General features: G+C 66.7%; 55 protein-coding genes (1 of these 55 cut by a window edge). 35 read left to right on the top strand and 20 right to left on the bottom strand.

Translation table 11 applies throughout. The features are described 5' to 3' along the window. Positions 1–25, bottom strand: the 5' portion of a protein-coding gene (locus AC1C2U_RS06695) for a hypothetical protein (RefSeq protein ID WP_495360961.1). It extends 731 nt beyond the left edge of the window; the window shows 25 of its 756 coding nt (coding positions 1–25); the start codon lies at positions 23–25; its stop codon lies beyond the left edge, outside the window. Between the two features lie 279 nt (positions 26–304). Here AC1C2U_RS06695 and AC1C2U_RS06690 point away from each other — a divergent pair, with 279 nt between their 5' ends. The 5 genes from AC1C2U_RS06690 (at position 305) to AC1C2U_RS06670 (ending at position 6,438) form a co-directional block, all read left to right on the top strand. Next, positions 305–1,291, top strand: a complete 987-nt coding sequence (locus AC1C2U_RS06690) for an ABC transporter substrate-binding protein (protein WP_495360960.1) — start codon at positions 305–307, stop codon at positions 1,289–1,291. 262 nt (positions 1,292–1,553) lie between these two features. Then, positions 1,554–3,266 (top strand): sugar ABC transporter ATP-binding protein, encoded by a 1,713-nt coding sequence (locus tag AC1C2U_RS06685; protein ID WP_495360959.1) that lies wholly within the window; start codon positions 1,554–1,556, stop codon positions 3,264–3,266. Beyond that, on the top strand, positions 3,263–4,309 hold the full coding sequence (locus AC1C2U_RS06680) for an ABC transporter permease (protein WP_495360957.1): 1,047 nt from the start codon (positions 3,263–3,265) through the stop codon (positions 4,307–4,309). The genes AC1C2U_RS06685 and AC1C2U_RS06680 overlap by 4 nt, the downstream gene beginning before the upstream one ends. Beyond that, complete coding sequence (yjfF, locus tag AC1C2U_RS06675; RefSeq protein WP_495360956.1) at positions 4,306–5,337, top strand: galactofuranose ABC transporter, permease protein YjfF; 1,032 nt, start codon at positions 4,306–4,308, stop codon at positions 5,335–5,337. The genes AC1C2U_RS06680 and yjfF overlap by 4 nt, the downstream gene beginning before the upstream one ends. A 24-nt stretch (positions 5,338–5,361) precedes the next feature. Then, on the top strand, positions 5,362–6,438 hold the full coding sequence (locus AC1C2U_RS06670; RefSeq protein WP_495360955.1) for a LacI family DNA-binding transcriptional regulator: 1,077 nt from the start codon (positions 5,362–5,364) through the stop codon (positions 6,436–6,438). 151 nt (positions 6,439–6,589) lie between these two features. Here the strand turns inward: AC1C2U_RS06670 and AC1C2U_RS06665 are convergent, their stop codons facing one another. Beyond that, a complete protein-coding gene (locus tag AC1C2U_RS06665; protein ID WP_495360954.1) occupies positions 6,590–6,973 on the bottom strand; it encodes a VOC family protein in 384 nt (127 codons plus the stop codon). A 229-nt stretch (positions 6,974–7,202) separates the two neighbouring features. Here AC1C2U_RS06665 and AC1C2U_RS06660 point away from each other — a divergent pair, with 229 nt between their 5' ends. Further along, positions 7,203–7,787 (top strand): HhH-GPD-type base excision DNA repair protein, encoded by a 585-nt coding sequence (locus AC1C2U_RS06660; RefSeq protein ID WP_495360953.1) that lies wholly within the window; start codon positions 7,203–7,205, stop codon positions 7,785–7,787. Positions 7,788–8,029: 242 nt separating this feature from the next. On the opposite strand, the gene AC1C2U_RS06655 is transcribed toward AC1C2U_RS06660, so the two are convergent. Next, positions 8,030–8,827 carry an alpha/beta fold hydrolase gene (locus AC1C2U_RS06655; protein WP_495360952.1) on the bottom strand — a complete coding sequence of 266 codons (798 nt, stop codon included), beginning with the start codon at positions 8,825–8,827 and terminating at the stop codon, positions 8,030–8,032. Between the two features lie 516 nt (positions 8,828–9,343). Here AC1C2U_RS06655 and nrdH point away from each other — a divergent pair. The 5 genes from nrdH to AC1C2U_RS06630 all read left to right on the top strand — a co-directional run bounded on the left by nrdH (position 9,344) and on the right by AC1C2U_RS06630 (position 15,050). Further along, a complete protein-coding gene (gene nrdH / locus AC1C2U_RS06650) occupies positions 9,344–9,577 on the top strand; it encodes a glutaredoxin-like protein NrdH (protein WP_495360951.1) in 234 nt (77 codons plus the stop codon). A gap of 68 nt (positions 9,578–9,645) precedes the next feature. Beyond that, positions 9,646–10,062, top strand: coding sequence for a class Ib ribonucleoside-diphosphate reductase assembly flavoprotein NrdI (nrdI, locus tag AC1C2U_RS06645; protein WP_495360950.1), 417 nt, complete (start codon positions 9,646–9,648; stop codon positions 10,060–10,062). A gap of 32 nt (positions 10,063–10,094) precedes the next feature. Further along, positions 10,095–12,200: a class 1b ribonucleoside-diphosphate reductase subunit alpha gene (nrdE, locus tag AC1C2U_RS06640; protein WP_495360949.1), complete on the top strand. Its 2,106-nt coding sequence runs from the start codon at positions 10,095–10,097 to the stop codon at positions 12,198–12,200. 90 nt (positions 12,201–12,290) lie between these two features. Beyond that, positions 12,291–13,313 carry a class 1b ribonucleoside-diphosphate reductase subunit beta gene (nrdF, locus tag AC1C2U_RS06635; RefSeq protein WP_495360948.1) on the top strand — a complete coding sequence of 341 codons (1,023 nt, stop codon included), beginning with the start codon at positions 12,291–12,293 and terminating at the stop codon, positions 13,311–13,313. A gap of 207 nt (positions 13,314–13,520) precedes the next feature. Continuing rightward, the gene (locus AC1C2U_RS06630) at positions 13,521–15,050 is read left to right on the top strand and encodes an IS30 family transposase (RefSeq protein ID WP_495360947.1); all 1,530 of its coding nucleotides are present in this window, start codon (positions 13,521–13,523) and stop codon (positions 15,048–15,050) included. A 443-nt stretch (positions 15,051–15,493) separates the two neighbouring features. Here AC1C2U_RS06630 and AC1C2U_RS06625 read toward each other — a convergent pair whose 3' ends face one another. Both AC1C2U_RS06625 and AC1C2U_RS06620 read right to left on the bottom strand, forming a co-directional pair. After that, a complete protein-coding gene (locus tag AC1C2U_RS06625; protein WP_495360946.1) occupies positions 15,494–16,747 on the bottom strand; it encodes an FAD-dependent oxidoreductase in 1,254 nt (417 codons plus the stop codon). Between the two features lie 258 nt (positions 16,748–17,005). Next, a complete protein-coding gene (locus tag AC1C2U_RS06620) occupies positions 17,006–18,253 on the bottom strand; it encodes an AlbA family DNA-binding domain-containing protein (protein WP_495360945.1) in 1,248 nt (415 codons plus the stop codon). Positions 18,254–18,488: 235 nt separating this feature from the next. On the opposite strand from AC1C2U_RS06620, the gene AC1C2U_RS06615 reads away from it, so the two are divergent. From AC1C2U_RS06615 to AC1C2U_RS06595, 5 genes are read left to right on the top strand one after another with little or no spacing between them, the layout of a single operon-like run. Next, a complete protein-coding gene (locus AC1C2U_RS06615; protein ID WP_495360944.1) occupies positions 18,489–18,962 on the top strand; it encodes a DNA alkylation repair protein in 474 nt (157 codons plus the stop codon). A 26-nt stretch (positions 18,963–18,988) separates the two neighbouring features. Next, entirely contained in the window at positions 18,989–19,624 is a 636-nt protein-coding gene (locus AC1C2U_RS06610; protein WP_495360943.1) for a formylglycine-generating enzyme family protein, read from the top strand. A gap of 33 nt (positions 19,625–19,657) precedes the next feature. Next, positions 19,658–20,260 (top strand): helix-turn-helix domain-containing protein, encoded by a 603-nt coding sequence (locus AC1C2U_RS06605; protein WP_495360942.1) that lies wholly within the window; start codon positions 19,658–19,660, stop codon positions 20,258–20,260. Further along, a complete protein-coding gene (locus tag AC1C2U_RS06600) occupies positions 20,241–20,831 on the top strand; it encodes a DUF6036 family nucleotidyltransferase (RefSeq protein ID WP_495360941.1) in 591 nt (196 codons plus the stop codon). Before AC1C2U_RS06605 ends, AC1C2U_RS06600 begins: the two co-directional genes overlap by 20 nt. Then, positions 20,828–21,571: a formylglycine-generating enzyme family protein gene (locus AC1C2U_RS06595; protein ID WP_495360940.1), complete on the top strand. Its 744-nt coding sequence runs from the start codon at positions 20,828–20,830 to the stop codon at positions 21,569–21,571. The genes AC1C2U_RS06600 and AC1C2U_RS06595 overlap by 4 nt, the downstream gene beginning before the upstream one ends. A gap of 30 nt (positions 21,572–21,601) precedes the next feature. Here AC1C2U_RS06595 and AC1C2U_RS06590 read toward each other — a convergent pair whose 3' ends face one another. Continuing rightward, on the bottom strand, positions 21,602–22,219 hold the full coding sequence (locus AC1C2U_RS06590) for a TetR/AcrR family transcriptional regulator (protein ID WP_495360939.1): 618 nt from the start codon (positions 22,217–22,219) through the stop codon (positions 21,602–21,604). A gap of 139 nt (positions 22,220–22,358) precedes the next feature. On the opposite strand from AC1C2U_RS06590, the gene AC1C2U_RS06585 reads away from it, so the two are divergent. Then, the gene (locus AC1C2U_RS06585; RefSeq protein WP_495360938.1) at positions 22,359–22,766 is read left to right on the top strand and encodes a DUF1048 domain-containing protein; all 408 of its coding nucleotides are present in this window, start codon (positions 22,359–22,361) and stop codon (positions 22,764–22,766) included. Positions 22,767–23,015: 249 nt separating this feature from the next. Here AC1C2U_RS06585 and AC1C2U_RS06580 read toward each other — a convergent pair whose 3' ends face one another. From AC1C2U_RS06580 to AC1C2U_RS06565, 4 genes are all read right to left on the bottom strand, one after another. Further along, on the bottom strand, positions 23,016–23,243 hold the full coding sequence (locus AC1C2U_RS06580) for a hypothetical protein (RefSeq protein ID WP_495360937.1): 228 nt from the start codon (positions 23,241–23,243) through the stop codon (positions 23,016–23,018). 234 nt (positions 23,244–23,477) lie between these two features. Further along, a complete protein-coding gene (locus AC1C2U_RS06575; protein ID WP_495360936.1) occupies positions 23,478–24,491 on the bottom strand; it encodes a PspA/IM30 family protein in 1,014 nt (337 codons plus the stop codon). Between the two features lie 139 nt (positions 24,492–24,630). Next, positions 24,631–26,787: an FUSC family protein gene (locus AC1C2U_RS06570; RefSeq protein ID WP_495360935.1), complete on the bottom strand. Its 2,157-nt coding sequence runs from the start codon at positions 26,785–26,787 to the stop codon at positions 24,631–24,633. 102 nt (positions 26,788–26,889) lie between these two features. Continuing rightward, positions 26,890–27,939 (bottom strand): linear amide C-N hydrolase, encoded by a 1,050-nt coding sequence (locus tag AC1C2U_RS06565; protein WP_495360934.1) that lies wholly within the window; start codon positions 27,937–27,939, stop codon positions 26,890–26,892. Between the two features lie 322 nt (positions 27,940–28,261). Here AC1C2U_RS06565 and AC1C2U_RS06560 point away from each other — a divergent pair, with 322 nt between their 5' ends. Continuing rightward, complete coding sequence (locus AC1C2U_RS06560; RefSeq protein WP_495360933.1) at positions 28,262–29,413, top strand: enoyl-CoA hydratase/isomerase family protein; 1,152 nt, start codon at positions 28,262–28,264, stop codon at positions 29,411–29,413. 76 nt (positions 29,414–29,489) lie between these two features. Here AC1C2U_RS06560 and AC1C2U_RS06555 read toward each other — a convergent pair whose 3' ends face one another. The 4 genes from AC1C2U_RS06555 to AC1C2U_RS06540 form a co-directional block, all read right to left on the bottom strand. Next, entirely contained in the window at positions 29,490–30,479 is a 990-nt protein-coding gene (locus tag AC1C2U_RS06555; protein ID WP_495360932.1) for an MBL fold metallo-hydrolase, read from the bottom strand. 8 nt (positions 30,480–30,487) lie between these two features. Further along, a complete protein-coding gene (locus tag AC1C2U_RS06550; protein WP_495360931.1) occupies positions 30,488–31,204 on the bottom strand; it encodes a TetR/AcrR family transcriptional regulator in 717 nt (238 codons plus the stop codon). A 213-nt stretch (positions 31,205–31,417) separates the two neighbouring features. After that, positions 31,418–31,825 carry a VOC family protein gene (locus AC1C2U_RS06545; protein ID WP_495360930.1) on the bottom strand — a complete coding sequence of 136 codons (408 nt, stop codon included), beginning with the start codon at positions 31,823–31,825 and terminating at the stop codon, positions 31,418–31,420. A gap of 74 nt (positions 31,826–31,899) precedes the next feature. Further along, the gene (locus AC1C2U_RS06540) at positions 31,900–33,657 is read right to left on the bottom strand and encodes an L-aspartate oxidase (protein WP_495360929.1); all 1,758 of its coding nucleotides are present in this window, start codon (positions 33,655–33,657) and stop codon (positions 31,900–31,902) included. A gap of 77 nt (positions 33,658–33,734) precedes the next feature. Here AC1C2U_RS06540 and AC1C2U_RS06535 point away from each other — a divergent pair, with 77 nt between their 5' ends. The 6 genes from AC1C2U_RS06535 (at position 33,735) to AC1C2U_RS06510 (ending at position 37,948) form a co-directional block, all read left to right on the top strand. Then, positions 33,735–34,682 (top strand): LysR family transcriptional regulator, encoded by a 948-nt coding sequence (locus tag AC1C2U_RS06535; RefSeq protein ID WP_495360928.1) that lies wholly within the window; start codon positions 33,735–33,737, stop codon positions 34,680–34,682. A 178-nt stretch (positions 34,683–34,860) separates the two neighbouring features. After that, positions 34,861–35,118 carry a BatC protein gene (locus AC1C2U_RS06530; protein ID WP_495351342.1) on the top strand — a complete coding sequence of 86 codons (258 nt, stop codon included), beginning with the start codon at positions 34,861–34,863 and terminating at the stop codon, positions 35,116–35,118. Next, complete coding sequence (locus tag AC1C2U_RS06525; protein ID WP_495360927.1) at positions 35,118–36,353, top strand: cupin domain-containing protein; 1,236 nt, start codon at positions 35,118–35,120, stop codon at positions 36,351–36,353. The genes AC1C2U_RS06530 and AC1C2U_RS06525 overlap by 1 nt, the downstream gene beginning before the upstream one ends. After that, positions 36,350–37,267 carry a ferredoxin family protein gene (locus AC1C2U_RS06520; protein ID WP_495360926.1) on the top strand — a complete coding sequence of 306 codons (918 nt, stop codon included), beginning with the start codon at positions 36,350–36,352 and terminating at the stop codon, positions 37,265–37,267. The genes AC1C2U_RS06525 and AC1C2U_RS06520 overlap by 4 nt, the downstream gene beginning before the upstream one ends. Positions 37,268–37,444: 177 nt before the next feature. Beyond that, positions 37,445–37,690: a hypothetical protein gene (locus AC1C2U_RS06515; protein ID WP_495360925.1), complete on the top strand. Its 246-nt coding sequence runs from the start codon at positions 37,445–37,447 to the stop codon at positions 37,688–37,690. Between the two features lie 126 nt (positions 37,691–37,816). Then, on the top strand, positions 37,817–37,948 hold the full coding sequence (locus tag AC1C2U_RS06510; protein WP_495360924.1) for an LPXTG cell wall anchor domain-containing protein: 132 nt from the start codon (positions 37,817–37,819) through the stop codon (positions 37,946–37,948). A gap of 210 nt (positions 37,949–38,158) precedes the next feature. On the opposite strand, the gene AC1C2U_RS06505 is transcribed toward AC1C2U_RS06510, so the two are convergent. Continuing rightward, a complete protein-coding gene (locus tag AC1C2U_RS06505) occupies positions 38,159–38,839 on the bottom strand; it encodes a YdeI/OmpD-associated family protein (protein WP_495360923.1) in 681 nt (226 codons plus the stop codon). Between the two features lie 176 nt (positions 38,840–39,015). Here AC1C2U_RS06505 and AC1C2U_RS06500 point away from each other — a divergent pair, with 176 nt between their 5' ends. From AC1C2U_RS06500 to AC1C2U_RS06490, 3 genes are all read left to right on the top strand, one after another. Continuing rightward, positions 39,016–39,891 carry a lytic transglycosylase domain-containing protein gene (locus tag AC1C2U_RS06500; protein WP_495360922.1) on the top strand — a complete coding sequence of 292 codons (876 nt, stop codon included), beginning with the start codon at positions 39,016–39,018 and terminating at the stop codon, positions 39,889–39,891. Positions 39,892–39,949: 58 nt separating this feature from the next. Then, positions 39,950–40,477, top strand: coding sequence for a bifunctional nuclease family protein (locus tag AC1C2U_RS06495; protein WP_495360921.1), 528 nt, complete (start codon positions 39,950–39,952; stop codon positions 40,475–40,477). Positions 40,478–40,552: 75 nt separating this feature from the next. Then, positions 40,553–41,356: a GNAT family N-acetyltransferase gene (locus AC1C2U_RS06490; protein WP_495360920.1), complete on the top strand. Its 804-nt coding sequence runs from the start codon at positions 40,553–40,555 to the stop codon at positions 41,354–41,356. Positions 41,357–41,383: 27 nt separating this feature from the next. Here the strand turns inward: AC1C2U_RS06490 and AC1C2U_RS06485 are convergent, their stop codons facing one another. Continuing rightward, complete coding sequence (locus AC1C2U_RS06485; protein ID WP_495360919.1) at positions 41,384–42,724, bottom strand: FAD-binding oxidoreductase; 1,341 nt, start codon at positions 42,722–42,724, stop codon at positions 41,384–41,386. A gap of 201 nt (positions 42,725–42,925) precedes the next feature. Between AC1C2U_RS06485 and AC1C2U_RS06480 the strand changes: the two genes are divergently transcribed. After that, positions 42,926–43,864 carry an RNA polymerase sigma-70 factor gene (locus AC1C2U_RS06480; RefSeq protein ID WP_495360918.1) on the top strand — a complete coding sequence of 313 codons (939 nt, stop codon included), beginning with the start codon at positions 42,926–42,928 and terminating at the stop codon, positions 43,862–43,864. A 63-nt stretch (positions 43,865–43,927) separates the two neighbouring features. Here AC1C2U_RS06480 and AC1C2U_RS06475 read toward each other — a convergent pair whose 3' ends face one another. Beyond that, complete coding sequence (locus AC1C2U_RS06475) at positions 43,928–44,938, bottom strand: DUF2804 domain-containing protein (protein ID WP_495360917.1); 1,011 nt, start codon at positions 44,936–44,938, stop codon at positions 43,928–43,930. After that, the gene (locus AC1C2U_RS06470) at positions 44,935–46,317 is read right to left on the bottom strand and encodes an MFS transporter (protein ID WP_495360916.1); all 1,383 of its coding nucleotides are present in this window, start codon (positions 46,315–46,317) and stop codon (positions 44,935–44,937) included. The genes AC1C2U_RS06475 and AC1C2U_RS06470 overlap by 4 nt, the downstream gene beginning before the upstream one ends. Positions 46,318–46,422: 105 nt before the next feature. Here AC1C2U_RS06470 and AC1C2U_RS06465 point away from each other — a divergent pair, with 105 nt between their 5' ends. Further along, entirely contained in the window at positions 46,423–48,279 is a 1,857-nt protein-coding gene (locus AC1C2U_RS06465; RefSeq protein WP_495360915.1) for a glycoside hydrolase family 2 protein, read from the top strand. A 17-nt stretch (positions 48,280–48,296) separates the two neighbouring features. On the opposite strand, the gene AC1C2U_RS06460 is transcribed toward AC1C2U_RS06465, so the two are convergent. Beyond that, positions 48,297–49,400: a LacI family DNA-binding transcriptional regulator gene (locus AC1C2U_RS06460; protein WP_495360914.1), complete on the bottom strand. Its 1,104-nt coding sequence runs from the start codon at positions 49,398–49,400 to the stop codon at positions 48,297–48,299. A 250-nt stretch (positions 49,401–49,650) separates the two neighbouring features. Here AC1C2U_RS06460 and AC1C2U_RS06455 point away from each other — a divergent pair, with 250 nt between their 5' ends. The 5 genes from AC1C2U_RS06455 to AC1C2U_RS06435 all read left to right on the top strand — a co-directional run bounded on the left by AC1C2U_RS06455 (position 49,651) and on the right by AC1C2U_RS06435 (position 54,268). Continuing rightward, positions 49,651–50,958, top strand: coding sequence for an ABC transporter substrate-binding protein (locus AC1C2U_RS06455; protein ID WP_495360913.1), 1,308 nt, complete (start codon positions 49,651–49,653; stop codon positions 50,956–50,958). Between the two features lie 4 nt (positions 50,959–50,962). Further along, positions 50,963–51,883 carry a carbohydrate ABC transporter permease gene (locus tag AC1C2U_RS06450; RefSeq protein WP_495360912.1) on the top strand — a complete coding sequence of 307 codons (921 nt, stop codon included), beginning with the start codon at positions 50,963–50,965 and terminating at the stop codon, positions 51,881–51,883. 104 nt (positions 51,884–51,987) lie between these two features. Next, positions 51,988–52,773 (top strand): carbohydrate ABC transporter permease, encoded by a 786-nt coding sequence (locus AC1C2U_RS06445; RefSeq protein ID WP_495360911.1) that lies wholly within the window; start codon positions 51,988–51,990, stop codon positions 52,771–52,773. 66 nt (positions 52,774–52,839) lie between these two features. Next, entirely contained in the window at positions 52,840–53,874 is a 1,035-nt protein-coding gene (locus AC1C2U_RS06440) for a DUF2804 domain-containing protein (RefSeq protein ID WP_495360910.1), read from the top strand. Positions 53,875–53,902: 28 nt separating this feature from the next. Further along, a complete protein-coding gene (locus AC1C2U_RS06435) occupies positions 53,903–54,268 on the top strand; it encodes a nuclear transport factor 2 family protein (RefSeq protein ID WP_495360909.1) in 366 nt (121 codons plus the stop codon). A 22-nt stretch (positions 54,269–54,290) separates the two neighbouring features. Here the strand turns inward: AC1C2U_RS06435 and AC1C2U_RS06430 are convergent, their stop codons facing one another. Continuing rightward, a complete protein-coding gene (locus AC1C2U_RS06430; protein WP_495360908.1) occupies positions 54,291–55,073 on the bottom strand; it encodes an SDR family oxidoreductase in 783 nt (260 codons plus the stop codon). A gap of 78 nt (positions 55,074–55,151) precedes the next feature. Between AC1C2U_RS06430 and AC1C2U_RS06425 the strand changes: the two genes are divergently transcribed. Then, positions 55,152–56,033, top strand: coding sequence for a sigma-70 family RNA polymerase sigma factor (locus AC1C2U_RS06425; RefSeq protein ID WP_495360907.1), 882 nt, complete (start codon positions 55,152–55,154; stop codon positions 56,031–56,033). The last annotated feature ends 270 nt before the right edge of the window (positions 56,034–56,303 follow it).

Below are 56,303 nucleotides of genomic sequence, written 5' to 3'. Positions count from 1 at the left end.
GCAGGTGGCGCGAGAGGTCGGACATGCCGCCAGCCTACGCGCCGGCACTCCGTTCGGGGATGGATCGGCTCGCGTGCGGGCCGCGGATATGAGCGCTCACATCGGCGCACGCGCTCGTTGACCTCTCGAGCGCCTATCCCAGCCAGAGCAATGGCAACGTCGTGACCAAGACGTTATGAAACTCGTACTTGTGAGCGCTCACAAGTGAGCGCTAACATCCCTAGCACGGCCAGAACGATCTGGTCGGCCGGCGCCAGGAGCTCGCAGCACATCCGAGCCGGATCCCTGAACAAGGAGGTTCATGATGAAGAAGCTGATCGGCATCGCCGCAGCGGCATCACTCGCTCTCGCCCTCGCCGGTTGCGCGAGCGGCGACGGCGGCACGGGCTCCGCCGAAGGCCCCAAGGCGCTCGACGAACTCGTCGTCGGATTCGCCCAGGTCGGCGCCGAGTCGGGCTGGCGCACGGCGAACACGAAAGACATTCAGGCCGCCTTCGAAGAGGCCGGCATCGAGCTCAAGTTCTCCGACGCGCAGCAGAAGCAGGAGAACCAGATCAAGGCGATCCGCTCCTACATCCAGCAGCAGGTCGATGTCATCGCGTTCTCCCCGGTCGTCGAGACCGGATGGGACGCAGTGCTCAACGAGGCGAAGGCTGCCGGCATCCCCGTGGTGCTGACCGACCGCGCGGTCGACTCGCAAGACGACTCGCTCTACGTCTCCTTCCTCGGCTCCGACTTCATCGAAGAGGGCGAGAAGGCCGGCGCCTGGGTGCTCGAGGAGTACGCCGACGCGACCGAGCCCGTCGAGATCATCCAGCTCGAGGGCACGACGGGCGCCGCTCCGGCGATCGACCGCGCCGAGGGCTTCGCCGACGTCATCGCCGAGAACCCGAACCTCGAGGTCGTCGCGAGCCAGACCGGTGACTTCACGCGTGCCGGCGGCAAGCAGGTCACCGAGGCGCTGCTGAAGTCCAACCCGGGCGTCGACCTCATCTACGCGCACAACGACGACATGGGTCTCGGTGCGATCGAGGCGATCGAGGCGGCCGGGCTCGTTCCGGGGCAAGACATCAAGATCGTCACGGTCGACGCGGTGAAAGACGGCATGCAGGCCCTCGCCGACGGCAAGATCAACTTCATCGTCGAGTGCTCGCCGCTCCTCGGGGCGCAGCTCGTCGACATCGTGAAGCAGATCAACGACGGTGAGGCGCCCGAGAAGCGCATCATCACCGAAGAGACGACCTTCACGCAGGAGCAGGCGATCGAGGCGCTGCCCGACCGCCAGTACTGAGAGATTCGAGCGAGCGGATGCCGCGGCATCCGCTCGCTCGTTCTGGGTCGGTTCGACGAAACCGGGCAGTAGGGTTTCGGCAGGCTCAACCCGCACAGACTGCAACCCGTTGGACTGGTTTCGGCTGGCTCAACCCGCAGGGTTCGATCTGGTTTCGGCAGGCTCAACCCGCACAGACTGAAACCTGTTGGACGGGTTTCGGCTGGCTCAACCCGCAGGGTTCGATCTGGTTTCGGCAGGCTCAACCCGTATAACCCCCTCGATGGAGAGACTCGTGACCAATGCACCCGCTGCCGCGCCGGTCGTCGAGATGCAGGGCATCTCGATCACGTTCCCGGGCGTCAAAGCCCTCGACGGCGTCGACTTCCGCATGTTCCCGGGCGAGGTGCACTCGCTCATGGGCGAGAACGGCGCCGGCAAGTCGACCCTGATCAAGGCCCTCACGGGCGTCTACGGCATCGACGCCGGCACGATCATGCTCGCGGGCGAACGGGTCTCGTTCAACGGCCCGGCCCAGGCGCAGGCGGCCGGCATCTCGACGGTCTACCAAGAGGTGAACCTGCTGCCGAACCTCACGGTCGCCGAGAACATCATGCTCGGGCGCGAACCTCGTCGCTTCGGCCTCGTCGACTGGCGTGCCACGAAGCGCCGCGCCGCCGAGCTGCTCGACGGCCTGAACCTCGAGATCGATCCTGGATCACTGCTCGGCGACCACTCGCTCGCGGTGCAGCAGCTCGTCGCGATCGCCCGCGCGATCGACGTGCAGGCGAAGGTGCTGATTCTCGACGAGCCGACCTCGAGCCTCGACGCCGACGAGGTGGCCGAGCTCTTCCGAGTCATCCGCTCGCTCAAGGAGCAGGGTGTCGCAATCCTCTTCGTCTCCCACTTCCTCGACCAGGTCTACGAGATCTGCGACCGCCTCACCGTGCTCCGCAACGGCAAGCTCGTGGGGGAGTACCTCACCGACGAGCTGCTGCGCATCGACCTCGTGCAGAAGATGATCGGCAAAGAGCTCGAGACTCTCGACGCCCTCGAGCGGCGGGCGCACGCGGCCGCCGCGGGCGGCGAAGGCGAGGCGGTGACGGATGTCGCTGAGCCGCCGTTCGTCGCCGCGGCCGGCCTCGCCCGTCGTGGCGCGATCGCCCCGTTCGATCTCGACATCGCGCCGGGCGAGGTCGTCGGCCTCGCCGGCCTCCTCGGGTCGGGACGCACCGAGCTCGCCCGCCTCCTCGGCGGCATCGACCGCGCTGACGCGGGCACCCTCTCGATCGAGGGCACGCCGACGAAGCTGCGCACCCCGCGGCAGGCGATCTCGCGGCGCATCGCCTACTCCTCCGAGAACCGTCGCGCTGAGGGTGTCGTCGACGAGCTCACGGTGCGCGACAACATCGTGCTCGCGCTGCAGGCCGACCGCGGCTGGTTCCGCCCGATCCCGAAGAAACGGCAGGAGGAGCTCGCGCAGAGCTACATCCAGGCCCTTAATATTCGGCCGGCGAACCCCGACGCGCTCGTGCGCAACCTCTCAGGCGGCAACCAGCAGAAGGTGCTGCTCGCCCGGTGGCTCGCGATCGCCCCGCACCTGCTGATTCTCGACGAGCCGACGCGCGGCATCGACATCGGCGCGAAGGCCGAGATCCAGAAGCTCGTCTACTCGCTCGCCGAGAACGGCATGAGCGTGCTCTTCATCTCCGCAGAGCTCGAAGAGGTGCTGCGGCTCAGTCACCGGGTCGCGGTGCTGCGCGACCGGCGCATCGTCGCCGACCTCATCAACGACGACCTCGGCGTCGAGGCACTGCTCGCCCTCATCGCCGAGGGCTCTGATTCGCCGGCTGAGCCTGTCGAAGCGGATGCCGCTGGGGATGGCGAACCCCCTTCGACGGGCTCAGGGAACAAACCCCCTTCGACGCGCTCAGGGAACTCGGGGAGCGAACCCCCATCTCACTCACCCACCGACCCGACCGGAGACCGCCCATGAGCGCCATCATCGCTCGCATCGTCGCGAGCCGCCTCTTCTGGCCGGTCGTGATGCTCGTCGCACTGCTCGTGATCAACGTGGTCGCCTTCCCCGGCTTCTTCTCGATCACGATCAAAGACGGGCACCTCTTCGGCAGCCTCGTCGACATCCTCCGCAACGGCGCGCCGACGCTCATCATCGCGGTCGGCATGACGCTCGTCATCGCCACGCGCGGCATCGACCTCTCGGTGGGCGCCGTCGCGGCGATCGCCGGCGCGGTGGCGTGCTCGATCATTCTCGGCTCGCCCGACCCGGGCAGCCCCGCGACGGTAGCCGTTGCCGTGACGGTGGCCCTCCTCATCTCGCTCGTCATGGGCGTGTGGAACGGATTTCTCGTGGCCGTGCTCGGCATTCAGCCGATCATCGCGACCCTCATTCTGATGACGGCGGGCCGCGGCATGGCGATGCTCATCACCGAGGGGCAGATCCTCACGGTGAACAGCCCGCCGTTCAAGGCGATCGGCTCGGGCTTCTGGTTCGGCGTGCCGATCGCGGTGATCATCGCGGCCGTCGTCTTCGGCGTCGCGGCGCTGCTCACCCGGCGCACGGCACTCGGCATGCTCATCGAGTCGGTCGGCATCAACCCCGAGGCGAGCCGCCAGGCGGGCGTGCGGGCGAGGGGGCTGCTGTTCGCGGTCTACACGTGCTGCGCGTTCTCCGCCGCGATCGCGGGGCTCATCCTCACGGCCAACCAGACCGCGGCCGACGCGAACAACACGGGCCTGTTCATCGAGCTCGACGCGATTCTCGCGGTCGTCATCGGCGGCACCTCGCTCGCCGGCGGGCGCTACTCGCTCACCGGCACCCTCGTCGGCGCCCTCGTCATCCAGACCCTCGTCACGACCGTCTACACGGTCGGCATCCCGCCGATCGCGACGATGGTCTTCAAGGCCGCCGTCGTCACCGCGGTGTGCCTGCTCCAATCGCCCACGACGAACGCCGCGCTCGCCGGATTCCGCCGAAGACTGGCACTCAGAGCCGGAAAGGGGATCGCCGCATCATGAGCAGCATCCAGGCCACCGGCGCCACGGGCGCGGGCGTCTCCCTCGGTTCACGCATCGTCAGCGGCATCCGCTCGACCCTGACGAGCCCGAAGTACGGGCCCGTGCTCGTGACGCTCGTGCTCTTCATCGCCGTGTTCGTGATCGGCGGCATCCGCTACCGCGGGTTCTTCTCTGGGCAGGTGTTCCTGAACCTCTTCGTCGACAACGCCTACCTGATCGTGCTCGCCGTGGGCATGACGTTCGTGATTCTCACCGGCGGCATCGACCTCTCGGTCGGTGCGGTCGTCGCCCTCTCGACGATGATCACCGCGAGCCTGCTGCAGGCCGGGTGGACGGCAGGCGCCGTCATCCCGCTCATCCTCGTGCTCACCTCGGTGCTCGGACTCGCGGTCGGACTCATGATCCACGTCTTCCAAGTGCAACCGTTCATCGCGACACTCGCGGCGATGTTCCTCGCACGAGGGCTCTGCTACGTCATCTCCAAAGACTCGATCTCGATCACGGATGCCTCGTTCGTCTCGCTCGCCGTGACGCGCATCCCGCTCGGGGGCAACCTGTCGATCACGCCGAGCGTCATCATCGCGATCGTCGCGGTGCTCATCGCCGTGGTCGTGCTGCACGCCACGCGGCTCGGGCGTACCGTCTACGCGCTCGGCGGCAGCGAGCAGTCGGGGCGCCTCATGGGCCTGCCGGTCGCCCGCACGAAGGTGCTCGTCTACGTGATCTCGGGCTTCTGCTCGGGCCTCGCGGGCGTGCTGTTCTCCTTCTATACGCTCTCGGGCTACTCGCTGACGGCGGTCGGCACCGAGCTCGATGCGATCGCGGCGGTCGTCATCGGCGGCACGCTGCTCACGGGCGGCTACGGCTTCGTGCTCGGCTCGGTGCTCGGGGTGCTCGTGCTCGGGGTCATCCAGACTCTCATCACCTTCGAGGGCACACTGAGCTCGTGGTGGACGAAGATCTTCATCGGTGCGCTGCTGCTCGTGTTCATCATCCTGCAGAAGGTGCTCACGTCGCGGCGGCGGTAGCGGCCCGCCGTCTCGGATAATGAGGTGCAGCAGAGTGCGCGCGGAAGCGCCGGGCAGGAGCCGACGGAACCGGTGAGTGAAGACGACAAGGCGCGCGCGGCCACCATCTTCGATGTGGCGCGGCTCGCCGGCGTATCGCACCAGACGGTGTCACGCGTGCTCAACGACCTGCCGAACGTGCGGCCGGCCACGCGCGACCGCGTCGAGAAGGCGATCAAGCAGCTGCGCTACGTGCCGTCGCAAGCAGCGCGCGCACTCGTCACCCGACGCTCACGCACCCTCGGACTGATCACGACGGGCGCTCCCGACTTCGGCCCATCGGCCACGGCGCTGCACTTCAACCAGGCCGCGCGCGACGCCCGCTATGCGGTCATCATGGCGAGCCTGCTCGAGACGGATGCCGCGTCGCTGCGTGCCGCGGCCGAGATGCTCGTGCGGCAGAACGTCGAGGCCATCGTGCTCATCGCGGCGCACCGCACGGCCGTCGACGCGGTGCAGGGCATCGAGCTCGGGGTGCCGCTCATCGCCGTCGCCTCGCAAGACGGGGGGCTCGCGCACCGGGTCACGCTCGACCAGTTCGAGGGGGCGCGCCGGGCGGCGTCGCACCTCGTGGAGCTCGGGCACCGCGACATCCGTCACCTGGCGGGGCCTGCCGACTCGATGGATGCCGCCGAGCGCGCCCGCGGCTGGCGCGATGTGCTCGCGGCGCACTCGCTCGTCGCGCGTGAGCCGCTCGTGGGCGACTGGTCGCCGGCGAGCGGGTACCGGCTCGGGCTCGAGCTCGCGGCATCCGACCCAGACTTCACCGCCGTGTTCGTCGGCAACGACCAGATGGCGCTCGGGCTCATCCACGCACTGACCGAGTCGGGTCGCTCGGTGCCCGGAGACGTGAGCGTCGTCGGCTTCGATGACATCCCCGAGGCCGAGCACATCGCACCGCCGCTGACGACCGTGCGGCAGGACTTCGCGCTGCTCGGCCGCGACGCGGTCTCGGCGGTGCTGACGGTGCTCGGCGACGAGCAGGCCGAAGACCTGCTCGTGCGGGCGCCGACCCTCGTGGTGCGGGCGTCGACGCGGGCCATCGACCCCGTACCCCGCTGATCGAGGGGCGAGCGCCGCGAGATCCTGTCCCGCTTGCCGTGCACAACTCCGGAGTTCGCCGCTGACACGCCGCTCACCTGGACGCGGCGCGCCGTGGTTGCGTCCGGATCTCCGGAGTTGTGCGCGGCCGCGACCGCCGCGACTGCGGGTCTTACCCCTGCTGGCTCCAGTCCGGCAGTTGCTGCAGCGTCCACGTGTTGCCGTCGGGATCCTTCACCGTGACGAAGCGGCCCCACGCCTGCTCGTCGACGCCCTCGGCCTCGACGCCTTTCGCGCGGAGGTCGGCGAGCACGGCGTCGGCGTCGGCGATCACAACCTGGATCACGTCGAGTGTGCCGGGCTCGAGCGTGCCGCCGAGGCCTTCGCCGAAGGCGATGGAGCACGCAGATCCGGGCGGGGTCAGCTGCACGAAGCGCAGTCCCTCGCTGACCACCTGGTCGTGATCGGCGTTGAAGCCGAGTTTGTTCACGTAGAAGTCCTTCGCGCGGTCGATGTCGGTGACGGGCACGTGGATGAGTTCGATCTTCCAGTCCATGGTGACTCCTCGGGGATTCGATGCGATGAGGTGCGATTCGTTCCATCGAATCGCTTGCCTTCACGGTAGACAACGATGCGGTCAGTTTCCGTCCGCATTCGAGCGCTACGGATGCCGCGGCTCACGCCGCGACATTCGGCCGTCGAGCTCGGTCGAGAGTGCAGTTGTTGCCGTGTGGTGGGCGCGGAGTGCACTCTCGTCTGGGCGGCCCGTGCCGCTTGGTGGAAGGATGGGACGCATGGCATTGCACATCACGGGAGATCCGGCCGCCGACGCACTGCTCAGCGACGACGCGTTCGCACTGCTCACGGGAATGCTCCTCGACCAGCAGGTGAGCATGGAGTCGGCGTTCGCCGGGCCCGAGAAGATCCGTTCGCGCATCGGCTCGATCGACCCGGCGACGATCGCGGGGTACGACCCCGAGGCTTTCGTCGAGGCGTTCAAGCAGACGCCGGCCGTGCATCGCTTCCCCGGATCGATGGCCGGTCGTGTGCAGGCGCTCGCCGAGGCGGTCGTCGCCGACTGGGGCGGCGATGCATCCGCGATCTGGACGCAGGGCGACCCCGACGGTGCCGAAGTGCTCGCTCGACTCAAGAAGCTGCCGGGCTACGGCGACCAGAAGGCGCGCATCTTCCTCGCGCTCCTCGGCAAGCAGCGCGGCCTCACCGCGCCGGGCTGGCGTGAGGCCGCGGGCGCGTACGGCGACGAGGGCGCGTTCCGCTCGGTCGCCGACATCGTCGACCCCGAGTCGCTCGCCAAGGTGCGCGCGACGAAGCAGGCGGCGAAGGCGGCGGCGAAGGCCGCGAAGGGCTGACAGCCCTCCGGCTGACACGCCTCCGGCTGGCGCCCCTCCGACACGCCTCCGACACGCCTCCGACACGCCTCCGACTGGCGCCGATCCGGCTGGCGCCCCTCCAGTTGGCGCCGATCCGGCTGGCGCCGCTGCAGCCGCCGACGCTGGCGCCGAGGCAGCCGCCGCTGCAGCCGCCGCTGCAGCCGCCGAATCAGGCGAGAGCCCTCAGCCGCCGCTGCAGCCGCCGAATCAGGCGAGAGCCCTCAGCCGACGAGGAATCCCGCAATCGTCAGCGCCATCGACTTCGGCTCCCAGGCGTGTTGGGCGGCGGGCACCGTGCCGGCCACCGCGTTCGGCAGGTTCGCGACGAGCGAGTCGGCGGCGGGGCGCATGGTTTCGAGGGTCTGCTCGCCGATGAGCACGAGCGTCGGTTGCGTGATGCCGGCCCAGAGCGACGCCCGAGGCGCGCTCTGCGTCCAGGCGAGCGCCTCGGAGTCGGGCTCGAGGCTCGGCCCCATCGCGGTCATGATCGGCCAGCCGGGGCTCGCCTTCGACCCCGCGAGCCACTCGGGCGGCATGTCCTTCATGAAATACTCGATGATCGCGTCGCCGTCGCCCGCCGCGATGCGTTCGCGAAGACCGGCAAGAAACTGCTCGCCTTCGGGGCCGAGTTCGGCGTTGAGCGGCACCTCCCACAGCACGAGCTTCGAGATCGACAGACCCGCGGATGCCGCGGCGAGGGCGATCGCCCCACCTGACGAGCTGCCGAACAGCGCGACGGCGTCGTCGGCGCCCTCGGTGGCTTCGGCGATGAGCGCGCGGAGGTCGTCGAGGGTCTGCTCGAGGGTGATCGGCGGCTCGGCGGGGCTCTCGCCGCGGCCGCGCCGGTCGTAGTGCACGACGGAGAAGCCGTGACCGGCGAGCTCCTTGGCCATCTCGGTCGTGGCGGGATCGAAGGCGCGGAACTGCATCGCCCCGTCGACGAGAATCACGGGCGGCCCCGAGCCCTGCTGGTCGTAGGCGATGCGTGTGCCGTCGGCGGATGTCACGTACTCGGTCATCAGGCGGGCCCCTTCGCTCGGGGTCAGGTTACGCCTGCTGGGCGCATTCTGCCGGGGGTTGAGGGTGTCGTCCGTGCGGGTTGAGCTTGTCGAAACCCAGCGCCACAGGGGCTTCGACAGGCTCAACCCGCAGAGAGAGGGTTTCGACGGGCTCAACCTGCAGAGCGGGAATGTCGGTGGGTGGTGGCATCGTGGGGGTTACAACACCATATGTAGGGGTCGGCGAGGCGAATCGCCCCCAAGGGTTCCGATTCGCGACACGCCCGGCATCCGTCCACAGGCCAAGAGATTTCGAACTCGGCGGGTGTGGATAACCCGGGTCGAAGCCCCCGAGAATCCGCCGGTCGCCGCGGCATCCATTGTTCACAACCGGTGGATAACCCGGTGGATAACTACACGAATGTAACTACTGCATGTTGTGGCATTCGAGTTCCACGAACACTAGATGTAGTATTGAAGAACGAAAGAAACACCGGGGGACGGGCTCCTCCAGAGCCTGAGAACGAGGGGAAAACAATGACGGTCACGGTCTACACCAAGCCTTCTTGCGTGCAGTGCAACGCGACGTACCGCGCCCTCGACAGCAAAGGCATCGAGTACGAAGTGCTCGACCTCTCTGTCGACGAGAGCGCGCTCGCGCAGGTCAAGGAACTGGGGTACCTGCAAGCTCCGGTCGTCATCACCGATGAAGGCCACTGGTCGGGTTTCCGGCCCGACAAGATCGCCGAACTCGCGTCTCGACTCGCCTGAGGCTCCCTGAGCCTGTCGAAGGAGCGGGGGTTCGCTTCGACAGGCTCAGCGAACGAGGGAGGGTAACCATGACGAACCTGGTCTACTTCTCGAGCGTTTCGGGAAACACGAAGCGCTTCGTCGAGAAGCTCGGTCGCACTGCGGCCCGCATCCCGCTGCATGCGCGTGAAGAAGCACTGCACGTCGACGAGCCGTACGTGCTCGTCGTGCCGACCTATGGCGGCGGCGACGGCAAGGGTGCCGTTCCGAAGCAGGTCATCCGCTTCTTGAACGATCCCGACAACCGCTCGAACATCCGCGGCGTCATCAGCGCGGGCAACACCAACTTCGGTACGGCTTTCGGCCTGGCCGGCGACATCATCGCCGCCAAGACCGGGGTGCCGCACCTCTACCGCTTCGAAGTATTCGGAACACCAGACGACGTTCGCGCCGTCAACGATGGATTGGACGTATTTTGGCAAACACAGCGACAACTGACGGCGTAGCGCTCATCGACGCACCGCGATCGGCGAGCGGCATGGACTACCACTCCCTGAACGCGATGCTGAACCTCTACGGTCCGAACGGTGAGATCCAGTTCGAGAAAGATCGCGAGGCCGCGCGGGAGTATTTCCTGCAGCACGTCAACCAGAACACCGTCTTCTTCCACTCGCTGAAAGAGCGGCTCGACTACCTCGTCGAGAAGGAGTACTACGAGCAGGCCGTGCTCGACCAGTACTCGTTCGAGTTCATCACGAAGCTCAACGATCTCGCGTACTCGAAGAAGTTCCGCTTCGAGACGTTCCTCGGCGCGTTCAAGTACTACACGAGCTACACACTCAAGACCTTCGACGGCAAGCGCTACCTCGAGCGCTTCGAAGACCGCGTGGTCATGACCGCGCTCGGTCTCGCCCAGGGCGACGAGAAGCTCGCCGTCAACCTCGTCGAGGAGATCATCGGCGGCCGCTTCCAGCCGGCCACCCCGACGTTCCTCAACACGGGCAAGGCGCAGCGCGGCGAGCTCGTCTCCTGCTTCCTGCTGCGCATCGAAGACAACATGGAGTCGATCTCGCGCGGCATCAACTCCGCCCTGCAGCTCTCGAAGCGCGGCGGCGGCGTGGCGCTCTCCCTGAGCAACATTCGCGAGGCCGGCGCCCCGATCAAGCAGATCGAGAACCAGTCGAGCGGCATCATCCCCGTGATGAAGCTCCTCGAAGACAGCTTCAGCTACGCCAACCAGCTCGGTGCTCGCCAGGGTGCCGGTGCGGTGTACCTCAGCGCCCACCACCCCGACATCATGCGGTTCCTCGACACGAAGCGTGAGAACGCCGACGAGAAGATCCGCATCAAGACGCTCTCGCTCGGTGTCGTCGTGCCCGACATCACGTTCGAGCTCGCCAAGAACGGCGAAGACATGTACCTCTTCTCGCCGTACGACGTCGAGCGCGTCTACGGTAAGCCGTTCGGCGACATCTCGGTCACCGAGAAGTACCGCGAGATGGTCGACGACCCCCGCATCAAGAAGACGAAGATCAACGCCCGCGAGTTCTTCCAGACCCTCGCCGAGATTCAGTTCGAGAGCGGCTACCCCTACATCGTGTTCGAAGACACGGTGAACAAGGCGAACCCCATCAAGGGCCGCATCAACATGTCGAACCTCTGCAGCGAGATTCTGCAGGTCAACACGCCGACGACGTACAACGAAGACCTCTCGTACAACGAGATCGGCAAAGACATCTCGTGCAACCTCGGTTCGCTGAACATCGCGCTCACGATGGACTCGCCCGACTTCGGCAAGACCGTCGACACCGCCATCCGCGGCCTCACCGCCGTGTCGAACATGAGCCACATCACCTCGGTGCGTTCGATCGAAGACGGCAACGACAAGTCGCACGCCATCGGCCTCGGCCAGATGAACCTGCACGGCTACCTCGCCCGCGAGCGCATCTTCTACGGCAGCGAAGAGGGCATCGACTTCACGAACATCTACTTCTACACGGTGCTGTTCCACGCCCTGCAGGCTTCGAACAACATCGCGAAGGAACGCGGCGAGACCTTCGATGGGTTCGCCGACTCGAAGTACGCGTCGGGTGAGTTCTTCGACAAGTACACGGATGCCGCGTGGGTGCCCGAGACCGCGAAGGTCACGCAGCTCTTCGCCGACTCGAACGTGCACATTCCGACGCAGGAGGACTGGAAGGCGCTGAAGGCGTCGGTCGCCGAGTTCGGCATCTACAACCAGAACCTGCAGGCCGTGCCGCCGACCGGTTCGATCTCGTACATCAACAACTCGACGGCCTCGATCCACCCGATCGCGTCGAAGATCGAGATTCGCAAAGAGGGCAAGCTCGGCCGCGTCTACTACCCGGCGGCGTTCATGACGAACGACAACCTCGAGTACTACCAGGACGCCTACGAGATCGGCTACGAGAAGGTCATCGACACGTACGCCGCGGCGACGCAGCACGTCGACCAGGGCCTCTCGCTCACGCTCTTCTTCAAGGACACGGCGACGACCCGCGACATCAACAAGGCGCAGATCTACGCATGGAAGAAGGGGATCAAGACGATCTACTACATCCGCCTGCGCCAGATGGCCCTCGAGGGCACCGACATGACGGAATGTGTTTCGTGCATGCTTTAGTGAGAATTACTCACTAACTGTGGGTTGAGCCTGTCGAAACCCACCGCCAGAGACATCCGCCACGAGACATCCGCTCAGAAGGAATATGACATGACTCTCACAGACCCGGTGAATTCGGCCAGCAACGATCCCGCCCACACGGGCGGCAAGTTGAAGCTGGTCAGCCACGTCAATGCGATCAACTGGAACCGCATTCAAGACGACAAAGACCTCGAGGTCTGGAACCGTCTGGTCAACAACTTCTGGCTGCCCGAGAAGATTCCGCTGTCCAACGACATCCAGTCGTGGAACACGTTGACCCGCGACGAGCAGATTCTGACGATGCGCGTGTTCACGGGCCTCACGCTGCTCGACACCATTCAGGGCACGGTCGGTGCGGTCTCGCTCATCCCCGACGCGATCACCCCGCACGAAGAGGCCGTCTACACGAACATCGCGTTCATGGAGTCGGTGCACGCGAAGAGCTACTCGTCGATCTTCTCGACGCTGTGCTCGACGAAGGACATCGACGATGCCTTCCGCTGGTCGGTCGAGAACGAGAACCTTCAGAAGAAGGCCGCGATCGTCATGGAGTACTACCAGGGCGACTCCCCGCTGAAGCGCAAGGTCGCCTCGACGCTGCTCGAGAGCTTCTTGTTCTACTCGGGCTTCTACCTGCCGATGTATTGGTCGTCGCGGGCGAAGCTCACCAACACGGCCGACATGATTCGCCTCATCATTCGCGACGAGGCCGTGCACGGCTACTACATCGGCTACAAGTTCCAGAAGGGGCTCGAGCAGCTGTCGCAGGCCGAGCGCGACGACCTGAAGGACTACACGTTCTCGCTGCTCTACGAGCTCTACGACAACGAGGTGCAGTACACCCAAGACCTCTACGACGGCGTCGGCCTGACCGAAGACGTCAAGAAGTTCCTGCACTACAACGCCAACAAGGCCCTCATGAACCTCGGCTACGAGCCGATGTTCCCGAAGACCGTCACCGACGTGAACCCGGCGATCCTCTCGGCGCTCTCCCCGAACGCGGATGAGAACCACGACTTCTTCTCGGGTAGCGGGTCGTCGTATGTGATCGGCAAGGCCGTGGTCACCGAGGATGAGGACTGGGACTTCTAGAGCTTGTGAGAGCTTTCGACCGACAGGCCAAGGAGACGGCGGAGAGCGTGTCGAGGCTGAAGCGATTGAGGTAGCCCGGATTCTGTTGATCGATGCAACGCCCCTTCCTGGAGGTCGTTGCTCGTGGTGTTGTCGTTCTCTTCTCCTGCGGCTGTGCGGTTTCTGGCCGCGGTAGGCCAGGGGCATGGCCTCAAAGGATCCGCCCGGATGGCGGGGATCGATATGGAGGTCGGTTACCGGTTCCTGCGTGATCGGTATCTTGAGCTGCGTCGTGGCGGGCTGAGTTCTGGTGACGCGGTCGATGCGCTCGGGTTCCGTTCGAGTCGGTTGCCGGACTGGGAAGCGCTGGTCGGGCGTGATGATCGCCATCATCTGCGGGTGGATTCGTCACGGGAGCAGGTGTTCTGGGCGGCATTTGAGTCTGGGGCGGACTGCGATGCCGCGTGCAGGGCAGCGGAGGTTTCGCGTTCCACGGGCTACCGGTGGATGCAACGCCGGTTTCGTGAGCTCCGTTCCGGCGGGGCCGGGGTGGCGCAGTGTGCACGACGATTGCGGCTGACTCCGGGTCGGGCCGAGGAACTCGAACGAGACCGGCAGGCAACGGAACGGAACAAGCAGAGCGCGGCGACTGCCGCGCACCGTGACGCGTTGCATGCGTCGGCAGGACTGGTCGACGCGATGCTCGGAGAAACGGACGCGTCGAAACGTCGTCGGGAACGGGTCGATCGGTACTGGCAGTTGATGCGGGAGGGCGTCAGCAACGTGGACGCTTGCAGACTCATGGGTATGTCTCGTCGCGCAGGAACCCTGATCCGTCAGCAGAACAACTTCCTCATTCCTTCGCTCACCCCGGCACGGTCGACGGGGCGGTACCTGACGGGGCGGGAGCGGGTGCAGATCGCGGACCTGCTGCGGTTGGGGTGCTCGATGCGCCAGATCGGCCGGCAGCTCGGCCGGCACCCGTCGACGATCAGCCGGGAACTGCGTCGACACCGCGGCCCGCACGGAAACTACCTGCCCCGCACCGCCGACCATGACGCGCACCGGCAACGCGCCCGCCCGAAGACCCCAAGACTGGTCGCCAACGGGCCGTTGCGGCTGCTCGTGCAACGCAAACTGAACCGGTGCTGGTCACCCGAGGAGATCGCCGGCTGGCTCCGTAAGACCTACCCGGGCGACGCCACCATGCAGCTTTGTCACGAGACCATCTACCGCGCCCTGCTGCTGCGAGAAAGCGCTGGGCTGCACCAGCGGTACGCGTTGAAGCTGCGCACCGGCCGCCGGATCCGGAAGACCCGGTGGCGCACCCGCACCGGGCAGGGATCGAGAATCCGGAACATGACGATGATCGATCAACGCCCCGCGGAGATCGAGACGAAGCAGACCGCCGGCCACTGGGAAGGCGACCTCATCGTTGGTGTCGGATCCGTTTCCGCGATGGTCACCTTGCGTGAGCGGACGACTCACTACGGGATGGTCATCAACCTGCCGAAGGATCACACCGCCGCGTCCGTGAACCATGCCGTCATCGGGGCGTTCGCCACACTGCCGGCGCATCTGAAGCGTTCCCTGACCTGGGACCAGGGCGTCGAGATGTCCAGCCACGAAGCCCTCACGACCGCGACCGGGATCCCGATCTACTTCGCCGAACGCGCCAGCCCCTGGCAGCGCGGCGCGAACGAGAACTTCAACGGCCTCCTCCGCCAGTACTTCCCGAAAGGCACGAACCTCGCCTAACACTCGACCGCACACGTCGCACGCATCGTCAACGAGATCAACCAGCGCCCACGGAAAACCCTCGACTACGACACCCCAGCGAGACGCCTGAAGGACGAACACCGCACCCCGCAACCAGCACTCCGATAGCCTGCGAACACCTACTCTGTTGCGTCGATCGTCAGAATCCGCCGCACCTTCACCGGGCCGTTTCTCGGGCGGGTGATACGAGAATGGGCAACCAGCGGGTCATCGGCGGTGACCCATTCCGCGGGGCACCCGCTAAGCCTTGCGCTGATGGACCGGCTTCCGGCGCTGCCGAGGCATGTTCTAGAACAGGGGTGCGTGTTCTTCACCGGGCGGCATCGTTGCTCGGTACGGTTCAGCTCCCTGGATCGGGCGCTTCGACAAGCTCAGCGACCGGGGACGACCAGGCAGCCGGGCTGACCGGCGACCGCGACGGGTCAAGCACGCAGGCGCGCGAGGCGCGGCGCGTCGGGCGCGAGGCGCGCGGCGACGGCGACCGCCGACAGGATCGCGCTCTCGTGCGAATCGGCGTCGGCGGTGTACAGCCCTGCCAGCGACACGCCGTGCGCGCCCTGCAGCGGGCGCAGCCGCCGCTGCGCGTCAAAGTACGCGGTGTCGATGAGCCCGTGCCGATAGGTCGCGGTCGCGTACAGCGGCTGCGGCAGTTCGTCGTCGAACGTCACCCAGCTCTTGAAGATGGGCATTCCGCGCGCAGGGCTCCACACGGACAGCGAGCTGTGCGCCCCGTCTGTGCGCACGTTCACGACCGACCACGCAGTCTCGTCGCGGGGCATGAGCCGCCGGTCACCGTGGATCGCGATGGTCGTGTCGAAGTATCCGAAGCGCGCCAGTTGCTCGCGGGTTTCGGACAGCTCCGGCAGCGGCGAGAGCAGGTCAAGCGCGGTGCGGGCATCGCAGGCCAGCACGACATGATCGAAGGGATGCCGCACGCCTGCCGCCTCGACGAGTAATGAGCCGTCCGCATCCCGAGTGAGGGAATCGACCGGCGCACCAGGGAACAGCTGCGCGCGCTCGAGCGAGGAGACGAGGGCGTCGACGTAGACCCGGAGGCCGCCGGGAACCTCGCTCTGCTCCGGCGGCGCGAAACCTTTCGGTAGATTCGCGCCCAGGTAGTACAGCGCGTTGTATGCAGCGAACCGGCGGAAATCGGCGAGGTCGACGCACCAGAATGCGAGCAGCAGCGGGAACAGGAAATCATCGACGAACGACTTCGGCAGCCGGCAGCGCTCGACATAATCGGCGATCGTGATCGTCGTGTCATGCTCGGCGAGGAACGCGGGGATGCCCGACAGGAACGCCCGGAAGCGCAGCAGATGCATGATAGCGCGCGGTGTCAGCGACGCCCACACCGGGCGGCCGCTGTTCAGCGGCGGCATCACGACCGGTCGGCTGCCGTTACCGCGAGCGACGGTGAGCGTCGCCGGATACGTGGTGCGCGGCACGTCGAGCGCGTCGAGCAGTCGGTTGAACGTCGAATACGCGGCGCTCCGCCCGAAGAACTGGAATCCCGCGTCCACGGCGAGCGTCTGCCCATCGACCTCGATGTCGACGGTGTGGGCGTGACCGCCGAGGCGGTCGTCCTTCTCGAACAGGGTGACGTCGTGATGCTGCTCCAACAGCCAGGCCGTCGCCAGACCGGCCGCGCCACCCCCGATGATGCCTATCCGCATGTGTGTGCACCGTTCTCTCTGAGCCGCCGGAGCGATCGGCTGCAAAGCCTTTTCTCAGGTCGAGGACCAGAGTCCTCCTCGATACGCCAAGGTGCCATCGAAGTCGCAGAAGACCAAGCGATTGGTCTCGAGCCTAACCATGCCAGACCAGGCGTCTGGACGCCGGCACGGGACGCCTCCAAGCCGGCCGGTCATCGCTGCACGACTGGCCGATGACGGATCGTCAAAAGGACACGCACGAGGCCTGTCGGCACGCTCCTAGTCGCGGGGAGGCGGGTAGATCATTCGTACGTTGGTGATCCCACCTTGGTTGATGCAGTCCTCTGCGAGGTCGTGAACTTGATGATAGAAGTCGACGCTTTCTGCGTCCGCGAGAACCGTCATGTTCACTGGTACGTATCGACCCAGAGGTATCGACGTGCCGTCGAACCGGAATCCGCTCCCGTCTACGGTCTGGATGAGCAGAGCCGCCGTGCCTGTCCACTCAATTCCGACTCGCACCTCGTATTCGCCTGTTCCCATGCGTTCGCTCACGGCTCGGAGAAGGCCCATGAAATCAGCGACCGCAGCCTCAATCGCAGCCGAGTCCACCCACTGACCTGGTGATTGGCCCTCTCGGGAGCGGTGCCCGCCGATGGCGGCGGCGATCGTTACCGACCCGTCGTGGTGGATGCTTGCCCATGCTTCTCTCCACCGCGTGTTCTCCGTGGTGGCCGTGTTCGGCGCGACCCAACGGCGCAGCCCCGGCCGCGGGTTGGCCAAATCGATACTTTCGAACGGGTGCATCCCATTGCGGGCGACATACACCAGTGCGTTTCTTCCGGCGACGTCGAATAGTCCCCGCGCCTCTTCGGCCGTCGGGCGCACCGGGTTCGAGATTGGCAGGCGGGGATGCGCCACAGCGATGAGCCAGGCCCTTGCGCGGGTGTCCCTGCCCGCTGCTGCTTCGTCGTAGAGGTTCGTGATTGCCTCGGCGCTGTGGCGGCGTTCCTCGAATCGAGCCCTGTACATGGCCTCGATCTGGCGTTCCTTCATCCAGACGGTATCGGCATCGTTGCGGATCGGTGCTCCGAAGTATTCGCCTCGGTAGATCAGGTGAGGGCCGTCGACGCTCTCGGGGACGACGACCGCCACCGCTCGCCGTCCGTCCTCGCCTAGGCGGTGGATGCCGAGCCCGAAAATTGGCGGGCTGACCCCCGTGACTGCAGCGCTTCGCAATGCGCGTTCGTAGCCTTCATCCAGGACACCGATATCGCGTCGACCGGTTGCGGTCTTCTGAGCTTCTTCTACCCCGTAGACGATCGTCCCGCCGCCGCCGCTGTTGGCCATGGCCGCGATGTCTTTGGGGTAGTCAGTTTGGGTCAGGCCCTTGGCTGGTGGCAGCTCTGACTTCCAATCGAGCTGGTCGGTTTCGGCCAAGCCGCTTTCGACGGCGGCGTCGATCATTTCATCGGTGATCGGCCCAGGGTTTCGGCCGAGCATTCGGTGGAGAGCGGTGAAGTCCATGCGGTCACGCTAGCGGGGGTCCGTCATGTCTCCGGCGAGCCCCGGCATTCTCGCCCCGTTGCGAGAGCGACCTCAGCGCGGGAGACCAGACGGCCGCCCGTCTCAGTAGACCATCCGCTTGCGGGACTCACACTGGCTCAACGGCAGACGGTATTCGGCTGCGACCAAGATCAGCGTTCGGAAGAAGGACGTTCGTGTCGCGTCCACCGGTGTCGCCGAAGAGGAGAATCGAAGCATGACGACGCCGGCCGAGTTCATCGACCGCACGCTCCAAGCCGAGGGTTCCGAAGTGCGGGCGCAGGCGGAGGCCAGCCGGATCGGCAATGGCCTCAGGTTCTACGGTGCGTCGGTCGGCGCTGTGCGCGGCACGGTGCGGGACGCCGACCGACGGTATCCCGGGATGTCGCACGACGAGGTCACCGCGCTCGCCGCGGAGTTGTGGGCGGAGCCGGTCTACGAGCGCCGGCTCGCGGCGATCGTCCTGCTGCAGCGCTCGCTGCCGAGGCTGCGGGGGAGTGATCTCACCCGGATCGAGCAGTTCGTTCGTGAGGCGCGTGTCCCCGGGCTCATCGACCCTCTGGCCATCGACGTGGTTCGTCCGCTGCTCGAACGTTTGGAGGAGCCGGATGCCACGCGCGCCCGGCGCATCATCGATCGCTGGTCGGAGTCCAGTGAGCCGACCCTGCGCCGAGCCGCCGGCTTGCTCTGACTCGGCATGAAGGGGAGACTGCACCGGTGACGGATATCGAGCTGGCGCGCATCGAGGCCGGCACGGTCACCCTCCACGACGCGCGCCGCAAGGTGCGGTGGAGCGTCGACCTCGAGCCGTTCGAGATCGGGGTGTACCCGGTGACGCAGGAGCAGCTCGCCGAGATGATCGGTGAGACCGCGACGCATCCCTACCGGCCCGCCACGGATGTGAGTTGGCTGCGTGCGATTCGGTTCTGCAACGCGGCATCCGAGTGGGAGGGGCTCGACCCCGTCTACACGTTCGATGGCGAGGATGTCACGTGGCATGTCGACGCCGATGGGTACCGCCTGCCGACCGAAGCCGAGTGGGAGTTCGCGTGTCGGGCCGGGTCGACGCGGCCGCACTACGGCCCGCTCGACGAGGTCGCCTGGACGAGTGCCGACGGCGTGACCGCGCCGCAAGACGTCGGCGGGAAGCATCCGAATCTCAACGGGCTCTTCGACACGCTCGGCAACGTGTGGGAGTGGTGCTTGGACCTGCTCGACCCTGCCCGCTACGACGCCTATCGCGTGTTCCGCGGCGGCGGGTTCGCCGATGACGCCTGGAGCGTCAGGGCGTCGACCGTACGAGTACAGCGCAGGGAACTACTGAGCATCGCTTCAGCGAGAGTTGAGCCGTAGTCAAGTATAGTTATTCCTATACAGGAGGGGCGGATGTCAACACTGATCAGAGACACGCGGAAAAAGCGGGGGCTCACGATATACGAGCTCGCGCGGCTTCTCGGCGTCACCCCTGGCGCAGTGTCGCAGATGGAGAAGTCCGAGCGAGACGATTCAATTCGGGTCACGACTCTGAAGCGAGCGCTTCAGGCCATGGGGGCCGATATGGCTTCAGAAGCGTACGACGCTCCGATGGCAGCCAAGCGAATGCTCACTTCCAGGTCGGCAGCAGAGGCGATCGCTCGAAAGCTCAAGGAGCGTGACGAGGACACCGCGCTTCGTATTGCGATTCAGTCACTCGAACACTTCGACTCGGCCGAGACTCCTACGGAGCGAGCAGATTTCCTTCGCAGGCCGAACTCGACTGGCGATCTGAAGTGGGACACGTTGCTCGCTACTGCTATTGGCTGGAAGGCTCAGCGGCTTGGCAGACCCAGACCGGCCTGGACGCGCATGCCGGCGCTCCGAACGGAGTGGCTCCCGGGGACTCCGGGTCGACCGTCAGACGAATATCTAGAAATGATCCGGCGGCAGGCCGACCCAGAGTTCCTCACGAAGGGAATCCTGCTGAGAGAACGTGACCTTGCGACGGCCTGAGAACGAGGACGGGCTCTTCACCGCCGACGAGATCCGCGAGATTCTTGAAGATCTCGGGAACCGCATCGCTGATCGACACGAACATGTCGATGCGTACATCGTCGGAGGCGTGGCGATAGCGCTCAACCTCGGCTTCCGAACGAGTACCGACGATGTTGATGGGCTGTTCTCGAACCACGATCTGGTACTCGAACTGGCAGAAGAGATCGCTGGTGAACGGAGCATCCCCTCTTCGTGGCTCAGCACTCGAGTTCGTTCGTACATCCCCACTTGGGCGAAGACAGATGACAAAGAAGCGCGCGTCATCGAGTTGCGCGGAATCACCATCCGACTGGCTTCTCCGAAATGGTTGCTTGCAATGAAAATGGCCGCCGGAAGGATGAAAGACCGACAGGACATCATCGAGCTGATTCGCTTTCTCGACATCCATAGAGCCGATGCGATCGTGGATTGGACGATCGAGGTTCACGGCAACGAGTCGATGATCCTCACTGACACCCCCGAAGATCTCACCCTCTTCGCTGAAGAGATGCTCCGGCTGGCATGGCCCGAGGGGAGACTGCCTCGGTGACGGACATCGAGATGGCGCGCATCGAGGCCGGCACGGTGACCCTGCACGACGCGCGCCGCAAGGTGCGGTGGAGCGTCGACCTCGAGCCGTTCGAGATCGGGGTGTACCCGGTGACGCAGGAGCAGCTCGCCGAGATGCTCGGCGAGACCGCGACGCATCCCCGGCGGCCAGCGACCGACGTGAGTTGGCTGCGTGCGATCCGGTTCTGCAATGCGGCATCCGAGTGGGAGGGGCTCGAGCCCGCCTACACGTACGACGGCGAAGACGTCAGCTGGCACGTCGATTCCGACGGGTTCCGCCTGCCGACCGAGGCCGAATGGGAGTTCGCGTGCCGGGCCGGGTCGACGCGGCCGCACTACGGCCCGCTCGACGAGGTCGCCTGGACGAGCGCGGACGGCGTGACCTCGCCGCAAGACGTGGGCGGCAAGCATCCGAACCTCAACGGGCTCTTCGACATCCTCGGCAACGTCTGGGAGTGGTGCTGGGACCTGCTCGACCCTGCCCGTTACGACGCCTACCGCGTGTTCCGCGGCGGCGGGTTCGCCGATGACGCCTGGAGCGTCAGGGCGTCGACCCGGCGGGGCGGCGCTCCGCGCATGCACCATGAAGACGTCGGGTTCCGTGTCGCGCGCGGCGGGTTCGATGCGTCGGATGCCGCGCAGGGATGGTCCGCGGAGGCAGACTTGGAGCGCGCGGCGATCGACGGCCCGCTGCCATTCGGATGGACGCCTCGCGGCTGACCGAACGACCGATGCAGCGAGCGGCGTGTGTCAGCCGGCCGTGTCGCCGACGTGTCGCAGACCTGCGAGCACGTGGGCGATGCGGTTGCGGAGTTCGTCGGCGTCGGGCATGCCGAGGTGGAAGGCCAGGCGGTGGTAGACGGGGCCGTAGAGCAGGTCAAGCGCGACGCCGAGGTCGGCATCCTCGGGAATCTCGCCTGCACGCTGCGCCGACCGCAAGCGATCTTCGAAGAGCACGATGTTCGGCCGGATGATCTGCTCGCGGAGCTGGGTCGCGAGCGCCGGATCGCGCTGCGCCGCGGCGATGATCGCGGCGACCGGCGACGTGTCCTGCGGGATGTAGAGCGCCACGACCGCGGTCAACTGCGTGTGCAGGTCTCGCGCGAGGTCGCCCGTGTCGGCGTGGCTCGCCGTGCTCGCGGTCAGGTCGGAGACCGCCTCGAGCAGGACTGCGCCCTTCGAGGGCCACCATCGGTAGATCGTCTTCTTGCTGACTCCGGCGCGCTTCGCGATCGCCTCGATCGTCAACTGAGCGAATCCGGTCTCGCGGCAGAGTGCCATCGCGGCTCCGAGGACCGCGACGCGAGCACGCTCGCTGCGTCTGCTGGGATCGGGCGGCGTGGTCACCGAATTCTGCGGCGTGGTCACTCGATCAGAGTACACGCTACGTGTCGTGTTGCATTGACGCTCGGCCATCTGCTACTTTCTGACCAACACGACACGTAGCGTGTCGTTACGGAAGCAGTGGTGGCGCCCGGGCGGCGTCGCGCCGGAGCAGAGGAGCAACATGAGCGTGGCAACTGGATGGCCCGGCGCGATTGCCGACGCATCCGCCGACGTGGCGAACACCGAACAGCCCGAGGCCCGCAGGCGTCAGCTGCCGGCCCAGTACCGCGCAGCCATCGATGCCGTCGAGCGGTACCTGGTGCGCCGGGGCGACCTCACCAACGGCGACATCCTCGATCGCCTGCTCGACGATCTGGCCGACCTGTTCGAGCAGAGCGCGGCCGACGGCGTCGCGGTGCGTTCGATCGTGGGGGAGGACCCGGTGGAGTTCGCCGACCTGTTCCTCGGCAACTACGCCGAGGGTGAGGCGATCGACGCCGAGCGGAGCCGACTCCGCGAGACGATCGACGCGATCGTCGGCGGTCTGAACGGCCCGCTTACGCGTGGGCGAGAGAGATCACTCCCATGACGATGAAGAGTGCGCCGGAGACGGCACCGGCGATGCCTCCGAGCGTCATGAAGAGCCCGCCCCGCACGTGAAACCAGGCCACATCGAGCGGCGGGACGTCGGCGGCGAGCCAATCGGCGATTGAGTTTCGGCCAACGATCAAAACCGGCGCACTGCACACTTGGATGATTCCTGCGATGAGCAATGCGGTTGGCGTCACGATGCGGAGTCAGGCCACGAGCCCGTAGGCGCTGGCGGTCGCGAAGAGGTTCATCGCGGCGTGCACGACGATCGACGGCGCCGGCCGGTGCCCCACCATCGCGAGACGAACACGATCCAGGTGACGACGAGCACCGGCATGGCGAAGCTCACTGCCAGCCAGACCGGATAGCTCACCCACTCGATCGGAATGATCGATGGCCCGATGATGCAGGCGACGAAGATTCCGACGCCGCCGAGGGCATGAAGAAGACCCCATCGATGGGCCGACGGGGTCACGGGTGCCGGGGCGCTGATGACGTCTACGTCGACGACAGTAGCGGATCGAGCGCAATGAGCGGATTTCATCGCTCTGGCCCGCCTGACCGATCACGCGCACGGGAACGAAGGGGCGGATGACGCGCGACAACCGCGCAGGATGGTCCGCGGAGGCAGATCTGGAGCGCGCGACGATCGACGGCCCGCTGCCATTCGGATGGACGCCTCGCGGCTGAGGGCCCGGGTGGAGTTGGCTCAGAGCCCCCAGTAGTAGGCGGCAGCCGACCCGTTCGGGTTGCTCGCGACGGCTTTGACGGTGACGAAGGACGTCGGCCCGGGCCCGACAGGGCACGTCACCGGGATACTGACCGCTCCCGATGATCCGCCGCCCGACACGAGCAGTGAGAAGCCGCCGGTCGCCTGGTAATCGGAGTCGGTGAGTGCGTAGTAGATGTCGACGGTGTTGCCCTCGCGGGCTTCCCAGCCGAAGCCGAGCGTCACGACCTGGCCTGTCGGATTCTCGCCGCAGCTCGCGCGCTCGCCCGGCCACATCCCGGTGATCCCGGGGTCGTAGGGATGCTCGGCCGAGCCGGTCCCGCTCGAAGGGTCGCCCCCAGACGGGTCGCCTCCGCTCGAGGCATCCGCTTCCGCCTCCGCGGCCTGCTTCGCCGCGGCGTCGGCCGCCGCCTTGCCGGCCTCCTGAGCTGCAACGACGGCGTACGAGGCTGTCTTCACTCGGGCGAGTGCTGCCTCGACGTCGTCGGTAGTTCCGAGGTCGGCGACGGCCTGGGCGAGCGAGTCTCTGGATGCGCCGGCGAGCGGACTCGCGATGATGAGCGCTTCAGCTTGCGCTTCGGCGCTTGCGACGAGGCCCTCCAAGGCTTCGGCGACGGCAGTGACGGCCGCCGACACCTCTTCAAGTTCGCCGTCCGCGAGGGCGAAGGCGAGCTTGACGCGCGCGGATTCGAACGCCGTTGCGGCGTCGGGACGCACTGCTGCAGCGAGCGAAATGGTGAGTCCGTCGAATCCTGCGTTGAATCGGGCCGCGGTACCCTTCGCCTCGGCGAGAGTTTCCGCCGCCGCCGCGGCCTTCTGCTCGGCAGCCACCTCTTTCGCCGCGATCTCGAGGGACAGTTGCCGGTTGCGCTCGTCGGCGGCGACCGCGGCGACCGGGATCGAGACGGCGCCGAGGAGGATGACCGCGCCGGCGGCGGTGGCCGCGACCCGGGCCCACGTCGGAAACGCCGTGAACTGTCTGACGATCTTCACAGTGGGCGTCCTCCTCGACGATTCCTGAGCATCGCGTCAAGCATGCCACCCGCTCGACGTCGAGCATCATACGGCAGGAGGGCCCAACTCTTTTGCATTTGGCGGTGAGGTGACACACCCTCGGCAACGTGCACCCGATCTAGCCCGGAGCGGATGATTCCTCGATCGCTCTGGAGTTCTTGCTGCGGCGATCTGCTGGGGCGACAACTTCGCTGAGGCGTCCCATCGCCCAGCTGAGTCGTTCGAGCGCAAGCAGCGCCGCGGCGGCGGGCGAATCGCCACCGGATGGTGAACGGTCGATGACCGGAAAACCAGGAGGCGGTTCCCGAGCGATGGTGGGGGACTCGACTGAGCCATCCAGCTGCCGACGAACACGAGCCGCCATGTCGCGAGTGTCGGCGATGGCGCCCTGCAGCGCACGCTGGTGCCCGAGTGGAGAGCCCCCGGCCATGGCCAGGGCCATGGCCATCTGAGCGAACCGGACTGCCGACCTCGTCGCAATGTACATGAGATGGATGGCGGACTCTTCGCGCTCGTGCCGGCCGGCCAGGAATGCCGCCGACATCGCCGAGACGGTCTGGTCGACGTCCTCCTGCGCAGCTTCCAGCGCCTGCACTCGCGCCAATACGTCGCTGCTCCCGCCTGGTGTCGCAAGGAGATCCGACCCCTGCTGCAGCAGCTCATCGAGGGCGTCGAAGTAGGCATTCACTTTGGTGACGAGAGCCGGGCGCGAGTTCGACGAGAGGATCAGGTAGGCACAGAGCACGCCGATGACCGCACCCATGAGCGTCTCCTCGAGGCGCAGCTCCAGAATGTTGCCGTGAAGCACTCCGAGCATGCCGTAGATCGCCACCAGCATGACCGTCATGAAGAATGACGAGTACACGTAGTTGAGCGGTCCGAAGTAGAGCATCCCGAAGATGCCGACCACACAGATCGCGATGAGAGCGGCGGTGTTTCCGTGGGCCAGGTACGCAGCGCCGACACCGACGAGGATTCCCGCTGCTGTCCCCGTGACGCGGCGATACGCGCGTGTGAGGATGCCGCTGCGTGTGGTGGTGCTGAGGAAGATCACGAACGCCGTGAGTACCGCCCAGTACCAACGCGACGCGGAAATGGCCTCTCCTGCGATGGTGGCGATCGACGCGGCGATCATGGCTTGTACTGCGAGCCGACTCGTCGGAGTCCATTCGCGCCACGGCCTCCATCGCAGCGCCCGCTCTGGGGCCGTGGCGTCAGAACGGTGAGAAGCCGGCGACCGCGTGGGGCCCACTTTCGACTGCGTCGACGACCCCTGGCTGAGATCGAGGGCACGAACGCGCGCATGAGCGAGGGTGCTCTGGGCCATGGGGTATGCGAACCTGCCGTCCTCGCTGTGATGCACACCGGCGAGGACCTGTTCGGCCCACGATGCAGCCTCCGCGATCTGCGCATCAGATGCCTGTTCATCGAGCATCGTGAGCGTAGAGGTGAGTGGCCGGCCCTGGACAGCGGATGCTGCGCCGTGCTTCGAGCCGGCGACTCCAGTCAGCTCGAAGCACACCTCTTCTGTATCGATGCGGGCGTCGAGAACCCGTTCGGCCAAGGTCTCCTCGTCGCAGTCGATGTACTGATCTGTGCGAAATCTCTGCTGCCACGACGTGACAGCACGCCCGATCGCGTCCATCCGTGCAAGGCGTGCGCGCAACGTGCGGGTGTGCTCAGGAGCGAGCGCTGCTTCAAGAGCCGACGCCGAGGCGATCCGCAGCTCGGTCAAGAGCACTGCGAGCTCACGTCGCGGTCGCTGGATGCCGAGCAGTAGTCGCGCCACCAGCTGCGTCGAAACTGCTCCGATCGCGAGCAGGCAGTATGCCGGCAGCTCCGCCGTCGTGGGCGCCATGAACAATGTGAAGAAGTACGCGAGGAAGCCCATCGTCCCCAGCGCCGTGGCTCGGGGACCGAACCGGCGGATCCACATGGCGACCCCGGTGAGGAGCACGAACACCACGACCACCGCGGGCCGCCACGCAGAGAGTACTGCGGCGAGCAGTACGGCGAGCAGCACGACCGGTACGAGCAGCGCCGCCGTGATGACACGGCCCCCAGGGCTCCGGTCTTTCACGATGTTGCCGGCCTGAACAGAAAGGAAGACCGCCATGGCCAGAAGCGCACTGTCTGCGTTGAGCAGGTGCACCACCGTCAACGCGAAGAGCGCACTCCCGAGCACCCCTGCCGACACCGCGGCGGCAGCAGTCAGGCGCGCTCGACCTGGATCACGTGCACCGAGCACGTATGAAACGCGATTGGTGGCGCTCATGGTGCCGCCCTCGTTCTGGCCTGTCTCGTCACGCGCATCGACCTCGTCGCCCCTGCTGTTCTCTGGGAACAGTAGGTGCGACGCGGTCGGAATGTGCGCGGGCTACTTCGCAGAAGCAGCACCAGCAGTAGCCTGCGCCTGCGCTGCAGCGAGGAACTGCTTCTCCATCGCGAACGTCAGCAGGTTCAGCGGCCCTTTGTCCTCGAATTTGTCGCTGACGTCGCCGGCGATGCCGTGCTTGACGGCCAGGTCGTCGACGAGATCGAGCTTGAGCTGCGGTGCACCCTCGCTGAGATCCAATTCATCCAGGTCTATCCAGACGATGTTCGGGCGGGTCGTCGACTCGAACACGTAGCGCTTGTTCGTCAGATCGCTGACGACCTGCCACAGTGTCTGCGACGCGTCAGGCTTGCCCGGGTCGGGCTCGCGGAACGGCTGCGCCGCGTTGCGGATGACGCTGAACATCGCTGCAATGGCAGCGAGCTGCGTCTTCGGCTGCTCGAGACGCGACACGTAGTACGACGCCCGTGCGAACCGGTCGCTCGCGAGCGTCGACCCGGGGATCGGCTTGTCGCCGCCGAGACCGGTGATCGTCTTCACGAGCTCGAGCTGGTGATCGTACGTGGGCGAGTTCGTCATGACCGTGTACTCGGCGCTGTGGTACACCTTCGGCTTGCCGTCGCTGTACTCGATGATCGCTGAGTCGCCCCTGGCGTCGTCGAGCGCGAGGTGGATCGCCGGGGGCTTGCCGCCGGTCGGGTCCACCATCTGCACGACCTGGACGTTCGTCTCCTCGACCCACGCGACGGCTTCTGCCACGGTGCCGAAATTGTCGAGGAAGTACTGCATCCACACGGCCTGACTCAGTTTGGTGCGGTCAGTCTCGGGGGTGCCGTAGTCGGACTCCGCGAGCCATAGCACGTGACCGGCGAGGCCTGCTTCGTTGAGACCGTCGACTGAGATCATGTCGAACGCGGTCGCCACGACGCTGCCGTACTTCGAGGTCCAGGTGAGCCGGCCCTCTACGCCGTCGTCACGCGAGATGCCCTTCGGCTGTGTCCACACGTTCGTGTGCAGGTCCTCGTGGAAATCCATGTTGCGGCCAACGATGACCGCTCGGTTGGCGTTCGGCCACATCACCCGAGTGCACATATCTGTCTCCTTCTCTGAGATCTCCGAGATCTTCGGGCTTCGGGCTTCGGGCTTCGGGCTTCAGGTGTTCGGCAGAAGTACACGTTCAGTCTCTCGAGCGATACTCTTCTTTCGCGCGAGGATCAGGGGAATTCATCCTCGGCATCGCCCTCTGCTTCACCCGGGTCTCACTCCCGCCTCACCCGGGATCCATGGGGCGGATGCGGCGGTGCTGGGACCTGCTCGATCCTGCCCGCTACGACGCGTATCGCGTGTTCCGCGTCACACGCGGCATCCGGAGCTGGGTCATCGCCATAGGCCAGGTTCCCGTACCGTTGTGCGAGTGAATTCACCTGTCAGCGCCGTCGCGGTCGGAACCCTCGGCCACCTGAGTCTCAACCGTCCGGAGTCGATCAACGCGATCGACCTCGCGATGATGCATGCCTTGACCGAAGCCCTCGACAGGTGGGCGGTCGATCCCGCCATCTCGGCGATCTTGCTGGACGGCGTCGGCGACTACGGGTTCTGCGCGGGCGGAGACCTCCGTGAGGTCTTGGCAGGTGCGGCTGGGGGTATGACGATCGGAGCGGTCTTCTTTCGCGACGAGTACCGCTTGATCGCGAAGCTCGCCGAATACCCGAAGCCGGTCGTGTCGATCATGCACGGGATGACGATGGGTGGCGGCATCTCGCTTGGCGGCCACGTCTCAACACGGGTCGTGACCGACCAGGTGAAACTGGGGCAAGGGGAAACCGGCTACGGCTTCGTTCCCGACGGCGGAGCGACCTGGCGACTCGCGCGTGTTCCCGGCGAGATCGGCACGTATCTGGCCATGAACTCGGTCGACATGACCGCCGCGGACGCGATCGCCCTCGGCTTCGCCGACGTGATGGTGCCGATCGGGCGGATCCCGGAGCTGACCGCGGCGCTCACGGACGGCGACGATTCGACCGCACCTGACGAAAAGGTACGGCGGTTCGCGGCCGACCCCGGTCCATCGACGTTGTTCGATCGGCGTGACTGGATCGACGCGTGCTATTCGGCTGACACGGTCGAGGCCATCCTCACGCGGCTCTGGGCGTTCTCGAACGGAGAGGAGGTCGAGGGACTCCGCGCCGCCGATTCGAGTGACTCCGGGGCCGCGGCAAACGCGGCCGATGCCGCCGATACGCTGCTCCGATTGTCACCGACGGCTCTCGTGGCGACCCTGCGCTCGGTGCGGGCCGCGCGCAACGGCGAGACGCTGCGCGACGCGCTGGAGCGTGAACTCCGCCTCGCCCGCTGGTTCACGATGCAGCCCGACCTGTTCACCGGAGTGCAGGCGCTTGTAGCGCAGAGCACCGGCACGCTCCACCAGGAGACCGTGCCTGAATGGCGACCCGCAGATCTCGCGGACGTCAAGAGCTCCGACATCACCGCGGCCATGGAGACCCCACTCCGCCACAGCGTGTTCCGCCGCGACCTTGCCATCCCCGAAGAGGCACCAGAGTCCTGATGTAGTGCGTCGTGACCTTGCACCATGGTTCACGCCGGTCGAAGTCGCCATGGGCGCCGAGACGCCGCTGAGCGAACTACTCGAAGCCGACCGTGCCCACGGGTCCGCCCTGAGGGTCGGTCAGATAGACGGCGTGTGACGGCTCGCGAAGACGTCCGTTGTGGTCGATGATCCGGTCGGCGTAGTCCCGAAGCTCCGCGAGTTGGGCAGCGCTTGGTGTGCCCTGGAATGTGCGCTCGAGCTTTGTACCGTAATCGGTGTGGTCGTGACCGGGCGCGACGATGAGCCCAGGCATCGCCGCGCGCAGGGCGCTGATCCGGTCAATTGAGTCGAGCTGATTCGACTGCGCTTTCTTGCCCAGCATGATCGGTCGCAACTGGCCGCTCGCGAGGTGCCGCAATGTGTACAGGGTGTCGCCCGCACACAACAGTTGCCAGTCGCCCCCGTCGATGAACACCGCCATGTGGCCCGCCGAGTGGCCCGGGGTCGGAAGCAGCACCACGCTGCCGTCACCGAACACATCTTGGCTCGACTCGAATGAGTGGAATGGGCCGTCTGTGAATCGCACACGCTCTGGGTCGGTCAATACACCCTTGAGAGACGGGGTACGGCGGAACAAGAAGATACCGAGGTTTCGTGAGGTCCAGTCCGCATCGGATACGAGAAAACGCGCGCCGAGAAGGTCGCGCACTCCGCCCAGGTGGTCTTCATGCAAGTGGGTGAGCGCGACCGTCTTGATGTCGTTCGCGTCAAGGTCGCGCTCGCGCAGTTGCACGAGCAGTTGCTGGTTCTCGTCGAGGGAGTACTCGTCGTCGTCGAAGGCGGCGCGAAGGAGCGGCCCGTCGTAATAGTCGCGGTGATCGTGCGCCTGACGCAGGTTGATACCGGTATCGACCAGCATCGCCCCGTGTTGTGGGTGCTCGACCAGAAACGCATACAAGGGCACCATGATGTAGTGGCTCTTGTCGGTCAGAAACTTCGAGATCGCCCGCAGCCCGAGCCACTCACCGTTGGAACCGCCGTAGAACTGGCCGAATGGCACCTTGGTGTCGCCGACGTGCAGCACGCTCACTTTCATGTAGTGCTCTCCTTCGATGGTGATGGGCGGGCCGCGTGGGTCCAGCTCGCGAGGTCCTTGTCGGTGATGAAGTCGATGGCGCCTGGTGCGGCGCCGAGCGCAGCGTGGATCGCGTCGACGTACGCGCGAGTGATCGAGGTGAGGATGTCGCGGCTCGCTCGCCCCTCGCTCATGTCGAGCAGCGTCATCCCGATGTTGTCTGCACATTCTTGGAGCAGAGAGACGACGACGCGCGCGGTGCTTGGTGGGTCATCCACCCGGAATTCACCGGACTCGACGCCAGCTTCGACGACCTTTGCGATGAGGGGCGTGAAACGGGTGGCGGCGCCCACTCGGGTTCGGCGCTGGACGAGGACGTTCTCGTCGGCGTAGAGGGCGCGCAGCGAGTCGACCAGGAACTCTCGGTCTCGCAGCTTCGCGACGCCGATTGCCTGCAACATGCCGCGCATTCGATCCGTTGCCGGTGCGTCGGACTCCGCGATCGGCCCGATGAGCCCCTGCCATTGGTCGAGCCGTCGCTCGAGGAGTGCCTCGAGCACGTCGGCTTTCGACGGGTAGTAGTGGTAGAAGGCGCCCTTTGACATCCCGGCGGCAGCGACCAGGTCGAGGATCGTGAGATTCTCGTATCCGCTCGTTGCGATCAACTGGTCGACTGCGTCGAGGATGGAGTCCCGCTTTGCCGCGTGCGCCCCGGCGTTGAGAGTTCGCGCCATACATGCCTCCAATTAATAAACCGACCGACGGTCTATTAATACATGTTCGGTCTGCTTCCGCAACCGAACGGCTTCTCGGAGGAACCGAGTACGTCGCGTATTACCTCGCGCTGTGGATCGGGATCGTCAGTCTCTCGCCGTCATCGGCTGGGTCAATTCGGAGCGCAACCGCTGCCCCTGGTACGTCCGGCTGCTGAGCTCGGGTCCAGGGATTCAGACCGCGGCGGCCTCTCGCGGCGGGTTGTACATGAACTCGATGCGGATGCCGTTGTCGTCTTCGACGAAGGACGCGTAGTAGCGGTCGCTGAACCTCGTGAACACCTTCGGATCGCGCACGGCCGTCCAGCCGGCGGCGACCGCGATCTCGTGCAGACGGTCGACCTCCGCGCGTGAATCGACGGGGAACGCGAGGTGCTGCCATCCGACCTGGCCGTGCTGGTGCGGTCCACTGCCCGCTTCGCGGGCGGGGAAGAGGATCAGCTCCTCCTCGCCCTTGTACCAGGACACGCTGTTGTCAGCATCGTGCCGAGTGCAGCCGAGCGCCACCATCACTGGATCGAACTGCGTGATGGAGCGGGGCAAGTCGTCGACGGTGACGCCGAGATGGTCGAAGAGAGGCATCCGGCCATCATATGGGGGACCATTTCAGGGTGAGGATGCCCGCCGCAGAACTGTGAGGGAATGACCGAGGGCGGTCACTCGACGAGCTTGCCGGCCGTCGAGACCTCGCGCATGAGCTCCACGATCTCCTCGGGGATCGGCGGGATCGTCTCACGGGCGACCCCCGTCGACGGCGACCAGACGAGGTTCACTTGCAGCGAGGCATCCATCTCGGGGTAGTCGCTGCGGTTGTGGCATCCGCGGGTCTCGCGTCGTTCGAGCGCCGCCTCGAGCGTGGCGCGCGCGGCGAGGGCAGCCGACTTGAGGTCGAAGGCGTGTGCGAGATCCTGGTAGCCGGCGATGTCGGGGTGCACACCGACATCCGCCATGCGCGCCTCGATCGCGTCGAGCTCGGCGAGGCCGGCCAGCAGGCCGGTCTCGTCGCGCACGACTCCGGCGTGCTCGGTCATGGTGTCGCGGATGGCGCGCTGCAGGGCGCGCACGTTCTCGGCGCCATCGGATGCGACGAGCCCAGCGATCTCGTCGCGCGCGGTCTGCACGGCGGTCGCCGACCGCTGCTGCGCGTCGAGCGCGGCCGAGTACGCGGCAGCGGCCCGCCCCACGATGCGTCCGAAGACGAGCAGTTCGATGAGCGAGTTGCCGCCCAGGCGGTTCGCGCCGTGCAGCCCAGAGGATGCCTCGCCGATGGCGTAGAGGCCCGGGACATCCGTGCCGTGGTCGTCGGGGCGCACCCACACGCCGCCCATCGAGTAGTGCGCGGTGGGCGCGATCTCGATCGGCTGCTTCGTGATGTCGAGCATCTGCAGCTCGAGCATGGTCTGGTAGACGCGGGGGAGGCGCGTCATGATCGTCTCGCGGGGCAGGTGCGAGACATCCAGCCAGACACCGCCGTTGGGGGTTCCGCGGCCCTCCTTGATCTCGGTGTAGCAGGCGAGGGCCACGCGGTCGCGCGTCGAGAGCTCCATGCGCTCGGGGTCGTACTTGGCCATGAAGCGCTCGCCGAGGCCATTGGTGAGGATGCCGCCTTCACCGCGGGCCGCCTCGCTGATGAGGGTGCCGGCCGCGTTCTCGGGCTCGATGATGCCCGAGGGGTGGAACTGCACGAGCTCGGGGTCGCGCACCCGCCCGCCGGCCTCGACGGCGAGCCGCCATGAGTCGCCCGTGTTCTCGTCGCGCCGTGAGGAGGTGCGCCGCCAGATGCGGTTGTGGCCGCCTGCCGCGAGGATGACCGCGTCGGCGTGGATGAGATAGCGCGTGCCGTCTTCGAGGTCGAAACCGTAGGCGCCGAAGACCGCGCCGTCGTCGTTGACGAGGATGCGGGTGACGTACACCGTGTCGAGAATCGGCACGTTCAGCTGTGCCGCGCGATTGATGAGCGTGCGCTGGATCTCGAGCCCCGTGTAGTCGCCCGCGAACGCCGTGCGGCGGTAGGTGTGGGCGCCGAAGAAGCGCTGCGAGATGCGGCCGTCGTCTTCGCGGGCGAAGGGCATGCCGTAGCGCTCGAGGTCTTCGATGCCGCGGGCCGCGCCCGAGGTGACGATCTCGACCGTGTGGGGGTTCGCGAGCAGGTAGCTCTCTTTCAGCGTGTCGGCGGCGTGCTGCTGCCAGCTGTCGTCGGCATCCATCGTGGCGAGGGCGGCGTTGATGCCGCCGGCCGCGAGCGAGGTGTGGGCATCGGACTTGGGCCGCTTGCCCAGGGCGAGCACGTCGACGCCGGCCTCGGCGAGTTCGATGGCGGCGCGCAGGCCCGATCCGCCGGTGCCGATCACGAGCACGGTCGTGGAGATCTGCCGCTCTGAAGCGGTGCTGCCTGAGGTGGTCGAGATGGTCATGCGTTCAACGCTAGGTTGGACAATTGGATTACGCCAATGCATATATAGCGTCACCATGATGCGCGTACGCTATCGACATGAACCTCGAACAGCTGCGCAGCTTCGTGGAGGTGGCCCGGTTCGGTAACTTCACCCGTGCCGCCGAAGAGCTCTACCTCGCCCAGCCCTCGCTGAGCCGCCAGATCGCCGCGCTCGAACACGATCTCGGCGCCGAGCTGTTCCACCGCGCTCGCGGCGGCAGCACGCTGACGGTCGCGGGCGAATCGCTGCTGCCTCTGGCGCGGCGCATGCTCGCCGACGCTGAATCCGTCAGGCGCGAACTCGCCGAACTCGCGGGCCTCGAGCGCGGCCGGGTGCGGCTCGGCGCGACGCCGACCCTCTGCATCAGCCTCGTCGCCGAGGTGCTCAGCGCGTTCCACGCGGAGCATCCGGCCATCGAGCTGCACCTCTCGGAACAGGGCTCGCGCCGGCTGCTCGACGAACTCGCGAGCGGCGAGCTCGACCTGGCGTTGATCACGACGACGGATGCCTCGTCGGCCGAGCGGTTCACGGTGACTCCGCTGCTCGTGGAAGAACTCGTGGTGGTCTCTTCGGCCGGCGCGCCGCCGGTCACGACTCGCGACACGATCGAACTTGCGGATGTCGCGGCGCTGCCGCAGATCGTCTTCAGCTCGACTTATGACCTGCGCAGCGCGACCGATGCCGCCTTCGCTGCCGCTGATCTCACACCCGACGTCGTGCTCGAGGGGGCGGAGATGGATGCCGTGCTGCGGTTCGTCGAGCGCGGGCTCGGGGTCGCAATCGTGCCGGCGATGGTGCTCATCGATCGCCCGGGACTGCGATCGGTGCGGCTCGCAGGCCCGACGCTCGAGCGCACGATCAGCGTCGCCCGCCCCGCTGACGTGGCGCCGACCACGGCCGTCGAGGTCATGCGGCGCACGATCACCGCGGGCGCCACGGCGTTCGCGGCGCGAGCGGGGGAGACCATGCGGCTCGCGGACCCGAGCGCACGACGCCAGACTTGAGGGCTGGCGATCTCGGACGCTGATCTCATCCACCAGCACCGCGCGGCGGCGACCGTCTCCACGTCAGTCACGAGGATCTCGATGATCGCGGTGTGGTTGTCTGCCGGTTCACGTCAACCCATTCCGCCGAACGGATGCTCTCGATACGCTGGGCGAGCACGCAACGAGAGGAACTCTCATGACGATCAACGATGACGACATCACCCTCGAGCCGGGTGCCGAGGGCGAAGGCACTGCCGATGGGGGCGCCAACCCGAAGGGTCACGATGGTGGCGCCGACGGATCCGCCGCCGAGGGCGAGGGCACTGCCGATGGCGGCGCCAACCCCGGTGGCCACGATGGTGGCGCTGACGGATCCGCGGCTGCGGGCGAGGGTACCGCTGATGGCGGCGCCAACCCCGGTGGCCACGACGGCGGCGCCGACGGTTCCGCGTAGTGACCAGCCCGGAGCGCGGGTCGAAAAGTCGGCCCGCGCTTTCGCGCTGCATCCGTATCTCGGCTGAGGAGTTCGCGGGCCGCTACTGGGGGCGCGAGCCGCTGCTCTCCACGGCCGACGAGCTCGACGCACGCTTCGACGACCTGTTCTCGACTCAGGCCGTCGACGAACTCGTCACGCGGCGCGGCGTGCGCACCCCGTTCATCCGCATGGCGAACGAAGGCTCGGTGCTCGCGGCATCCGACTACACCGCCTCAGGTGGTTTCGGTGCAGAGATCGCCGACCAGGTCTCGAGCGACAAGGTGCTCACCGAGTTCGCGGGCGGCGCGACCATCGTGCTGCAGGGACTGCACCGCCTGTGGCCGCCGATCATCGACTTCACCCGCGCGCTCATCGACGACATCGGCCACCCGGCGCAGGTGAACGCCTACGTCACCCCGCCGTCGTCGCAGGGGTTCGACCCGCACTACGACACCCATGATGTCTTCGTGCTGCAGATTTCGGGCGAGAAGCACTGGCGCATCCACGCGCCGGTGCTCGTCGATCCGCTGCGCACCCAGCCGTGGCAGCAGCACCAGGCAGCCGTCGCCCGGGAGGCCACGCACGAACCCGTGATCGACGCGGTGCTGCGACCGGGCGATGCGCTGTACCTCCCGCGCGGGTGGATCCATTCGGCGACCGCGCTCGGCGAGACATCCGTGCACCTGACCATCGGCATGGCGGCGTACACGCGAGCCGACCTCGCCGACGCGCTGCTGCGTCAGGTCGGCGACAACGCCGAGTTGCGCGCGTCGCTGCCGCTCGGCGTCGACCTGCGCGACCCCGAGGCGCTCGCGCCGATCGTCGAGCAGACGGTGCAGGCACTCGTCGAGACATTGCAGCAGACGGATGCCTCGCGGCCGGCCGCCATTCTCAGTGCACGCTTCGACGCCGAAACCCGCGCGGAGCCGGTCGCGCCGCTCGCGACACTCGAGGCGCTCGCGACGCTCGATGCATCGACCCCGGTGCGGTGGCGCGCGTCGCTTCCCGTGCGCGTCACGACGGTCGACGACCGGGTGCGCATCGTGGCGCGCACGAAGACGCTGTCGCTCCCGGCCGAAGCGGAGCAGGCCGTACGCCGACTCGCCACGGGTGAGGTCGCTACGGCCGGGGAGCTCCCGGGCCTCGACACCGAGAGCGCGGTCGTCGTCGTGCGCAGGCTCGTGCGCGAGGGATTTGTGGTGGCGCCCGCGTGACCCTGGCCGCCGAGCACTGGGCGCCGTGCAGCGATCGCGCGCGAGAGCGGAGCGATCCGCTCGTCGGCACCGGGCCGCGCGGGCTGCGCTGGTTCCTCGTCGAGGTCGCGGCGAGCTGGGGGCAGAACGCCCTGCTCGATGAACCGTTCGATCGCGCGCTCGGCCGTGCGCTCGTGAAACGCATCGAGGGTGACGGCATGCGACCGCTCGCGATCCGGCGCACCGGCCGCCGCGCTGCTCCGCAGACGCAGCGGTGGGCGATCGTCGATTCGCGGCCGGGTCACGAGAGTGTCGTGTGGGGTGAGGTGGCGGATGCCGCGGCCCTCCTCGAGGTGCCGCTCGACGGGTCCACCGGCATCCCGTCGCCCCGGCCCATCTATTGCGTCTGCACCCACGCCCGACACGACCAGTGCTGCGCGGTGCGCGGCCGCCGCGTGGTGACGGCGCTCGCCGAAGCGCGCCCCGACGAGACGTGGGAGTGCTCGCACCTCGGCGGCGACAGGTTCGCCGGCACGATGGTGGTCTTTCCGCACGGGCTCTACTACGGGTATGCCGACGACGGCGACCCGGTGCGCATCGCTGAGGCCTTCGACGACGGTCGCATCGTGCCCGAGCGGTATCGGGGGCGCAGCTCGCTGACGCATCCGGTGCAGGCTGCCCAGCACTTCGCGCGCGAGACCTTCGGCGACGAGCGAATGCAGGCGTATGCGCCGATCGCCGAGGAGGCGGCCGATTCGGGCTGGCGCGTGCGGCTCGAGGGCACTGAGGGCGAGCTCGTGGTGGAGCTGGAGGAGGCCCGCTCCGAACCCCTGCTGTCGACGTGCACCGCCACCCGGTTCGTGCGCGTGCGGCAGTACGCGCTTCGGTCGATCACGACGAGCGCGCCAGAAGTTCGGAGCAAACTCCCGGATTGAGCGCGGCCGCCGGCTCTAAGCTGTTGCCACAGCCTGGGTCGTGAGGGTCCGGGGGGTCGACGAAGACGCCGGCAGCCTCGTTGACCCCACGTACCGGGCAGCTTTCAAGGCAATGCCGCGGCGGCCCCCGACGGTGAGTTCGGCGCCCCGGCTCGCGGGCCCGTACCAGCCCGTGTCGTGGAATCCGCGCTCGACCGCGACGAGCGAACGCTCGCGGCAGTACCGTCGGCGATCGACGACACCATCTCCCACGTCGTCTTCGTCCGCACGCTCGGCAGCACACTCACGGTCGACCTCGACGGGGCGCGAGTCATCGAGTATGACGAACCGCTCCCGCACCTGTTCGGCCAGATCGGCATCCGCACCTCGAATGCCGATCTCCGGATCGAGTCGCTGCGCGTCGCGACCGAATCCACGACGTAGACACCCGGCGACCCGGACGACCCGGATGTTCCGGGAGGGCCTGGCGGTCCGGGATCGGGCGACGATGGAGCCGGCGACCCCGGCAACGGAAGTGGCGATCCCGGGAACGCCGGTTCGCACGATGGGATGGCCGAGACCGGATTCGCGATCGCCCTGCCGCTGGCCATCGGAATCGCGTTGCTCGTGCTCGGCGCCGCCGCATACCTCCTCCGACGGCGTCGGCGGATCGTGCAGCCCGAGGTCGGTTCGGAGCAGTAGCCGAGCGAGCGAGCGGATGCCGCGGCATCCGCTCGCTCGCCTCATCGGTGAGCCGTTCGCACCCGTTCACATGCGGTCACTCTCCGGCGCAAGTCGACCTCGGGGTCACCCGCGGCTTCTTGAACGAGTTCGTGCGGTACCATTTCGGGCACCACGACCCCCATCACGATCCCCGACATGAACCGGCCCACCGCCTGAACGGGCGCGGAATCAGCCGGGCAGATCTTCGGATGCCGCGGCTCGCGCTGCCGCCGCGGCGCGAGCCACCCACTTCGGTGTCTCGCCGTATCGCTGGAAGGACACCAGCAGACCGGCCGCGCTGTCTTCGATGACCTGCCCGAGCCGTCGCTCGCGCGTGGCCTCTTGCTTCGCGGTGAGCACCCAGTGCGTGACCTGGCGCCGGTAGGTCGGAGTTGCGGCCTCCCAGAATGCGGATGCCGCGACATGCGCTGCGAGCCGTGCTGCTGCTTCGGGCGGCAATTCGCGGTCGGGGTTCTCATGGGAGTACACGCCCGATCGGTCTTCGCGTCGCCGCTCGAACGCGGCGACGCCGGCGGGGTGCATGCGCCCCTCGGCCGTGAGCTGCTCGACAAGGGCGATGTTCACGCTCGACCAGATGCTCGTCGGCTTGCGCGGCGTCCAGCGCTGGCGACGCGCATCTTCGTCGATGCGCTGGGCCACCGAGTCGATCCACCCGAAGCACAACGCCTCGGGCACCGCCTGCTCCCAGGTGAGCCCGCGATCGGGCACGTGCCTCTTGTAGAGGCCCATCCACAGTTCGGTCTCGGTGGCGTGGTTGGCCTCGAGCCAGGCGCGGAACTCCTCGGGTGTTGAGAAGAAGACGGCCGGCCGTTCTGGGGTGCCGCCCGGAGCGCCGAGGCTGATGGTCATGGCACGAGTCTGCCAGCAGGCACCGTCAGTGGGTGTCAGGTCAATTCTTCTCGTGCGGGGTTCACGATGCGTGAGTATTCTGAAAGGGCGGGTCGGTGACGCGAATCTCAGTCGAGAGGGCGGCGATCGACCCGGCGGGCGACCAGAGAACCAACGCCCGAACGGAGCGGCTCACCATGTCCTGGGATGACGACACCGACGTCGACGAGTACGGCGAGCGTCGACCGGTTCGAGCGAAGGCCTCGAAGCGGCAGGTCGTCGGCCGTGTGACGGGATATACGGGCCTCGTGGCCGGGGCCATCGCGGTGACGGTCGGTGCGGTCTTCGCGGTGAGCGCCATCGGGCTCGCGGCCAAGCCCGGCGGATTCGCGGCACCCGCGGCGAGCGGCGCGCGCGTGGCGCTGCCTCCCGTGATCACGGCCGAAGAGGGAGACCGCCAGCTCGAGACGACGGAAGAGCCCGCGGCGGTCACGAGCTCGGAGGTCGCACCGATATCTCAGGTCGATCCCGAATGGGCGTCGCAGATCGGCACGGCCACCGGGATTCCGGAGCGCGCCCTTTCGGCGTACGCGCTCGCGCACGTCTCGATCGCCGAAGAGGAGCCGGAGTGCGGGCTCGACTGGACCACGATCGCCGCCATCGGTGCGATCGAATCGGGTCACGGCAGCCATGGAGGGGCGGTCCTCGATGACGACGGCTTCGCCGAGCCCGCGATCATCGGCCCGCCACTCGACGGCAACGGAGTGGCGAAGATCGCCGACACCGACGGCGGGGAGTTCGACGAGGACGTCACGTGGGACCGCGCAGTCGGACCGATGCAGTTCATTCCGTCGACCTGGGCGAAGTGGGGGAGCGATGCGAACGACGACGGCGTCGCGGACCCGAACCAGATCGACGATGCCGCTCAGGCCACGGCGCAGTACCTGTGCGCATCCGGGTCGATGACCAGCGTCGAAGGCTGGCGGGCGGCGGTGTACTCCTACAACCACGACAACGACTACGTCGACGACGTCGCGAAGGTTGCGAACGAGTACGCTGCTGCGGTCGAATAGAGCCGCCGACCTTCGAGACGGCGGCAGTGTCACGCCCGATCGCCTGACGGGAGGCGCCATGATCCAGGTTCGCGTGCTCGGGATCGCTCTCGATGGCAGCCGGCAGCACCTCGTGCTCCTGAAGCCGATGCTCGAGGAGCCGGGTGCGGGCATGGTGCTGCCCATCTGGATCGGCGTGCAGGAAGCGACATCCATTCTCATCGCCATCTCGGGCGAGAAGGCGCCGCGTCCGCTGTCGCACGACCTCATGAAGCTGCTGCTCGACACGTTGGGCGCCACGGTCGAGCGCGTCGACGTGACCCGCATCGAGGACGGCACCTTCTTCGCAGAGATCACCCTCGACTCGACGTCGGGCCCGTACGTCGTCGACGCGCGGCCATCAGACGCGATCGCGCTCGCCGTACGCGCCGAAGCGCCGATCTTCGTCGCCGAGGCGGTGCTGGAGGATGCCGGAATCCCCGCCGAGATGGCCGAGACGGTCGAGACGGCCGAGACGGTCGAGCGGCTCGATGACGAGGCTGATGCGAAACTCGACGAATTCAAGCGGTTCCTCGACGAGGTGGACCCGGAGGATTTCCAGGGCTGAGATCCCGGCACGGAGCAGCGCGAGAAGCGCGAGCGGGTGGCATCCGGCTGCCGAACTCTCGGCAAGAATGGACTGATGACACACGACGAATCAGTTCGGGTTGCGCGGCTCCTCGAGGCCTACGACGAACAATTGCGCACCGATGCCGAGACGCCGAGCGCGATCTCCGTGACCTGCCTCGGCCCGCTGCGCCTGGTCACCTTTGCAGGCGGGCGCGGATTCGTCACCTACCAGAACCTCGATGGTGCAGATGCGGGCGCGATCCGCGGCCTCGTGACCGAGGCGCTGAGCCACTACGAGCCCGACCCCGAGATCAGCCGGGTCGAGTGGAAGACCCGTGGGCACGATCACGCCCCAGGGCTGCACGACGCACTGCTCGAGCATGGTTTCGTCCCCGATGAAACCGAGTCGATCATGATCGGGGAGGCGATCGGGCTGGCCGTCGACGTTTCACTGCCCGAGGGCGTGACGCTGCGCCGAGTCACCGAGGAGTCCGACGTACGCGCGATGAGCGCGATGGCCGACGAGGTCTTCGGCGATCCTGTCTCGGAAGAGATGGCGAATGCCCTGCTGCGCCGGCTCGCGCTCGATGACGGCATGGAACTGTGGGTCGGCGAATTCGAAGGCCAGATCGTGACGACCGGGCGTCTGGAGCCGGTGCCGGGCACCGGTTTCGCCGGTATCTGGGGCGGAGCAACCCGTCAGGAGTGGCGCGGGCGCGGCATCTACCGTGCGTTGACGGCAGCCCGCGCCCGCTCGGCGCTCGCCATGGGAAAGACGCTCATCAACAGCGACTCGACCGAGTTCTCACGTCCGATCCTCGAACGCTCCGGACTCGTCAAGGTGTCGACGACGACGCCGTACCGCTGGACCCGTTGAGGCCCTCCCGACGGCGGCCTCTTGTTGCTACTGGGGTCGGACGTTGTGGTTGGATGCGAAGAGGTTGCCGGGGTCGTACCGACGCTTGATCGCCGCGAGTCGCTGATACGTCTCGGGCGGGTAGATCGCCGCGACATCCGCCTCGGTTGCTGAAGCAAGGAAGTTCGCGTACGCGCCGCGCACGCGAGATCCGAGCCGTTCCCAGATCGCTTCCAGAGCGGGCCGAACGGCCTCGACGACCGGCTCCGGACCGGCAACGGCCGTCACGAACATCAACTCCGCGCGGCGATGCGCATACGCCGTGGCGTCGTCGGGAACTCGGGAGACCGCGCCGCCGACGCTTCGAATGGAGATGGACGGCGACCACTCCGCCGCCGCGATCTCTGCAAGCAACTGCAGCACCTCCGACACGGATTCCCGGTCGACGAATGCGCTTCGAGTGACGAATCGGATGCCGGGCGGTGGCGTCGCGCCGTCCACGAGCGTGTCCGAATACGGCGTCAGTGCGACAGTGTCGTCGATCATCGTGCCGAGTTTGCGAATCGGTTCGATCGCTCGAGCGGCGCGCTCCGGGTCGTCGCTGTCGAACGCGACCTGTATCTCGACGGGTGCTTCGGATCCGCCGGCGAATGGATTGGCAAGACTCGCATGGGAGGTGAGCTCTTCGGGAGCGGTTCGCAGGTAGTCCGCCCATCCCTGCAGGACGATCGCAGCCTCCGATGCCGGGAAGCGGATCCTGCCGTAGAACACAGCCGTCGTCGGATGCGCCTCGAACTCGAAGGCGGTCACGATGCCGAAGTTGCCGCCGCCACCACGAATCGCCCAGAACAGCTCGGGGTTCTCCGTCGCGCTCGCATGCACGAGCTCGCCGTCGGCGGTGACGACATCGACGGCGACCAGGTTGTCCAATGCCAGACCGTACTTCCTGACCTTCCAGCCGATGCCGCCGGTCAAGGTCAATCCGCCGACTCCGACGCTCTTGGTGTCGCCCGAGGAGATCGCCAGACCGTGCGGCGCCAGGGACTTCGCAACGTGACCCCAGGTGGCACCGCCGCCGATCCGAACGTGGTGGCGAACCTCGTCGATGACTTCCACGTTCGCAAGTCCGCCGAGGTCGATCACGATGCCGTCGTCGTTCGTGCTGAAGCCCGGGAATCCGTGGCCGCCTCCTCGCACAGACAACGGGAGGCCTGCACTGGCGGCGAATCTGACGCCCGCTTGCACGTCGCCGACGCCATCGGGCCGCAGTACAACGGCCGGGCTCCCCGGCACGAACATCGAGTGACGCGTCGATTCGTATTCCGATTCGCCTGGTTGAATGAGGTCGCCGACGGACTCACGGCGAAGAGTTTCAAGTGCTGAGCTCATCGGAGCTTCCTTTCATGGCGAGGGCTTCTCCTCGCATTCCTTGATGAACAGGCCGTTGGGACGTGCGTACGGCGTGCTGATGAACATGAGACGCCGCCGATCCGATCCCTGTGACACACTTCGGCTTCATGACCTCCGATGTCACAAAACGGCGTGGCCCGGCGTCTGATGAATGACACGTGAAAGCGAAGAGGAGCACCGATGGCCGAGACGTCCGAGACATCCGAGACCGCCGACGAAGATTTCCCGCGTGGTGTGAGTGCTCACCGGCGTCCAGATCCTGCGACCGAGGTGTTTCTCGCCCACCGCAATCTGCTGTTCACCGTCGCATACGAGATGCTCGGCTCGGCGGACGACGCTGAAGACGTCCTCCAGGAGACGTGGCTGCGCTGGGCAGGCGTCGACCACGACAGCGTGCAGAATCAGCGTGCGTACCTGGTGCGGATCGCCACGCGCCAAGCGCTCAGCAGACTGCGATCACTCGGTCGCCGCAGGGAGACATACATCGGTCAGTGGTTGCCGGAGCCCCTGCTGACCGCGCCCGACGTGGCCGACGACGTCGCGTTGGCCGAGAGCGTCTCGACGGCGATGATGCTCGTGCTGGAGACACTCACCCCGACCGAGCGGGCGGTGTTCGTGCTGCGAGAGGTGTTCGACGTCGAGTACGACGAGATCGCCGGAACCGTGGACAAGAGCCCGGCCGCGGTGCGTCAGATCGCGCACCGGGCGCGGGCGCACGTCGCAGCGCGTCGACCCCGTGTCGTCGTCTCCGCGGCCGAGACCCGAGGCGTACTCGATGCGTTCCAGAAGGCGATCGAGACCGGCGAGTTGCGGGGTCTCCTCGACATCCTCGCCCCGGATGTCGTGCTTGTGGGCGACGGCGGGGGAGTCGTGCAGGCCTCCCTCTCGCCCATTGTCGGCGTCGACGGAGTCCTGTCCGTCATGGGGAGGATTTCGGCCGCAGCGTCGCTGCAACAGGCGCAGGTCAACGGCCGGCCGGCGCTGATCATCCGACTCGCCGGCGAGATCGACACCGTCATCACGCTCCACATCGAAGACTCCCGCGTCGTCGGGCTCTACGCGGTGCGCAATCCCGAGAAGCTGTCCCGTCTCGACGAGGAGACCGCGCTGCGCCGCTGAGTGCACGCCGGGTCGAATGGACCTGACCTCGAGTGGAATCTCACAAGCGGCCGTGACGGCGGCTCACCATCGGTTCCTGACGTCTTCGGCCCACCCGAGCAGGCCGCTCACCTCGAGTGGCCCTGCAACCGTGGGCACTGTGCCGCTGTAGTGCCCGAAGCACTGGTGGCCGGCGGTGGAGAGGATGCCGAGCTTCGTCGAGCTCACATGATCCCAGAACGGCGTGAAGGTCAGATCGAGGTTCGTGCCGCGGATGCGCCACGGGCGCAGCCAGTCGTGCTCGTCGTAGATCCAGTCGAGTTCTTCGCTGATCTTGTGGAGGCGCCCGTCGAGCACCGTGGCGTTCTCGGTGATTCCGGTGCCATCGGTCCAGCGGCCGCCGAGCTGAAGCCCGACGGTTCGTCCGTCGACGGTGCCCGATGCGGCACCCCAGTTCCAGTGCACGCGATACGGCCAGCGACCCCGACCGTGGTCGACGACGGCCCAGCTCTCACCGGCGGGCAGCGCGATGGTCTCGCCCTTCACTGTGAGCGTGCCGCTCGCCGGGCGGGCGACGTCTTTCACCGTGTACTGGAAGCGGCGCCGTGACCACGGCACGACGAGGGCGAGCCGCTCGTGTCCGGGTGGCAGGGCGGCGAGGATCTCGAACGAGACATCCGCGGTCTCGCCGCTGAGCAGTGTGCCTTCGGCGGTCTCTTCGATGTCGATGCGGAGCCCGCGGGCTCGGGCGTGGGCGGAGCCCGAAGCGAAGGTTGCGGGAAGGTCGGCACCGCGACCGAACGGAACCACGGCACCGCGTTCGATCGTCTCGCCTGTGCGCCGGTCGTGCACCATGATCGAGGGCACGGCCGCGTAGTCGAGAGACGACACGGTTGCGGCGATCAGGTGAGTGGGCGAAGTCACCGCCCAGTACTCCCAGCGCTTGTTCCGACCCCACCCCGACCGGCCACCGATGCCGGCGGTGTCGTGCAGCGGCGTGCGGGTCCAGCCGACTGCGCGTGGGTTGAGGTCGCCGTTCGGCAGGCAGAGGGCGACGGGATCGGTCAACTCGGTTTCATCGATCGGCTTGCTCATAGTCGGGCTCCTGTTCCTTGAGTCTTGCGCACTGCGCGGGAGCGGAGCGTCGTGAAGACCGGCACCAGGACGAGCACCGCGGCCGCGGCCAGGAAGATGCCCGAGCCGGGAACCGGCCGGACCTGCCCGAGCTCGACGAAGGTCTCGCCGCCTCCGAGAATGGCGGCGGCGCCGATGAACGGGCCGATCACCATGGGCACCATCACGCCCAGCAGCATCCGCAGGCCTTGCACGGAGCCTGCCCGCCCTGGCGGCGTTGCGTCGCGGGTGAGGGCTGAGACGGCGGCGAAGGACGCCATCATTCCCGCCATCATGATCGTGGCTGCGATCGCCACCGCGACGAAGTCGCGAGCGAGCCACGTCGCCACGAGCCCTGCCGCGAAGAACACGACCGCCGGGATGAGGAACCGCTCTTTGCCGATTCGATCCATCACCCTGCCGCCGATGACGCTGAGCACGGAAGCGGCGATGAGCACGATGCCGAGGAGGAGCGCGTAGTCGTCGATCTGGAGGGTGCGCTGGATGTAGATGATGATGTACGGCAGGAACACCTGCGAGCTGATGCCGATGACCGCCCACACCGCGAGCGTGAGGTACAGCACCGGCTCTGCGCGGATGACCGACGGGCGCAGTCCGCGAATCGTGGCGGCGAGAAGGCCTTCGGTGTGACGGATGTCGCTGGGCTTGTCTCGCACGAGGAACCAGGAGGCCACGCCGACGACCAAGGTGACGGCGCCGACGATTCCGAAGAACAGCTTCCAGTCGCCGTTCCGGGTGAGGCCGTCGAGGGCGCCGAACACGAGCAGCATCGCGATCAGCGGCATGATGGCGAGGACGCCGTCGACCCGCCCTCGGTTCGCCGGCTTGGTCGTGTCCGTGACCCAGGCGTTGAATGCGGCGTCGTTCGCCGTCGAGCCGATCGCACTCATCACGCAGTCCAGTACGATGACGCCGACGAGCGCGGCCAGCGCAACGGCCGGGGCGGCTTCGGCGCCCTCGGGCACCCCGACGAAGCCGAACGCCATCGTGCACAGGCCCCAGAGCACGTAGCCCCCGGCGATGAGTGAGCGCCGCTTTCCACGACGATCCGACCAGGCCCCTGCGACCAGTGTCGCGATCGTCGCGGCCACCGCGCTCAGGGCGACCATGACGGCGATCGCCGTCGGGTCGGAGGTGATGGTGTCGTAGACGAACACGTTCAGGTACAGGTTCTCGACGGTCCACGCGAGCTGACCGGCGAGCCCGACGGTCACGACCGCGACCCAGTTGCGCGGGCCGAACCGAGTCGACCTCTCGAGCAGCGCGGCCGGTCCGGGGGAGGTGCCTGCAGTAGACGGAGCGTTCGCGGCATCGCCGACGGAGCGCGGATCTCGGGTCACTACGTCCTCGCCATTTCCACGTTGAAACCACTGACGCTCGACTCTAACGTGACACGTAGACCGTGTAAAGTTGCCCGCATTTCAACGTTGCAAGTGAGGAACGCCTTGGTCATTCGCGCCCGTCAAGACCCTGCGGTCTCCACCGACCGCCGCACACCGTGGGCGGCCGCCCTCGACCGCACCCGCCCGCTCCCCGAATACCCCCGGCCCCAGCTTGTTCGCGACAGCTATCTCAACCTCAACGGGGTCTGGCGATACGCGATGACGGATGGCGCTGCGCCGAGCGTGTGGGACGGCGACATCGTCGTGCCGTTCTCTCCGGAGGCGGCGCTCTCCGAAGTGGGTCGGCGGCTGCTGCCCGGCCAGACGCTCTGGTATCGCCGAGAGCTCGCGCTGCCCGACGGGTTCAGCGGCGGGGCCGACGAGCGACTGCTGCTGCACTTCGGGGCCGTGGACCAGGACTGCGAGGTGTTCGTCGACGATATGCCGGTCGGTACGAACAGCGGTGGATACTGGCCGTTCGCAATCGACGTGACGGAGCACCTTGGCGACGGGCAGGCCCACGTGCTGACCGTCGCGGTCACCGATGAGACCGACGCCGGGTTCCGTTCACGGGGAAAGCAATCCCTGAAGCCCGGGGGCATCTGGTACACCCCGCAGTCGGGCATCTGGCAGACGGTGTGGTTGGAGGCGGTCCCGGCGGTGCACGTGCAGCGCCTCGACATCCGGCCGCTGCTCGAGGAGCGGGTCGTCGAAGTGACCGTGCATGCGAACGCCGGTGCGGAGGCGGTGGTCGGGGTCTTCGCCGGCGACGTTCATGTGGGGGAGGCGCGCGGCCCCGCAGGCACGCCGCTGCGGATTCCGATCCCGGATATTCGCCCATGGAGCCCCGAAGACCCGTTCCTGTACGACCTCGCGATCTTGCTCGATGCCGATGAGGTCACGAGCTACTTCGGGATGCGCTCGTTCGGGGTCGGTCCCGACCGAGCTGGTGTACCGCGACTGCTCCTGAACGGGGAGCCGTACTTCCAAGCGGGAGTGCTCGACCAGGGGTACTGGCCCGACGGGCTGTACACCGCGCCGTCCGACGAGGCGTTGGTGCACGACATCCGCTCGATGAAGGAGCTCGGTTTCACGATGCTCCGCAAGCACATCAAGGTGGAGCCGCTCCGCTGGTACCACCATTGCGATCGGCTCGGCATGCTGGTCTGGCAGGACATGGTCAACGGCGGACGGGCGTACAACCCGCTGGTGATCACGGCCCCGGTGCTGACGCCGGTGCGACTGAACGATCGGCGGCACCGAGCCTTCGGACGACAGGATGCCGCGGGCCGGGCGGAGTTCGGCCGGCAACTCGAGCAGACGGTGCAACTGCTGCAGAGCGCGACGAGTATCGCATGCTGGGTGCCGTTCAACGAGGGCTGGGGGCAGTTCGACGCGCTCGACGCGGTCGAGCGGATTCGGGAGCTGGATCCGCACCGGGTGATCGACCATGCAAGCGGCTGGCACGATCAGGGCGGTGGCGATGTGCGCAGCCTGCACGTGTACTTTCGCCCGATTCGTCCCGCGCGGAACTGGGCGAAGGATGGACGGGCCGTTGTCGTGTCGGAGTACGGCGGCTACAGCCTCCGGCTCGACGGTCACGAGTTCAGCCGGCGCGAGTTCGGATACCGCAAGATGAGCACGAGGGAAGCATTCACCGCGGCGTTCGAGACGCTGCACCGTGACGAAGTGGGGCCGGCCATCGGGCGCGGCATCTCAGCGATCGTCTACACGCAGCTGTCCGACGTCGAAGACGAGCTCAACGGTCTGCTCACGGCGGACCGCTCGGTCGTGAAGGCCGAGGCGGCGCGCGTACGGGCCGTTCTGCGCGAGTTGCGCGACGAGTTCGACCGTCAGACCCGCGCCACGACCGCCGATTCGCCGGCCACCGAGTCTTCCGGCGACGGGCGCGCGCCGTAGTGCGGGAGGGCTTCTGATCAGGGTCGCGTATCGCTCGAGGCACGTCGCACGAGCGAATACGGAGCGGTGTACGACGCCGGCGCGGCTTCGGGCTGATCGAGCCTTCGAAGGAGCGCAACGACTGCGAGGCGGGCGATCTCGTTGAGGTCGGGTGCGATCGTGGTGAGCGATGGCGCAGCGTATGCGGCTTCGGCGGTATTGTCCCAGCCCACCACCGCGATCTGGTCGGGCACGCCGATGCTGGCCTCGCGAAATGCGCGGAGGGCTCCGATCGCAAGCAGGTCGTTGGCGCAGACGAGTCCGTCGATCTCCGACAGGTGCGGGATGAGTTCTTTCGTGCGCTCGTATCCCTCTTCGCGGGAGTAGTCGCCATCGGGGTGGAGCTGGTCCCACCTCGAGACCTCGATGATGTGCGTGGGATCGACGGTCAGCGAATGCGTTTCGAGCGCCAGCTCGAAACCGCGGATTCGCAGGTCGGCGGGTGCCGCGCCGATCGTGCCGGCAGGCACCTTGCCGAGGAACGCGAGTCGACGCCGGCCCGCGTCGATGAGGCAGGTGGTGGCGTCGTAGCTGGACTGCACGTTGTCGACCACGACACTGTCGATCTCGGCGCTCCGGAAGCGCTCGCCGAGGAGCACGAGCGGCGTTTCGCCCCGTTCGGCCTCGAACCGCTTCAGGTCGATGGAGAGCGGACTGAAGAGGATTCCATCGGTCAGGATCGTGCGGAAGCCCGACGCGACGCGAAGCTCCCGTTCGAGCAGTCCTCGCGTCTCGTCGATGACGACGTCGTAGTCGAAACTCTCGGCCTCAGCGACCACCGCGTGAGCCAACTGCGCGAAGTACGGATGCGAGATGAACGGCACCGAGAAGGTGAGCAGCTTGCTTCTGCCGCTTCGAAGTTGCCGCCCCGCGAGTTGGGGGCGATACCCCAGCTCTCGGATCGCCGCTTCCACTTTCGTTCTCGTGGTGTCGCTGATGTATTTGTGCCCGTTGACGACGTTCGAGACGGTGCGATACGAGACGCCGGCGACCGCCGCGACGTCTTTGAGCGTCGGCAGGCCGGCCCTCTTCGGGGTGGGGATTTCAGGAGTCCGTTCCACGATCACATCGTAGTGACCCATGTTGCAACGTTGACAGAAGCGATTGTTTCAACGTTGCAATATCCCGTTCCGTCTGCTTGAGTGTGTCTGCGGCCGCCGCCGGGCGAGAACCCGACGTCGCGAAGTCGAGGAACATCCGATGCGCACCACACTCGGACGCTCCGCACGAGTCGCCGCGCATCCATTCAATGACGAGGAGATGAAGAGCATGGCTCAGACAGATCGGAGGCGTCCGCGGAAGCGCGCGACGTTCCTCGCAGGAGTGACTCTCATGTCGATGCTTGCCTTGACGGCATGCAGCGGATCGGGCGAGGCGGCGACGACGGACGGTGGCGGCGTCGGCACCGCCGACGAGCACGTCGAGATCACGATGATGTCGAATGACGCATTCGCCCAGCAGTGGCAGGAGCAGCTCGTACCGGAGTTCAACAAGGAGTACCCGTACATCGACGTCACGATCGACTCGATCCCGTACACCGAGCTGCTCGCCAAGGGCCTGCTGAACGGCACGGACACGGATCCCGAGTACGACCTGATCACGCTGGACGACCCGTGGACGCCGCAGCTCGCCGAGGCGGGCGTGCTCTACGAGCTGAAGGATGACGCCGACCAGTGGACTGATGCCGAGTACGACTGGGACGACTTCAACTCCGCACCCCTCGCCTCGAGCGAGTGGGAGGGCAACCAGTACGGGGTGCCGCTCCGCTCCAACATGCTCCTCATGATCTACAACAAGGACCTGTACGCGCAAGCCGGTCTCGATGCGCCCACCCCGGAGCTCACGTGGGACGAGTACATGGAGCAGGCTCCCGAGCTCGTGCAGGACACGGACGGCGACGGCAAGGACGATTCGTGGGCGGTCGGCCTCACCTGGGTGCGCGGCGTGCTCTCGCCCCCCTTCTGGCAGGCCGCGCTCAACGCGGACGCGGGAAGCCTCTTCGACGATGAGCTCGATCCCACCTTCGATACGAAGGACGGAGAAGAGGCGCTGCAGATGCAGGTGGACCTGCTCGAATACGCACCCCCGGGAGCCAACACCTACAACTACACCGAACCCCTCGACGCGTTCCGCCAGGGCAAGGTCGCCAGCATCTTCACGTGGGGCAGTGCCTTCAAGAGCGCGGCCGTCGACCCTGAGGTCACCACGCTCACCCCGGACCAGGTCGGCATCCAGACGATGCCCGTCGGCGACGCGAGCGCGAGCACGCACCGCGGCATCTGGAGCGGGTCGGTCTTCAAGAACTCGAAGAGCCCCGAAGCCGCCTGGACGTTCCTGCAGTGGATGAGCTCCAAGGAGGGCGAAGTGTGGACCACCAACGCCCTCGGCTCCTTCCCCGCTCGCAAGTCGACGCTCGCCGCCACCCCGACCGAGGAGTGGCTGGTTCCGGTGTTGAGCACGCTCCAGGAGGCGTACGACGTCGCCGCCGAGGGCGAGATGTGGCGACCGCGCACTCCCGAGTCGAACGCGATCCAGGAGATCCTGGCCGATCAGACGAGCGCAGCAGTCGAGGGGCAACTGTCACCTGCGGAGGCGCTCGAAAAGGCGAGCACGCAGATCGACGAACTGCTGCAGAAGTAGACGCATGAGCATCGAACTCTCGAGAAGCAACACCACGGCACGACTGCGGTCACGATGGCGCGACATCTCCAGCCGGTGGATGTTCATGCTGCCCGCGACGTTGCTGCTGGTCGCGGTACTGGCGTACCCGTTGATCTACACACTGCAGATCAGCTTCTCGGAGTTCGATCTCGCGTCGTTCGCTCCATCCGGGTGGGTCGGCTTCGAGAACTACACGGCGGCGTTCAAGAACGAGACCTTCCAGAACTCGTTGGTCGTCACCGGCATCTACCTCGTGCTGGCGTTGCCGATCCAGATCATCCTGGGGTTCGCCATCGCGTACCTGATGAACGCCGAGTGGAGGGGGCGCGGAGTGATCCGCGCACTCTTCCTCATCCCGATGGTCGTGGCACCGGTCGTCTCCGGCGGCATCTGGAAGATGATCCTCGACCCGCTCTGGGGCGGCGTCAGCTGGTTCCTGGGGCTGTTCGGAATCCCCCCGATCGACTGGTTCGGAGACGCCACGATGTCGATGATCAGCATCGTGATGATCGACACGTGGCGCTCCGTTCCATTCGTCGCCCTCATCGCCTCGGCCGCGCTGCTCGCACTGCCGAAGGACATCTTCGAAGCGGCGAAGGTCGACGGGGCGAACTGGTGGCAGACGCTTCGCTCCGTCAGCCTCCCCCTGCTCGCACCGATCATCGCCGCGACCTTCATCGTGCGATGGCTGGGCGCGGTGAAGATGTTCGACGTCGTGCTGGCGACGACGAATGGCGGGCCGGGCGAAGCCACCAATGTCGTGAACCTCTACATCTACCAGCAGGCCTTCCGCCTGCTGAAGTTCAGCGAATCATCCGCCATGGCCGTGATCGTGCTCGTCATCACGATGATCCTGACCTTCGTCTTTCTCTACGGCAGCAAGAAGCTGGAGGACCGACTGTGACCGCGCTCAGCACTCGGCAAAGGGAAGAACAGCGATTCGACTCGCCGCCACGCCGCCTCGCCACGGCTCGGCCGCGTGGGGAACGCGCTCGCATCTGGTCTGGCGTGATCATCTGCGTGCTGTTCCTCCTGCCGCTCCTGTGGATGCTGCTGACGTCGTTCAAGGAGCAGCGCGACATCTTCACGATTCCGCCCACGATCTTCTTCGAACCGACCCTCGACCAGTACTTCTGGGCGTTCGAGCGAGGCGATCTCGGGCCGAAGCTCGTCAACACCATCATCGTCGCGCTCGGCGCCGGAGTACTGTCGCTCTTCGCCGGGGCGATGGCCGGCTACGCGCTGTCAAGGCTCAAGATCAAGGGCGCTGCGACGATCGGCGTGCTGATCCTCGTGTCGCGCGGTGTGCCGCCGATCGCCCTCGCCGTGCCGATGTTCCTGGTGGCGCGCACGCTCGGCATCACCGATACGCACATCACGCTGATCCTCGCCTACTGCTCGTTCGTCATCCCCTACGTCATGTGGCTCATGCGCGGATTCTTCCTCGCGCTGCCGAAGGAGCTCGAGGAATCGGCGATGCTCGACGGTTGCTCCAGAATGGGCGCGTTCTTCCGCATCATCGTGCCCATCTCGGCACCGGGCCTGATCTCGACGTTCATCTTCAGCATCATCCTCGCCTGGGAAGAGCTGCTGTTCGCGCTCGTGCTGACCAACCGCAACGCGACCACCATTCCGGTGGCCATCGCGGGCATGGCCGGTGACACCGAGAACGGCGCGAACTGGGGAGCGTTGTCGGCCGCCGGCATGCTGACCGTCGTGCCGGTCGTCATCCTGGCCCTCATCGTGCAGAAGTGGCTGATCCGCGGCCTCGCCGACGGCGCCACGAAGGGATGACGCGGACGTGACCAACCAACGCCGGCCCCGGCGGAAGAGATACCAACGATCGAATGGAGAACTGAAGTGAGACTCCCCCTCAAGGAAGTCATGCAGGGCGGGGAACGCATCACCGAGCGGGAGATCACCTCGCCGGTCGACCTCTGCCTGGACTCGGGCCGGCTGAATCCCGATGCCGTCGGGTGGACCCGCACCCCGCTCCACCGCACGAAGCTGCGGGGGTGGGGGCGGAACAAGCGCTTCGAATACTGGTCGATCGTCACACCCACCCTGATCTTCACCATGAACATCTCGCACCACGACTACCGGGCGAATGTCTCGGTGACGCACATCGATCGCACCTCGTACGAAGAGATCCGGCAGGGCGGAAACACCTGGTTCCCGCGCCGCGGCGGGCTCAAGGACACTCAGGTCGGCGAGCCGATGGAGGCGTCGCGCAAAGACGTCGTCGTTCGCATGACCCCGGCGGGAGACGGCACCGTGCTGCACGCGAGGTCGGCCCGCATCGAGGTCGACGTGCGGGTGGTCGCCGAGGAGGGCCACGAATCCATGGGCGTCGTCGTGCCGTGGAGCGACACCCACTTCCAGTACACGAAGAAGGACAACTGCCTGCGCGCCGAGGGCCACATCGTGGTCGACGGCGTCACGCACGAGATCGATGCCGCCACGTCGTACGCCGTGCACGATCGGGGTCGCGGACGCTGGCCGTACTTCACGTTCTGGAACTGGGGCGCCGGCAACGGTCGCACCGCGAACGGCGAAGAACTCGGTCTGCAGTTCGGCGGCAAATGGACCGACGGCACGCCCTCGACCGAGAACTGGGTGCGCATCGGCGGACGTCTCTCCAAGATCAGTTCGCATCTCGATTGGCGTTACGACCCGAACGACTGGCTCGCGCCGTGGTCGTTGCGGGGTCCGGGTGTCGCCGTCGTGTTCACGCCGCAACGCCACCTCAGGCACCTGTTCGACCGCTGGATCGTCAAGAGCCGAGGCGACACGTGCTTCGGTCACTTCTCAGGGGTCATCGCCCTCGATGACGGCGACATCGTGGAGTTCGCCGACGTCTTCGGCCACGTCGAGGAGGTCGAGCGGCGGTGGTGATCACGCGAACTGCTGGCACACTGTAGACATGCCCGCAGCCGCACTGATGCAACAACTCGCCCGAACCATCGATGCACATGAGTGGGAATCCCTCGCCGGACTGCTCCATCCCGAGTTCTCATGCCGATACGTGCACACCGGGGAGACATTCGACCGCGACAGCTGGGTTCGGGTGAATGCGGAGTACCCCGGGTTCCAGAACTTCGTGCTCGAGGACTGCGTGGCCGACGGCGAACGTGCCGCAGCCCGGGCGCATGTCAGCGGGTTGAGCGAGGGGCAGATGCAGCATTTCGAGGTCGCGACATTCATCGAAGTGCGCGGTGGCCTCATCTCCGAGATGACCGAAGTGTGGACTGACGTCGACCAGGCCGCTCCAGACGGCACCCGGCCGTGACGCTGCGCCGCTGCCACGGCGCTCACGACCTGACGGCCGGGACCTCGAGTTCCGTCAAGAAGCTCCGCCAGGTCCGCGCGCCGCGGTCGGCTCCCGCACCCGCGAGGTTCTCACCCGCGCGGTAGGCGCGGCCGACGGCGCCGGGCACGCGGATCGGGAGGCGGCCGCGCCGTTGCCGAGCACCCGTCACCTCGGTGAAGGTCGCCACGAGCTGTGCCACATCGAGCACCTCAGGTCCGGCCAGGTCCGCGACTCGGCCGGCCGGCGCGCCGAGTGCGAGCTCGGCGAGCCGGGCGGCGACCTCGTCGCGGTCGACCGGCTCGAAGCGGAGGCCGCCGGGTACCGGGAGCAGCGGCATCCGCGCCATGCCTCGTGCGAGCGGGAGCACGAACTCGTGCAACTGTGCGGCACGCAGTACGGTCCACGGCACTCCTGATTCGGCGATCACCCGTTCGGCCTCCGCCTTCGCCCTGAAGTAACCGATCGGCATGCGGTCGGCGCCGACGACCGAGATGAGCACGAGGTGACGCACCCCGGCCTCGCGCGCCGCGACAGCGAGGTTTCGCGCGGCGACATCGTCGCCCTTCGCTCCTCCGGCGAGGTGCAGCACGACGTCGACGCCGTCGAGCGCGGCGGCGAGTCCATGCCCGGCGACGGTGTCGCCTGCGACATGCTGGATGCCGGGCTCGGCACCACGCGGATGCCGCGACAGAATTCGGATGTCGCGGCCGGCCTCGCGCAGCAGCGGCACCACGCGGCTGCCGATGTTGCCGGTACCGCCGGTCACGAGCAGAGGTGCGTTCATTGGTCGAGTTCCTCTCATGTCACATTCGAGGGCGTTCCCTCGTCGATATCCCGACGATCGAACTCGAGGAGATGTGACATGACCGATCGAAGAATCTTGGCGCGGCGGTTCGAAACCGAGCGGCCGAGGCTGCGGGCCATCGCCACGCAGCTGCTCGGCTCCGCCGCCGATGCCGATGACGCCGTGCAGGAGACCTGGCTTCGGCTCGAGCGAGTGGATGCCGCGGGCATCGACAATCTCGAGGCGTGGCTGACGACGGTGGTCTCGCGGGTCAGCCTCGACCTGCTGCGCGCGCCGCGCCGCAAGCGCGAGCATTCGTGGCAGGTCGAGCCTTGGCGTGACGAACCGGTTGCGACCGAGGCCGACCCCGCCGAACTCGCCGCGCAGAGCGACCGCGTGAGCGTCGCGCTGCTCGTGCTGCTCGAGATGCTCAGCCCCGCGGAGCGGATCGCGCTCGTGCTGCACGACGTCTTCGGCCAGTCGTTCGACGAGGTCGCGGTCGTGCTCGATCGTTCGCCAGAGGCTGTGCGGCAGCTTGCCTCTCGGGCCCGCCGGCGTGTGCGCGGCGCCGAAGAGCCGGCGCGGCCGGATCGGGAACGTGGCAGGCGCATCGTGAATGCGTGGCTCGCCGCCGCTCAGCACGGAGACATCGGCGCGCTGCTCGAGCTGCTCGACGACGGCGCGGTGCTGCGCGCGGACTACGGCACGTCGATGCAGCTCGTCGAGGGTTCCCGGGCGATCGCCGAGCAGGCCGTGCTCTCGGGCCGTCTCGCCGCGCACTCGACGCCGATCCTGATCGACGGCCAACCGGGTGTCGCCGCGGTGATGAACGGACGCGTCGTCTCGATCATGGCGTTCGAGCTCGACGGCGACCGGATCGTCGGCCTGGAGGTGCTCGCGGACCCGAGCCGGCTCGAGTCGCTCGGCGTCGACCGGATCGTGGGCGGCGGCGCAAGCTGATCGCGGCAGCGCTCGCGTCTTCGCCTGCGCTTGCGCTGCGCCTGCGAATGCTAGCGAACGTCGGCGAACTCAACTTGCAGACGATGTTGTTCACGAAATTGCTTGCCATAATGTCAACAATCTGAGTATGGTGCGTGCAAGCGCGGCGTTTCCCCGCCGGGCATTTTCCCCAATGGAGAGGAAGATCGTGGCAGGCAACCAACCCCGAAGAGATTCGGAGAGACAGGGTCCTCAATCCGCTCGTCGAGCGGCACGCGCATTCGGCCGGGC

This window comes from Agromyces sp. Y575, assembly GCF_059445445.1.
The sequence above is the reverse complement of the archived record's forward strand: the minus strand, read 5'-3'. Positions and strand labels throughout refer to the sequence as shown.

What these genes read in the sequence shown, in the direction of transcription:
- AC1C2U_RS06690 (WP_495360960.1), top strand. Translation starts at nt 305, where the DNA reads ATGAAGAAGCTGATCGGCATCGCCGCAGCGGCATCACTCGCTCTCGCC.
- AC1C2U_RS06685 (WP_495360959.1), top strand. Translation starts at nt 1,554, where the DNA reads ATGGAGAGACTCGTGACCAATGCACCCGCTGCCGCGCCGGTCGTCGAG.
- AC1C2U_RS06680 (WP_495360957.1), top strand. Translation starts at nt 3,263, where the DNA reads ATGAGCGCCATCATCGCTCGCATCGTCGCGAGCCGCCTCTTCTGGCCG.
- yjfF (WP_495360956.1), top strand. Translation starts at nt 4,306, where the DNA reads ATGAGCAGCATCCAGGCCACCGGCGCCACGGGCGCGGGCGTCTCCCTC.
- AC1C2U_RS06665 (WP_495360954.1), bottom strand. Translation starts at nt 6,973, where the DNA reads ATGGACTGGAAGATCGAACTCATCCACGTGCCCGTCACCGACATCGAC.
- AC1C2U_RS06660 (WP_495360953.1), top strand. Translation starts at nt 7,203, where the DNA reads ATGGGACGCATGGCATTGCACATCACGGGAGATCCGGCCGCCGACGCA.
- AC1C2U_RS06655 (WP_495360952.1), bottom strand. Translation starts at nt 8,827, where the DNA reads ATGACCGAGTACGTGACATCCGCCGACGGCACACGCATCGCCTACGAC.
- nrdH (WP_495360951.1), top strand. Translation starts at nt 9,344, where the DNA reads ATGACGGTCACGGTCTACACCAAGCCTTCTTGCGTGCAGTGCAACGCG.
- nrdI (WP_495360950.1), top strand. Translation starts at nt 9,646, where the DNA reads ATGACGAACCTGGTCTACTTCTCGAGCGTTTCGGGAAACACGAAGCGC.
- nrdE (WP_495360949.1), top strand. Translation starts at nt 10,095, where the DNA reads ATGGACTACCACTCCCTGAACGCGATGCTGAACCTCTACGGTCCGAAC.
- nrdF (WP_495360948.1), top strand. Translation starts at nt 12,291, where the DNA reads ATGACTCTCACAGACCCGGTGAATTCGGCCAGCAACGATCCCGCCCAC.
- AC1C2U_RS06630 (WP_495360947.1), top strand. Translation starts at nt 13,521, where the DNA reads ATGGCGGGGATCGATATGGAGGTCGGTTACCGGTTCCTGCGTGATCGG.
- AC1C2U_RS06625 (WP_495360946.1), bottom strand. Translation starts at nt 16,747, where the DNA reads ATGCGGATAGGCATCATCGGGGGTGGCGCGGCCGGTCTGGCGACGGCC.
- AC1C2U_RS06620 (WP_495360945.1), bottom strand. Translation starts at nt 18,253, where the DNA reads ATGGACTTCACCGCTCTCCACCGAATGCTCGGCCGAAACCCTGGGCCG.
- AC1C2U_RS06615 (WP_495360944.1), top strand. Translation starts at nt 18,489, where the DNA reads ATGACGACGCCGGCCGAGTTCATCGACCGCACGCTCCAAGCCGAGGGT.
- AC1C2U_RS06605 (WP_495360942.1), top strand. Translation starts at nt 19,658, where the DNA reads ATGTCAACACTGATCAGAGACACGCGGAAAAAGCGGGGGCTCACGATA.
- AC1C2U_RS06585 (WP_495360938.1), top strand. Translation starts at nt 22,359, where the DNA reads ATGAGCGTGGCAACTGGATGGCCCGGCGCGATTGCCGACGCATCCGCC.
- AC1C2U_RS06570 (WP_495360935.1), bottom strand. Translation starts at nt 26,787, where the DNA reads ATGAGCGCCACCAATCGCGTTTCATACGTGCTCGGTGCACGTGATCCA.
- AC1C2U_RS06565 (WP_495360934.1), bottom strand. Translation starts at nt 27,939, where the DNA reads ATGTGCACTCGGGTGATGTGGCCGAACGCCAACCGAGCGGTCATCGTT.
- AC1C2U_RS06550 (WP_495360931.1), bottom strand. Translation starts at nt 31,204, where the DNA reads ATGGCGCGAACTCTCAACGCCGGGGCGCACGCGGCAAAGCGGGACTCC.
- AC1C2U_RS06545 (WP_495360930.1), bottom strand. Translation starts at nt 31,825, where the DNA reads ATGCCTCTCTTCGACCATCTCGGCGTCACCGTCGACGACTTGCCCCGC.
- AC1C2U_RS06540 (WP_495360929.1), bottom strand. Translation starts at nt 33,657, where the DNA reads ATGACCATCTCGACCACCTCAGGCAGCACCGCTTCAGAGCGGCAGATC.
- AC1C2U_RS06535 (WP_495360928.1), top strand. Translation starts at nt 33,735, where the DNA reads ATGAACCTCGAACAGCTGCGCAGCTTCGTGGAGGTGGCCCGGTTCGGT.
- AC1C2U_RS06530 (WP_495351342.1), top strand. Translation starts at nt 34,861, where the DNA reads ATGACGATCAACGATGACGACATCACCCTCGAGCCGGGTGCCGAGGGC.
- AC1C2U_RS06510 (WP_495360924.1), top strand. Translation starts at nt 37,817, where the DNA reads ATGGCCGAGACCGGATTCGCGATCGCCCTGCCGCTGGCCATCGGAATC.
- AC1C2U_RS06505 (WP_495360923.1), bottom strand. Translation starts at nt 38,839, where the DNA reads ATGACCATCAGCCTCGGCGCTCCGGGCGGCACCCCAGAACGGCCGGCC.
- AC1C2U_RS06500 (WP_495360922.1), top strand. Translation starts at nt 39,016, where the DNA reads ATGTCCTGGGATGACGACACCGACGTCGACGAGTACGGCGAGCGTCGA.
- AC1C2U_RS06495 (WP_495360921.1), top strand. Translation starts at nt 39,950, where the DNA reads ATGATCCAGGTTCGCGTGCTCGGGATCGCTCTCGATGGCAGCCGGCAG.
- AC1C2U_RS06490 (WP_495360920.1), top strand. Translation starts at nt 40,553, where the DNA reads ATGACACACGACGAATCAGTTCGGGTTGCGCGGCTCCTCGAGGCCTAC.
- AC1C2U_RS06485 (WP_495360919.1), bottom strand. Translation starts at nt 42,724, where the DNA reads ATGAGCTCAGCACTTGAAACTCTTCGCCGTGAGTCCGTCGGCGACCTC.
- AC1C2U_RS06480 (WP_495360918.1), top strand. Translation starts at nt 42,926, where the DNA reads ATGGCCGAGACGTCCGAGACATCCGAGACCGCCGACGAAGATTTCCCG.
- AC1C2U_RS06475 (WP_495360917.1), bottom strand. Translation starts at nt 44,938, where the DNA reads ATGAGCAAGCCGATCGATGAAACCGAGTTGACCGATCCCGTCGCCCTC.
- AC1C2U_RS06460 (WP_495360914.1), bottom strand. Translation starts at nt 49,400, where the DNA reads ATGGGTCACTACGATGTGATCGTGGAACGGACTCCTGAAATCCCCACC.
- AC1C2U_RS06455 (WP_495360913.1), top strand. Translation starts at nt 49,651, where the DNA reads ATGTCGATGCTTGCCTTGACGGCATGCAGCGGATCGGGCGAGGCGGCG.
- AC1C2U_RS06450 (WP_495360912.1), top strand. Translation starts at nt 50,963, where the DNA reads ATGAGCATCGAACTCTCGAGAAGCAACACCACGGCACGACTGCGGTCA.
- AC1C2U_RS06435 (WP_495360909.1), top strand. Translation starts at nt 53,903, where the DNA reads ATGCCCGCAGCCGCACTGATGCAACAACTCGCCCGAACCATCGATGCA.
- AC1C2U_RS06430 (WP_495360908.1), bottom strand. Translation starts at nt 55,073, where the DNA reads ATGAACGCACCTCTGCTCGTGACCGGCGGTACCGGCAACATCGGCAGC.
- AC1C2U_RS06425 (WP_495360907.1), top strand. Translation starts at nt 55,152, where the DNA reads ATGACCGATCGAAGAATCTTGGCGCGGCGGTTCGAAACCGAGCGGCCG.